Origin of the sequence: Streptomyces sp. (assembly GCF_035644915.1) — a bacterium.
Classification (GTDB): Bacteria; Actinomycetota; Actinomycetes; order Streptomycetales; family Streptomycetaceae; genus Streptomyces.
Window position 1 is genome coordinate 1 of the sequence record NZ_DASQNP010000154.1, and the last position, 57,671, is coordinate 57,671.

General features: G+C 72.9%; 44 protein-coding genes, 1 pseudogene and 1 riboswitch (1 of these 46 running past the window's edge). Of the genes and pseudogenes, 30 read left to right on the top strand and 15 right to left on the bottom strand.

The window, feature by feature from the left end:
* Positions 1–640: trypsin-like serine peptidase (locus VE546_RS17060; RefSeq protein ID WP_414720508.1), on the bottom strand; the 640-nt coding region annotated here is incomplete at its 3' end.
* A gap of 271 nt (positions 641–911) precedes the next feature.
* Between VE546_RS17060 and VE546_RS17065 the strand changes: the two genes are divergently transcribed.
* From VE546_RS17065 to VE546_RS17075, 3 genes are all read left to right on the top strand, one after another.
* Positions 912–2,924 carry an IucA/IucC family protein gene (locus VE546_RS17065; protein ID WP_324923153.1) on the top strand — a complete coding sequence of 671 codons (2,013 nt, stop codon included), beginning with the start codon at positions 912–914 and terminating at the stop codon, positions 2,922–2,924.
* Positions 2,925–2,944: 20 nt separating this feature from the next.
* Complete coding sequence (locus VE546_RS17070; protein WP_324923155.1) at positions 2,945–3,736, top strand: GNAT family N-acetyltransferase; 792 nt, start codon at positions 2,945–2,947, stop codon at positions 3,734–3,736.
* 76 nt (positions 3,737–3,812) lie between these two features.
* A complete protein-coding gene (locus tag VE546_RS17075) occupies positions 3,813–5,825 on the top strand; it encodes an ATP-dependent DNA helicase (RefSeq protein WP_324923157.1) in 2,013 nt (670 codons plus the stop codon).
* Between the two features lie 90 nt (positions 5,826–5,915).
* Here VE546_RS17075 and lexA read toward each other — a convergent pair whose 3' ends face one another.
* Complete coding sequence (gene lexA / locus VE546_RS17080; protein WP_324923159.1) at positions 5,916–6,719, bottom strand: transcriptional repressor LexA; 804 nt, start codon at positions 6,717–6,719, stop codon at positions 5,916–5,918.
* A gap of 394 nt (positions 6,720–7,113) precedes the next feature.
* On the opposite strand from lexA, the gene nrdR reads away from it, so the two are divergent.
* Together nrdR and VE546_RS17090 are read left to right on the top strand one after the other, a co-directional pair.
* Positions 7,114–7,785: a transcriptional regulator NrdR gene (gene nrdR, locus VE546_RS17085; RefSeq protein ID WP_324923161.1), complete on the top strand. Its 672-nt coding sequence runs from the start codon at positions 7,114–7,116 to the stop codon at positions 7,783–7,785.
* 114 nt (positions 7,786–7,899) lie between these two features.
* A complete protein-coding gene (locus tag VE546_RS17090; protein WP_324923163.1) occupies positions 7,900–10,770 on the top strand; it encodes a vitamin B12-dependent ribonucleotide reductase in 2,871 nt (956 codons plus the stop codon).
* Positions 10,771–10,832: 62 nt separating this feature from the next.
* Here the strand turns inward: VE546_RS17090 and VE546_RS17095 are convergent, their stop codons facing one another.
* The 3 genes from VE546_RS17095 to VE546_RS17105 form a co-directional block, all read right to left on the bottom strand.
* Positions 10,833–11,990 (bottom strand): hypothetical protein, encoded by a 1,158-nt coding sequence (locus VE546_RS17095; RefSeq protein WP_324923165.1) that lies wholly within the window; start codon positions 11,988–11,990, stop codon positions 10,833–10,835.
* A gap of 421 nt (positions 11,991–12,411) precedes the next feature.
* Positions 12,412–12,942: a TerD family protein gene (locus tag VE546_RS17100; RefSeq protein WP_324923166.1), complete on the bottom strand. Its 531-nt coding sequence runs from the start codon at positions 12,940–12,942 to the stop codon at positions 12,412–12,414.
* 295 nt (positions 12,943–13,237) lie between these two features.
* Complete coding sequence (locus VE546_RS17105; protein ID WP_324923168.1) at positions 13,238–13,864, bottom strand: TetR/AcrR family transcriptional regulator; 627 nt, start codon at positions 13,862–13,864, stop codon at positions 13,238–13,240.
* A 118-nt stretch (positions 13,865–13,982) separates the two neighbouring features.
* Here VE546_RS17105 and VE546_RS17110 point away from each other — a divergent pair, with 118 nt between their 5' ends.
* The 4 genes from VE546_RS17110 to VE546_RS17125 all read left to right on the top strand — a co-directional run bounded on the left by VE546_RS17110 (position 13,983) and on the right by VE546_RS17125 (position 18,845).
* On the top strand, positions 13,983–15,422 hold the full coding sequence (locus VE546_RS17110) for an amidase (RefSeq protein WP_324923170.1): 1,440 nt from the start codon (positions 13,983–13,985) through the stop codon (positions 15,420–15,422).
* 43 nt (positions 15,423–15,465) lie between these two features.
* Positions 15,466–16,074, top strand: coding sequence for a YdbC family protein (locus VE546_RS17115; RefSeq protein ID WP_324923172.1), 609 nt, complete (start codon positions 15,466–15,468; stop codon positions 16,072–16,074).
* Positions 16,075–16,181: 107 nt separating this feature from the next.
* Entirely contained in the window at positions 16,182–16,910 is a 729-nt protein-coding gene (locus VE546_RS17120; RefSeq protein WP_324923174.1) for a histidine phosphatase family protein, read from the top strand.
* Positions 16,911–17,342: 432 nt separating this feature from the next.
* Entirely contained in the window at positions 17,343–18,845 is a 1,503-nt protein-coding gene (locus VE546_RS17125) for a DUF4153 domain-containing protein (protein WP_414720509.1), read from the top strand.
* A 33-nt stretch (positions 18,846–18,878) separates the two neighbouring features.
* Here the strand turns inward: VE546_RS17125 and VE546_RS17130 are convergent, their stop codons facing one another.
* On the bottom strand, positions 18,879–20,435 hold the full coding sequence (locus VE546_RS17130; protein ID WP_324923178.1) for an MFS transporter: 1,557 nt from the start codon (positions 20,433–20,435) through the stop codon (positions 18,879–18,881).
* A gap of 146 nt (positions 20,436–20,581) precedes the next feature.
* Between VE546_RS17130 and VE546_RS17135 the strand changes: the two genes are divergently transcribed.
* The 3 genes from VE546_RS17135 (at position 20,582) to VE546_RS17145 (ending at position 22,647) form a co-directional block, all read left to right on the top strand.
* Positions 20,582–21,199, top strand: a complete 618-nt coding sequence (locus VE546_RS17135) for a TetR/AcrR family transcriptional regulator (protein ID WP_324923180.1) — start codon at positions 20,582–20,584, stop codon at positions 21,197–21,199.
* Positions 21,200–21,256: 57 nt separating this feature from the next.
* A complete protein-coding gene (locus tag VE546_RS17140) occupies positions 21,257–21,934 on the top strand; it encodes a ribonuclease HII (protein WP_324923182.1) in 678 nt (225 codons plus the stop codon).
* Between the two features lie 89 nt (positions 21,935–22,023).
* A complete protein-coding gene (locus tag VE546_RS17145; protein WP_324923184.1) occupies positions 22,024–22,647 on the top strand; it encodes a hypothetical protein in 624 nt (207 codons plus the stop codon).
* A gap of 42 nt (positions 22,648–22,689) precedes the next feature.
* Here VE546_RS17145 and VE546_RS17150 read toward each other — a convergent pair whose 3' ends face one another.
* Positions 22,690–23,265: a hypothetical protein gene (locus VE546_RS17150; protein WP_324923185.1), complete on the bottom strand. Its 576-nt coding sequence runs from the start codon at positions 23,263–23,265 to the stop codon at positions 22,690–22,692.
* 187 nt (positions 23,266–23,452) lie between these two features.
* Positions 23,453–25,618 (bottom strand): RecQ family ATP-dependent DNA helicase, encoded by a 2,166-nt coding sequence (locus VE546_RS17155; protein WP_324923187.1) that lies wholly within the window; start codon positions 25,616–25,618, stop codon positions 23,453–23,455.
* A gap of 139 nt (positions 25,619–25,757) precedes the next feature.
* Here VE546_RS17155 and VE546_RS17160 point away from each other — a divergent pair, with 139 nt between their 5' ends.
* From VE546_RS17160 to VE546_RS17175, 4 genes are all read left to right on the top strand, one after another.
* Positions 25,758–26,924: a DUF4192 domain-containing protein gene (locus VE546_RS17160; protein ID WP_324923189.1), complete on the top strand. Its 1,167-nt coding sequence runs from the start codon at positions 25,758–25,760 to the stop codon at positions 26,922–26,924.
* Between the two features lie 55 nt (positions 26,925–26,979).
* The gene (locus VE546_RS17165) at positions 26,980–27,735 is read left to right on the top strand and encodes an NUDIX hydrolase (RefSeq protein ID WP_324923191.1); all 756 of its coding nucleotides are present in this window, start codon (positions 26,980–26,982) and stop codon (positions 27,733–27,735) included.
* A gap of 201 nt (positions 27,736–27,936) precedes the next feature.
* Positions 27,937–28,980 carry an FCD domain-containing protein gene (locus VE546_RS17170; RefSeq protein ID WP_324923193.1) on the top strand — a complete coding sequence of 348 codons (1,044 nt, stop codon included), beginning with the start codon at positions 27,937–27,939 and terminating at the stop codon, positions 28,978–28,980.
* A gap of 376 nt (positions 28,981–29,356) precedes the next feature.
* Complete coding sequence (locus tag VE546_RS17175; protein ID WP_324923195.1) at positions 29,357–30,931, top strand: RNA polymerase sigma factor; 1,575 nt, start codon at positions 29,357–29,359, stop codon at positions 30,929–30,931.
* A gap of 582 nt (positions 30,932–31,513) precedes the next feature.
* Here VE546_RS17175 and VE546_RS17180 read toward each other — a convergent pair.
* Positions 31,514–31,744, bottom strand: coding sequence for a DUF7455 domain-containing protein (locus VE546_RS17180; RefSeq protein ID WP_324923197.1), 231 nt, complete (start codon positions 31,742–31,744; stop codon positions 31,514–31,516).
* A gap of 470 nt (positions 31,745–32,214) precedes the next feature.
* On the opposite strand from VE546_RS17180, the gene VE546_RS17185 reads away from it, so the two are divergent.
* The 3 genes and pseudogenes from VE546_RS17185 to VE546_RS17195 all read left to right on the top strand — a co-directional run bounded on the left by VE546_RS17185 (position 32,215) and on the right by VE546_RS17195 (position 36,593).
* Positions 32,215–34,317 carry a DNA topoisomerase IV subunit B gene (locus VE546_RS17185; protein ID WP_324923286.1) on the top strand — a complete coding sequence of 701 codons (2,103 nt, stop codon included), beginning with the start codon at positions 32,215–32,217 and terminating at the stop codon, positions 34,315–34,317.
* A 229-nt stretch (positions 34,318–34,546) separates the two neighbouring features.
* Positions 34,547–34,995 (top strand): annotated as a pseudogene (locus VE546_RS17190) (DUF485 domain-containing protein).
* Complete coding sequence (locus VE546_RS17195) at positions 34,992–36,593, top strand: cation acetate symporter (protein WP_324923201.1); 1,602 nt, start codon at positions 34,992–34,994, stop codon at positions 36,591–36,593. The pseudogene VE546_RS17190 and the gene VE546_RS17195 overlap by 4 nt, the downstream one beginning before the upstream one ends.
* A gap of 66 nt (positions 36,594–36,659) precedes the next feature.
* Here VE546_RS17195 and VE546_RS17200 read toward each other — a convergent pair whose 3' ends face one another.
* A complete protein-coding gene (locus VE546_RS17200; protein WP_324923203.1) occupies positions 36,660–37,574 on the bottom strand; it encodes a sucrase ferredoxin in 915 nt (304 codons plus the stop codon).
* Between the two features lie 123 nt (positions 37,575–37,697).
* Between VE546_RS17200 and VE546_RS17205 the strand changes: the two genes are divergently transcribed.
* A complete protein-coding gene (locus VE546_RS17205; RefSeq protein WP_324923205.1) occupies positions 37,698–38,744 on the top strand; it encodes a GTP-binding protein in 1,047 nt (348 codons plus the stop codon).
* Positions 38,745–39,144: 400 nt separating this feature from the next.
* Positions 39,145–39,501: a hypothetical protein gene (locus VE546_RS17210; RefSeq protein WP_324923207.1), complete on the top strand. Its 357-nt coding sequence runs from the start codon at positions 39,145–39,147 to the stop codon at positions 39,499–39,501.
* Between the two features lie 87 nt (positions 39,502–39,588).
* Here the strand turns inward: VE546_RS17210 and VE546_RS17215 are convergent, their stop codons facing one another.
* Positions 39,589–42,033: a DNA topoisomerase IV subunit A gene (locus VE546_RS17215; protein ID WP_324923209.1), complete on the bottom strand. Its 2,445-nt coding sequence runs from the start codon at positions 42,031–42,033 to the stop codon at positions 39,589–39,591.
* Positions 42,034–42,259: 226 nt separating this feature from the next.
* Here VE546_RS17215 and VE546_RS17220 point away from each other — a divergent pair, with 226 nt between their 5' ends.
* The 4 genes from VE546_RS17220 to VE546_RS17235 all read left to right on the top strand — a co-directional run bounded on the left by VE546_RS17220 (position 42,260) and on the right by VE546_RS17235 (position 47,172).
* Positions 42,260–43,645: a pitrilysin family protein gene (locus VE546_RS17220; RefSeq protein WP_324923211.1), complete on the top strand. Its 1,386-nt coding sequence runs from the start codon at positions 42,260–42,262 to the stop codon at positions 43,643–43,645.
* 35 nt (positions 43,646–43,680) lie between these two features.
* Positions 43,681–45,048, top strand: a complete 1,368-nt coding sequence (locus tag VE546_RS17225; protein ID WP_324923288.1) for a pitrilysin family protein — start codon at positions 43,681–43,683, stop codon at positions 45,046–45,048.
* 201 nt (positions 45,049–45,249) lie between these two features.
* Positions 45,250–45,417: riboswitch (cyclic di-AMP (ydaO/yuaA leader) on the top strand.
* 12 nt (positions 45,418–45,429) lie between these two features.
* Complete coding sequence (locus tag VE546_RS17230) at positions 45,430–46,329, top strand: M23 family metallopeptidase (RefSeq protein ID WP_324923214.1); 900 nt, start codon at positions 45,430–45,432, stop codon at positions 46,327–46,329.
* Between the two features lie 138 nt (positions 46,330–46,467).
* Entirely contained in the window at positions 46,468–47,172 is a 705-nt protein-coding gene (locus VE546_RS17235; protein ID WP_324923216.1) for a GntR family transcriptional regulator, read from the top strand.
* A 201-nt stretch (positions 47,173–47,373) separates the two neighbouring features.
* On the opposite strand, the gene VE546_RS17240 is transcribed toward VE546_RS17235, so the two are convergent.
* On the bottom strand, positions 47,374–47,655 hold the full coding sequence (locus VE546_RS17240) for an HPr family phosphocarrier protein (protein WP_324923219.1): 282 nt from the start codon (positions 47,653–47,655) through the stop codon (positions 47,374–47,376).
* 182 nt (positions 47,656–47,837) lie between these two features.
* Here VE546_RS17240 and VE546_RS17245 point away from each other — a divergent pair, with 182 nt between their 5' ends.
* The 4 genes from VE546_RS17245 (at position 47,838) to VE546_RS17260 (ending at position 53,164) form a co-directional block, all read left to right on the top strand.
* Complete coding sequence (locus tag VE546_RS17245) at positions 47,838–50,585, top strand: GNAT family N-acetyltransferase (RefSeq protein ID WP_324923221.1); 2,748 nt, start codon at positions 47,838–47,840, stop codon at positions 50,583–50,585.
* Positions 50,586–50,613: 28 nt separating this feature from the next.
* The gene (locus VE546_RS17250) at positions 50,614–51,207 is read left to right on the top strand and encodes a DUF5998 family protein (protein ID WP_324923223.1); all 594 of its coding nucleotides are present in this window, start codon (positions 50,614–50,616) and stop codon (positions 51,205–51,207) included.
* Positions 51,207–52,406, top strand: a complete 1,200-nt coding sequence (locus tag VE546_RS17255) for an alkaline phosphatase family protein (RefSeq protein ID WP_324923225.1) — start codon at positions 51,207–51,209, stop codon at positions 52,404–52,406. Before VE546_RS17250 ends, VE546_RS17255 begins: the two co-directional genes overlap by 1 nt.
* A gap of 83 nt (positions 52,407–52,489) precedes the next feature.
* Positions 52,490–53,164 (top strand): thymidine kinase, encoded by a 675-nt coding sequence (locus VE546_RS17260; protein ID WP_324923227.1) that lies wholly within the window; start codon positions 52,490–52,492, stop codon positions 53,162–53,164.
* A 75-nt stretch (positions 53,165–53,239) separates the two neighbouring features.
* Here VE546_RS17260 and VE546_RS17265 read toward each other — a convergent pair whose 3' ends face one another.
* Complete coding sequence (locus tag VE546_RS17265) at positions 53,240–54,037, bottom strand: VOC family protein (RefSeq protein WP_324923230.1); 798 nt, start codon at positions 54,035–54,037, stop codon at positions 53,240–53,242.
* A gap of 264 nt (positions 54,038–54,301) precedes the next feature.
* On the opposite strand from VE546_RS17265, the gene VE546_RS17270 reads away from it, so the two are divergent.
* The gene (locus tag VE546_RS17270; protein ID WP_324923232.1) at positions 54,302–55,135 is read left to right on the top strand and encodes a sulfurtransferase; all 834 of its coding nucleotides are present in this window, start codon (positions 54,302–54,304) and stop codon (positions 55,133–55,135) included.
* Between the two features lie 50 nt (positions 55,136–55,185).
* Here VE546_RS17270 and sepH read toward each other — a convergent pair whose 3' ends face one another.
* Positions 55,186–56,241 (bottom strand): septation protein SepH, encoded by a 1,056-nt coding sequence (gene sepH / locus VE546_RS17275; protein WP_324923234.1) that lies wholly within the window; start codon positions 56,239–56,241, stop codon positions 55,186–55,188.
* A 476-nt stretch (positions 56,242–56,717) separates the two neighbouring features.
* Positions 56,718–57,671 carry the 3' portion of a D-arabinono-1,4-lactone oxidase gene (locus VE546_RS17280; RefSeq protein ID WP_324923236.1) on the bottom strand. It continues 372 nt past the right edge of the window, so the window shows 954 of its 1,326 coding nt (coding positions 373–1,326); its start codon lies beyond the right edge, outside the window; its stop codon occupies positions 56,718–56,720.

A 57,671-nucleotide genomic window follows, 5' to 3' on the forward strand; every position in this document is an offset into this window, starting at 1 on the left:
CGATGTTGCGGAACCAGCCGCCGTCCTTGCCGGCGTGGACGCAGTGGCCGGCGGTGGCGACGAGGTTGGACTTGCCCGGGTTGCGGGGGTCCTTGACCACGGTGCCGGAGCAGACCATGGAGCCCTTGGGGGTGTCCATGAACACCTTGCCCACCGCCGGGGCGTTCTCCCGGTACGGCGCCGCGACCGGCTGGGCCTCCTTCGGCCGGGGCTCGGGGTCGGTGACGCCCTCGTCCGACGCGCCGCCGTCACCGCCGTCACCGCCGTCGATGTCGGAGTCGTCGACCCGGCGGTCGTTCTCCCGGGCGTCCTTCATCCGGTCCGGATCCCACAGGCCCTCGATGATGGGGTTGACGAAGTCCTTGGCCTCGCGCACCCACCGGTCCCTGTCCCAGTTCTTCCACTCCCCGTTCCGCCACTTCTCGGGGTCGAAGTCCTTGAGCGCGTCGGGCAGTTCCTTCGGCAGGCGGAGACCACCGGTGCCGTCGTCGGTGTTGCTCCCGTCCTGCGCGGAGGCGCTGGGTCTGGCGTTGGCGTCGGCCTCCTCGTCCGACGGGCCGCACGCGGTGGCGGTGACGGCCAAGGCCGCGACCACCGCCGCGGCGGTCAGCGCAGACCGCCCTCTGCTCACAGATGACATGGACGAAAATCCCCCTGAGATGGAGCGTTGTGCAGGTTGGTTTGTCATGAACCTCTCGGAACGAGGCGGCCCCCACTATGCCGGTGGTGGTGGGGACGGCACACGGCGGGTCCTCGGTTCCCGGCCCGCGGCGCACCAAGGATCTTGCCCGCGACCGTGATCCGACAGGGGCGGCGTCGTTGGTACGGGCGGAGATACGGCGCGCTCCGCCGTGCCACGGGAACCGGACGACCACGCACCGGTGCGGTGCCCTCACCCCAGGGAGACTTCCGTGAACGCATGCCCCGGTCCGGACGGAAGGACGACGCAGGAGCGGGTCCCCGCCGGTGAGCAGCCCGCCCGGTGGACCGACACGACCGACACGGCCGACACGACTGTCCCCCGGCAGCCGTACCGCGGCGGGACGGGCGCGGAAGACGGGACCGGCGCGAGTAGTGGGAGCGCGCCACCGCGCACCGGCGCCGGAGAGGGCGCCCGCGACCCGCTGGAGCACCCCGATCCGGCGCCGGCCGCCGACGCCGCGGCGAGCGAGAACCTGCTGCGCTGCTGGGTGCGCGAGAACGGCCTGGCCCCGGCCCGCGGCGAGGCCGTCCTCCACCTCGCGCTCACCTCCTGCGGCCTGGTGCTGCGGGTTCCCGTCCGCCACTGGTCCGCCACCGGCTGGCACCGCTTCGGACCGCCCGTCCTGGCCGGCGCCGCACCGGTCGGCGCCCTCCCCGGCGTCCCCTCCGCGGCGGCCCCCGTCGACGCCGTGACCCTCGCCGCCCTGCTGGCCCGCGAGGCCGCGCACCGCGGCGCCGCGGGCCCGGGCACCGGGGAGGCCGCCGACCTGGTCGGCCGGGTCGCCGACTCGGTACGGCGCACCGCCGTCTTCCTCGCCGACCGCCGCTCCCGCCCCGAGTCCCCGCCCGGCACCGACCCGTTCCTGGACGGCGAGCAGTCCCTGGTCCTGGGGCATCCGCTGCACCCCGCGCCCAAGAGCCGCGAGGGGCTCTCCGACGCCGAGGCGCGCGCCTGCTCCCCGGAGCTGCGCGGAGTGCTCCCCCTGCACTGGATGGCCGTCGACCGCTCCGTCCTGGCGGCCGACTCCGCCTGGACCGAACGCGGCCGGGCCGTGCCCGCCGAACGACTCGTCACCGAGCTGGCCGGCCCCGGTCTGCCGCTGCCCGGGGGAACCGTCCCGCTGCCGCTGCACCCCTGGCAGGCGCGCGAGGTGCGGCACCGCCCCGCCGTCGCCGCGCTGCTGGAGGCAGGGCTGCTGCACGACCTCGGCCCGCACGGCGCGCCGTGGCACCCGACCTCCTCCCTGCGCACCGTCTACCGGCCCGGTGCCCCCGCCATGCTCAAGCTGTCGCTGGCCCTGCGGATCACCAACTCCCGCCGTGAGAACCTCCGCAAGGAGCTGTACCGGGGCGTCGAGGTGCACCGGCTGCTCCGCACCGGCCTGGGCGAGCGCTGGCGTGCCGCCTTCCCCGGCCGCCCCGGCTTCGACATCGTCCGCGACCCCGCCTGGCTCGCCGTCACCGACGGCCGGGGAGAACCCGTCGCCGGGCTGGACACCGTCATCCGCCACAACCCGTTCGGGCCCCGCGACGACGCCGTGTGCCTGGCCGGACTCACCTCTCCCCGGCCCTGGCCGGGCGCTCCCGGCGGCGAGCTGCGCTCCCGCCTCGCCGACGTCGTCACCCGCCTGGCGGCCCGCACCGGGCGGCCGGTCGCCGCCGTCGCCGCCGAGTGGTTCCTGCGCTACCTCCACGCCGTGGTGCGCCCCGTGCTGTGGCTGGACGCCGAGGCGGGCGTCGCCCTGGAGGCCCACCAGCAGAACACCCTGGTCCTGCTCGACGGCGACGGCTGGCCGGCGGGCGGACGCTACCGCGACAACCAGGGCTACTACTTCCGCGAGTCCCACCGCGGAGCGCTGGAGTCGAGGCTGCCGGGCATCGGCGCCGACAGCGACACCTTCGTCGCCGACGAGGCCGTCGACGAACGCTTCGCCTACTACCTGGGCGTCAACAACGTGCTGGGGCTGATCGGCGCGTTCGGCTCCCAGCGCCTCGCCGACGAGCGGCTGCTGCTCGCGGCGCTGCGCCACTTCCTCGCCGAGGCCGACCGCCCCACGGACGGCGGCCGCCGGTCACCGCTGCCCGCCCTGCTGCTGCACTCCCCGACGCTGCGCTGCAAGGCCAACCTCCTCACCCGGCTGCACGGACTGGACGAGCTGGCCGGACCGGTGGACACCCAGTCCGTCTACGTCACCGTCGCCAACCCCGTGGTGAAGCCCTGACCCGCACAGGAGACGCCGTCATGCCCACCGGTGGCCCACCGACCGAGCCCGCCGTGCCCGCCGTCCGGCACACGCCCGGAATCCGCGGCGCGTCCGGCACCCGCGCACCCTTCCACACCTCCAAGACCTCCAGCACCCCCGGCACCTTCCGCACCTCCAGCACGGACGACACCCTCGACCTGCACCTGCCCACGCAGTCGGCCGTGCCGTACGACGACGCGGCGGTCTCCCCGGCGCGGCCGGACCTGCTCGACACCGTCGCCGGCTGGGGACCGGTCGACACGGCCGCCGGCGTCTTCCGGCTCGTCCCCGTCCGCCTCGACCGCGACCTGCGGCTGATCACCGCATGGATGAACGACCCCGCCGTGGCGGCCTACTGGGGGCTGTCCGGGCCCAGCGAGGTCACCGCCGCCCACCTACGCGCCCAGCTCGGCGGCGACGGCCGCAGCGTGCCGTGCCTCGGCACGCTCTCCGGCGTCCCCATGAGCTACTGGGAGGTCTACCGTGCCGATCTCGACCCGCTGGCCCGGCACTACCCGGCACGCCCGCACGACACCGGCCTCCACCTGCTGATCGGCGGCGCCACGGACCGCGGGCGCGGCATCGGCACCGTGCTGCTGCGCGCGGTGTCGGACCTCGTCCTGGACAACCGGCCGAGGTGCCACCGCGTCATCGCCGAACCCGACCTGCGCAACGTCCCCTCCGTCGCGGCCTTCCTCGGCGCGGGCTTCCGGCTGGCCGCCGAGGCCGAACTGCCCGGCAAGCGCGCCGCCCTGGTGGTCCGCGACCGGAACCTGCGCGACGTCCTGTGACCAGCCCCTCGGCCACCGGGGCGTTCGCACCGTTCCCGGCACGGCTGTCGGCGGCGCCGCGTAAGGTGGCAGCCCTATGACCAAGCCCGCCCTCACCGATCTCCTCCACGCCGCCGTCACCGCCGTCGGCGGCACCGAACGTCCCGGCCAGGTGGCCATGGCCGAGGCCGTGGCCGAGGCCATCGACAACAACACCCACCTGCTGATCCAGGCGGGCACCGGCACCGGCAAGTCGCTGGGCTACCTGGTGCCCGCCCTGGCGCACGGCGAGCGCACGGTCATCGCGACCGCGACGCTCGCCCTGCAGCGGCAGCTCGTCGAGCGGGACCTGCCGCGCACGGTGGAGGCCCTGCACCCGCTGCTGCGCCGCCGGGCCGAGTTCGCCATGCTCAAGGGCCGCTCCAACTACCTGTGCCTGCACCGCCTGCACGAAGGGGTGCCGCAGGACGACGAGGACGGCCTGTTCGACCCCTTCGAGGCGGCCGCGCCCACCAGCAGGCTGGGCAAGGACCTGCTGCGGCTGCGGGACTGGGCGGACGAGACCGAGACCGGCGACCGCGACGACCTCACCCCGGGCGTCTCGGACCGCGCCTGGTCCCAGGTCTCGGTCTCCTCCCGGGAGTGCCTGGGCGCCACCCGGTGCGCCTACGGCGCCGAGTGCTTCGCGGAGGCGGCGCGCGAGCGGGCCAAGCTCGCCGAGGTGGTCGTCACCAACCACGCGCTGCTGGCCATCGACGCCATCGAGGGCGCGCCGGTGCTCCCCGGCCACGAGGTCCTGATCGTCGACGAGGCGCACGAACTGGTCTCCCGGGTGACCGGGGTGGCCACCGGCGAGCTGACGCCGGGCGGGGTGAACCGGGCGGTGCGCCGCGCGGCCAAATTGGTCGACGAGAAGGCCGCCGACCGGCTCCAGACCGCCGCGGAGACCTTCGAGCGGCTGATGGAGCTGGCCCTGCCGGGCCGTCTGGAGGAGATCCCGGAGGACCTCGGATACGCCCTGACGGCGCTGCGCGACGCGGCCCGCGCGGTGATCACCGCGCTGGGCAACACCCGCGACAGATCCGTGCAGGACGAGGACGCCGTCCGCAAGCAGGCGCTGGCGTCGGTGGAGGGCGTCCACGAGGTCGCCGAACGCATCCTCCAGGGCTCGGAGTACGACGTCGTCTGGTACGAGCGCCACGACCGTTACGGGGCCTCGCTGCGGGTCGCCCCGCTGACGGTCTCCGGGCTGCTGCGGGAGAAGCTGTTCGAGGACCGGTCGGTGATCCTGACCTCCGCCACCCTCAAGCTGGGCGGGGACTTCGACGGGGTGGGCGCCTCCCTGGGGCTGACGGCCGAGGGCCGCATCGCGGACGGGGACGCCGCCGCGTCCGGGGAGGGCGAGGAGGAGGCCGACGAGGCCGTCCCGCGATGGCGGGGGCTGGACGTCGGCTCCCCCTTCGACTACCGCCGGCAGGGCATCCTCTACGTCGCCCAGCACCTCTCCCCGCCCGGCCGGGAGGGCAGTCGCGGCGACATGCTGGAGGAGCTGGCCGAGCTGGTGCAGGCCGCCGGCGGCCGCACCCTGGGACTGTTCTCCTCGATGCGGGCCGCGCAGGCCGCCGCCGAGGAACTGCGCGGGCGGCTGGACTTCCCGATCCTGCTGCAGGGCGAGGAGACCCTGGGCGAGCTGATCCGCCGGTTCGCCGAGGACGCGGAGACCTGCCTGTTCGGGACGCTGTCGCTGTGGCAGGGCGTGGACGTGCCCGGGCCCAGTTGCCAGCTCGTGGTGATGGACCGCATCCCGTTCCCGCGCCCCGACGATCCGCTGATGAGCGCCCGGCAGAAGGCGGTCGAGGAGGCGGGCGGCAACGGTTTCATGGCGGTCGCGGCCACCCACGCGGCGCTGCTGATGGCGCAGGGCGCGGGCCGTCTGGTGCGGGCCACCGGGGACCGGGGCGTGGTGGCGGTGCTGGACTCGCGGCTGGCCCGGGCGCGGTACGGAGGTTTCCTGCGGGCTTCGATGCCCGACTTCTGGTACACCACCGACCGCAACCAGGTGCGCCGCTCGCTGGCCGCCATCGACGCCGCGGCCAAGGCGGCGGACTAGGCCGGAGGAGGGGCGCGGGGAACGTCTTCGGACGCATGTGTAGGCCCCGGGACCGGCGCAGTGGTCCCGGGGCCGGTCTCTGGGCCGTCCTCAGACGCGCCGCAGCACGGCGACGACCTTGCCGAGGATGGTGGCCTCGTCACCGGGGATGGGCTGGTAGGCGGAGTTGTGGGGGAGCAGCCACACGTGCCCGTCCTCGCGCTTGAAGCGCTTGACGGTCGCCTCGCCGTCCAGCATGGCGGCGACGATGTCGCCGTTCTCCGCGACCGGCTGACGGCGCACCGTCACCCAGTCGCCGTCGCAGATCGCCGCCTCCACCATCGAGTCGCCGACGACCTTGAGCACGAACAGTTCGCCGTCACCGACGAGCTGGCGCGGCAGGGGGAAGACGTCCTCCACGGACTCCTCGGCCAGGATCGGGCCGCCGGCCGCGATCCGGCCCACCAGGGGCACGTAGGAGGCGGCGGGCTTGCCGGTGGTGTCGGTGGTCTGGCTGGTGGGCGCGTCCGAGGCGCGCACCTCGTACGCGCGCGGACGGTGCGGGTCGCGCCGTAGGAAGCCCTTGCGCTCCAGCGCCATGAGCTGGTGGGCGACGGAGGAGGTGGAGGACAGACCGACGGCCTGACCGATCTCCCGCATCGACGGAGGGTAACCACGGCGCTGCACGGAGTCCCGGATCACCTCGATCACCCGCCGCTGCCGGTCCGTCAGCCCGGAGCTGTCGGCGCGGATCCCCGGTGGGCGGCCGGGCAGGGCGCGGGTGGGCTTGGGAGCGTCCGGGCCACCCGTGCCATCGGAAACGCCCGGGGCGGTGTTTGCTCCGTGCACATGATCGACCCGGCCCCGGGAACGGTCCCGTGCGGTGATGGCGGCGCTCTCTGCGGTGGTGGTCACGTCGGCCCCTCTCAAGCGGTTCTCCCTAGCTGGACAACGGTAGGTGCTTTCGAAAGGTTGCGCCAAACACACGTTCGAGTGAAATTTCGCAGATTAGCTGACGTGATCGCTGTGGTGGGTGTATGGCCCGGAGGTCGCTGTCGATCACTACGGTACCCTCTCGTACGCTTCTCGCCCCGGTGATTCCGGCCCGTACGGCGTGTTGGCCGTCGGCCCCCAGATGTAGTGGTTAGATAGGCGGCAGCCACCCAGAAGTTGTGGTCCCCCCTCCAGGAGAGCGGAGGGCATCCCCTATGCTGGTGGCCGCTTCGAGGGCCTCTCGCAGGGCACTCGGAGGCGTGTCCAACGCTGCGTTCGCGCTGCGCCGATCGAGGGTGAAGGAGGGTGGGAAGCGATGCACTGCCCCTTCTGCCGGCACCCCGACAGCCGCGTCGTCGACAGCCGCACCACCGACGACGGTGCCGCGATCCGCCGACGCCGCCAGTGCCCGCACTGCTCCCGCCGTTTCACGACGGTGGAGAACGCGTCACTGATGGTGATCAAGCGGAGCGGGGTCACCGAGCCCTTCAGCCGGGACAAGGTGATCGCCGGAGTGCGCAAGGCGTGCCAGGGACGCCCGGTCACCGAGGACGCGCTCGCCCAGCTGGGCCAGCGGGTCGAGGAGGCGGTGCGGGCCACCGGGAGCGCCGAGCTGTCCACGCACGACGTCGGTCTGGCCATACTCGGACCGCTGCGCGAACTGGACCTCGTGGCGTACCTGCGCTTCGCGTCCGTCTACCAGGCGTTCGACTCGCTGGAGGACTTCGAGGCCGCGATCGCCGAGCTGCGCGGAGAACGGGCCGGCGCGCGCGACGACCACGACAGGGGCGCCGGGGGCGACACCAGGACCCCGGACGGAGCCGGGAGCGGAGCCCCGGCCGCACACACCCCCGGAAGCGCCGCCGGAGGCCGGAGCCGCGGCGGCTCCGGTGACGGCAGTCGCACCGGGGACACCGGAGACGGCAGGGGCGCCGGGGGCGACGGAGGCCCCGCCGCGCCCCCTGCCCCACTGGCCGCCAGGGACTGAGCGGCACCACACGGACCCGACCGGAACGCTGCCGCGCTCCGGCCATCAGAACAGACACCACACCCCGGGAAGTCCCGGGCGTGTCAAGGCGTTATGCCTGTACAGGGAGGCGGAATGACAGAGACGACGAGCGACCCGGCACGAGGCTCCCGCTCCAGGGGGAGCAAGGCCGGCAAGGGTCTGCGATTCGAGCGCATCCACACCACTCCGGGTGTGCACCCGTACGACGAGGTGGTCTGGGAGCGCCGTGACGTCGTCATGACCAACTGGCGCGACGGCTCGGTCAACTTCGAGCAGCGCGGCGTGGAGTTCCCCGACTTCTGGTCGGTGAACGCGGTCAACATCGTCACCAGCAAGTACTTCCGCGGAGCCCTGGGCACGCCCCAGCGCGAGTACAGCCTCAAGCAGCTGATCGACCGCGTGGTGAAGACCTACCGCGCCGCGGGGGAGAAGCACGGCTACTTCGCCTCCCCGGCCGACGCCGAGATCTTCGAGCACGAGCTGACCTACGCCGTGCTCCACCAGATCTTCGCGTTCAACTCCCCGGTGTGGTTCAACGTCGGCACCAAGCAGCCCCAGCAGGTCTCGGCCTGCTTCATCCTCTCCGTCGACGACTCCATGGAGTCGATCCTCGACTGGTACAAGGAAGAGGGGATGATCTTCAAGGGCGGCTCCGGCGCCGGACTGAACCTCTCGCGCATCCGCTCCTCCAAGGAGCTGCTCTCCTCCGGCGGCAACGCCTCCGGCCCGGTGTCCTTCATGCGCGGTGCCGACGCCTCCGCCGGGACGATCAAGTCCGGCGGCGCCACCCGCCGCGCGGCCAAGATGGTCGTCCTGGACGTGGACCACCCCGACATCGAGGCGTTCATCGAGACCAAGGTCAAGGAGGAGGAGAAGATCCGCGCCCTGCGCGACGCGGGCTTCGACATGGACCTGGGCGGCGAGGACATCACCTCCGTCCAGTACCAGAACGCCAACAACTCCGTCCGCGTCAACGACGCCTTCATGAAGGCCGTCGAGGCCGGCTCGAAGTTCGGCCTGCGCGCGCGGCTGACCGGCGAGGTCATCGAGGAGGTCGACGCCAAGGGGCTGTTCCGGAAGATGGCCGAGGCCGCCTGGGCCTGCGCCGACCCGGGCATCCAGTACGACGACACCATCAACCACTGGCACACCTCGCCGGAGAGCGGCCGCATCACCGCCTCCAACCCGTGCAGCGAGTACATGCACCTGGACAACTCCTCGTGCAACCTGGCCTCGCTGAACCTGATGAAGTTCCTGCGGGACGACGACCAGGGCAACCAGTCCTTCGACGTCGAGCGCTTCACCAGGATCGTCGAACTGGTCATCACCGCGATGGACATCTCCATCTGCTTCGCGGACTTCCCCACGGAGAAGATCGCCGAGACCACCCGCGCCTTCCGCCAGCTCGGCATCGGCTACGCCAACCTCGGCGCCCTGCTGATGGCCACCGGCCACGCCTACGACTCCGACGGCGGCCGCGCGCTGGCCGGTGCGATCACCTCCCTGATGACCGCCACCTCCTACCGCCGCTCCGCCGAGCTCGCCGCGATCGTCGGCCCGTACGACGGCTACGCCCGCAACGCCGAGGCCCACCAGCGCGTCATGCGCCAGCACGCCGACGCCAACACCGACGCCAAGCGCATGGACGACCTGGACACCCCGGTGTGGGGCGCGGCCACCGAGGCCTGGCAGGACGTGCTGCGGCTGGGCAAGAAGAACGGATTCCGCAACGCCCAGGCGTCCGTGCTCGCCCCCACCGGCACCATCGGCCTGATGATGGACTGCGACACCACCGGCATCGAGCCCGACCTGGCCCTGGTCAAGTTCAAGAAGCTGGTCGGCGGCGGGTCGATGCAGATCGTCAACAACACCGTCCCCAAGGCCCTCAAGCGCCTGGGCTACCAGCCCGAGCAGGTCGAGGCGATCGTCGAGCACATCGCCGAGCACGGCAACGTCATCGACGCCCCGGGCCTGAAGCCCGAGCACTACGAGGTCTTCGACTGCGCCATGGGCGAGCGCTCCATCTCCCCGATGGGGCACGTGCGGATGATGGCCGCCACCCAGCCGTTCCTGTCCGGCGCCATCTCCAAGACCGTCAACATGCCCGAGTCGGCCACCGTCGAGGACGTCGAGGAGATCTACTACCAGGGCTGGAAGCTCGGCCTGAAGGCGCTGGCGATCTACCGCGACAACTGCAAGGTCGGCCAGCCGCTCTCCGCCAAGAAGAAGGAGGAGAAGAAGGCCGCCGCCGAGGAGACCGGGACGGAGAAGGCCGTCGAGTACCGCCCGGTGCGCAAGCGGCTGCCCAAGGGCCGCCCCGGCATCACCACCTCCTTCACCGTCGGCGGTGCCGAGGGCTACATGACCGCCAACTCCTACCCGGACGACGGCCTCGGCGAGGTCTTCCTGAAGATGTCCAAGCAGGGGTCCACCCTCGCGGGCATGATGGACGCCTTCTCGATCGCCGTCTCGGTGGGCCTGCAGTACGGCGTGCCGCTGGAGACGTACGTCTCGAAGTTCACCAACATGCGCTTCGAGCCCGCCGGCATGACGGACGACCCGGACGTGCGGATGGCCCAGTCGATCGTCGACTACATCTTCCGCCGCCTGGCGCTGGACTTCCTGCCCTTCGAGACCCGCTCGGCCCTCGGCATCCACTCCGCCGAGGAGCGCCAGCGCCACCTGGAGACCGGCTCGTACGAGCCGGCCGAGGACGAGGTGGACGTCGAGGGGCTGGCCCAGTCGGCCCCGCGCGAGGTCGAACCGCCCAAGCCGGTCGGCGCTCCCGAGCCGCAGGCTCCGGCCCCGGCCCCGAAGGAGGCCCACAGCTCCACCGAGCTGGTGGAGATGCAGCTCGGCCTCAACGCCGACGCCCCGCTCTGCTTCTCCTGCGGCACCAAGATGCGCCGCGCGGGTAGCTGCTACGTGTGCGAGGGCTGCGGCTCGACCAGCGGCTGCAGCTGACGGCGGGATTGACGGTTTCAGTCAGGCGGGAGACCACCGAGGGTGGTCTCCCGCCTCTTCCGTCACGCCCACGGGCGCTTCCGAGGACTTCTTCCGCGCGGAAATTCAGTTCCCTTGTATGCGGCGCGCAATGCCAGGAGCACATGGACACCTGTCAGCCCAAAGTCATGGACCCCTGCGCCGAATCCCTGGAGCCGCCAGTGCAGCCGAGGCTTGGGATAATCACCTTCTAATTCTTCCGCGGTATGGGAAGCATTTCCGCCTTGGACGTGGTCCGCGGTTTCCGGGCAATCCAGATCTATGACCAGGTTCCTGAGGAAAAGCGCACACTTCTCCGTGTCGAACAGGTGAGCGTGCTCCTCTGTCAGTACGAGTCCGACAAGGCCGCGCTTGCGCTCGTTCAGGAACAGTCGAAGAATTGCAGGAATTCGGCCGCACGTCCATGAGAATTCTGTTGTGCGCAGGTGTGTGCATGGAAACACGGTGTTGAAGAGCTCGCGCATCTCCCAGTTGAGGCCGACTTCGTGCTCGTGGAAGATCGCAACGATCTCTCCCTGATGCGCCAATGCAATGCCGTCCAGCATGCGGGCCCATGCTTCTCCGATGAACCGCCAGACTTCCCGCAGTTGATCGTAGAAATCTTCCGGCGCATCTCGTGCAAAGGCGCGAGATCGCTCTACTTCTTTGTCCGTCAAATGTGCTGTGACGTGTGACGGCTCCTGCCCCGTGGCTACTGCGGCCAGCCAGTTGAGTAAGAAGTGTTGGTTGACGTAACCCCGGGCTCCAAGCCATGAGGTAATACGTCGAGCGCCGCATTCCCTCTCTGTGAAATCCAGGAAAGCTGTGTATCGCTCTTGGTGCCGGCGCGGGGTCTTGCCGCTGAGTACCCATTCCGCGGCCAGCATGACGGGAATCCTGGAGGTCGGATGACATTCCAGTCGGGAGACGAGCGACTCACGCTCTTTCTGGCAGCGGCGCCAGAAGCCCGCAAGAGGACCGTCGGCGGCAGTGGTGAGTTCCTCGGAGCCCCGTCTCGCCTTGTTGAACACGGACAGATCAAGATGCTGGGCCTCAAAAAGCGCCGCAACTTTGCGGGTTGTTGCATCGAAGTGCAGAAGCGACTCGACAGCTTCCTGGTGATCCCGCAATGCGCCAGGAGGGCAGCAGCGGAAGGAGGTCGGCAGGACGCGATCCGCCATCGTTACTTCAACAGGCTGCACATGAACTTCCTGCCTGCTGCGGCTTCGGAGTTGGCTGCGGTCGGGGTCCCCGTGCCAGACACTGCCCGTTTTGCTGGCCCATGTTGTGACGCTCGCGCCCGCCCACGGACCCAGCGGCAAATCATTCAGCCCGAGGCCACTGTGATCCATTTGATCTTCACCGTGAAACGCGTTCCCCAACTGGACGCCCCTCCCCGCCTCAGCGGCACTTGTGGCTGCAGGAGTAGATCGGGGCACTGACAGAGCGGTGCATCGCGGGGAGAGGCATACCGCATGCCAGAAACAAAGTGGTCCCCACCAGTACGGCGGGCACCGCTGAGGCGGAAGGCGCCTGACCGGGGCGGTGGGACCGGAAAGCCGGTCCCACCGCCCCGGTCGTCTCCGGCGGCTGCCCCGCGCGGTGCGGCCCGCGGGCCGCGGTTCAAGAGGAGGCGGCGCCCATCAGCCTGGCGAAGGAGTCCGGGTCGACGTCGAAACCGCGGACGTCCTCGCGGAACTCCCAGACGCCCGAACCGTTCCGGGTGAACTCCGCGACGGTCGCGGCCGTCGCCCCGGAGACGGCGGTGAAGTCGTGCTTGGCCAGCTCCGTGTACCCCTCGCTGATCCGGACGCCGGTGTTCGCTATGTCGCCGAACGTCCTGCGGCCCCCGCTCTGCTGGATGGCCACGCCCACGACCACGCGGGCGTACCCGGGCGTCAGCCGTTCGAGTTCCAGCGTCATGACCTCGTCGTTGCCGAAGCCCTGGCCGGTCCTGCTGTCCCGGTTGAGGGTGATGGTGCCGTCGGGCGAGCGCCTGTCGAAGTGCACGAGGTAGACGGGTTCGCCGTGCGGGTCGTCAGCGGGGTAGACCCCGGCGATGATGTCGAGGTCGTGGGGCGGCGCGCCGGAGGGGCTGGGATCCCACCGGAGTGCCACCTCGACCTTTTCGACCCCCTTGTTGAGACTGCTCACCGGGCTCCCCTTCCTCGGTACCGGGCCGCCGCGGGACGTGTCCGCGCCTGGCCGACGAGCCCGCGGCCGGGTGCCCTTCCCCCGGCGCGGACAGGAGTCGAGCCCCCGGCCGGAGGACGTCCGCCCCGCGGACGCGTCCCCAACTGCCAGGGGCTTCAAGCTGCTTGTCCATGGTGCCACGTGTGCGTCCCGCGCCGGGCGGGAGCGTACGGTCCGCCGCGATCACGGGTGCGCCGGCGGTCGCCGCGGCGGACGCCCCGTCAGCGCGCGCCCGGTCGTGCGGTGTCATGCGGTGTCACGCGGTGGGGCGTGTCGCCGGGTGACGTGCGTCCGGCCGCCCGGGTTCCCACAGCCGGGCGAGCCGTTCGTCCAGGATCTCCAGGGCCGCCCCGGGGGAGAGCCGTCCGATCAGGACATGGGTGGTCAGGCCGTCGGCGAGGGCGAGCAGGGCGTCGGCCTCGCGCCCGGGGTGCGGGCAGGGCGGGTCGGCCGCCTCGGCGATCAGGCGCGCCAGGAGGGCGCGCAATTCGTCGTAGGCGCCGCGCACGACCGTCGCCAGCGCGGGGGTGACGGCGGCCTGCGCCACGAAGGCGAGCCAGACCCGGGCCTCCGCGCGGTGCTCCCCGGCCAGCAGGGAGACCTCGGTGAGGGTGTGGCCGAGGGCGGTCCGCGCGGACTGGGCGGGGGAGGCGGCGAGCCGGGCGCGGACGCGGTCGGTGATGCGTTCGCCCACGTGCGCGAGGGCGAAGACGAGCATCTCCTCCTTGGTGCGGAAGCAGCGCTGCACGGCTCCCATGGAGACCCCGGCCCGGGCGGCCACGTCGCGCAGGGTCACCCCCTCCAGGCCGCGTTCGTCGGCCAGGAGGCAGACGGCGTCGGCGATCCGCCGGCGGCGGTCGTCGTGGTCGATCCTTCGGGGCATGGCCGTGGCCTCACTTTTTCCGATGCGCTCGTATCGATTACAGGATACTTTTGTGATGCAAGCGCATCGGAACAAGCGGGGCCGCGGAAGCGGGGGAGCACCCGCGAAGGAGTGGGAGATGAACGGCGGCAGCGGTACGGACGGACCCCTGTGGCAGTGGGAGGCCGGCGCGATCGCGCGGGCGGTCCGCGCCGGCGAGGTGAGCGCGGTCGAGGTGGTCGACCGCCACCTGGAACGGATCGCCGTGGTGAACCCGCAGGTCAACGCCGTCACCCAGGTGCTCGCCGACACCGCCCGGGCGCGGGCCGCCGAGATCGACCGCCGCCGCGCGGCGGGAGCCGATCTAGGCCCGCTGGCCGGGGTGCCGTTCACCGTCAAGGAGAACATCGCGATCGGCGGGGTGCCGACCACCCACGGCGCCCGGTGGTTCCGGGACGCCACGGCCCGGGCCGACGCCCCGCCGGTGGCCCGGCTCCGCGCGGCCGGGGCCATACCGATCGGCCACGGCAACATGCCCACCCTCACGCTCGCCGGGATGCACTCCCGCAGCGAACTCTTCGGGGACACGGCCAACCCGTGGGACGCCCGCGTCACCCCGGGCGGCACCAGCGGCGGCGACGGCGCGGCCGTGGCCACGGGCATGGCGCCCCTGGGACTGGGCAACGACTCCGGCGGGTCGGTGCGCATCCCCGCCGCCTTCTGCGGCGTGGCCGGCCTCAAACCCACCGAGGGACGCTTCCCCGCCGACCACCGGATCGGGACGGAGGACCCGCCCCTGTGCGCCCAGACGATCCCGGTGGACGGCCCGCTGGCCCGTACGGTCGGCGACCTGTGGGCCGCCTTCGAGGCGCTGGCCGGCCCGGGGGCCGACCCGCGCGACCCGCGCGCCGTACCGGTGCCGCTGGAACGGCCGGAACCCGCCGGCGGGCCCGTGAGGGTCGCGGTGGTCGCCGACCCGGGCGGCCGGGGCGTGCATCCGTGGGCGCGGGAGGCGGTGGAGGCCGCGGCCTCGTACCTGTCGGACGCCGGGTACGCCGTGACGGAGGTGCCCGATGTGCCGATGCACGACGAGGCGCTGGAGGCGTACGGCAGGATGATCATGACCGAGTTCGGCATGACCTGGCCCGCGGTCCGGCGGATCCTCGGGGAGGGCGGACACCGCTACATCGAGATGTCGATGGCGCGCACCCCTCCGGTGGACCTGCCGGAGTACCTGCGGCTGACCGGAGTGCGGTTGACCGTCCGGCGGGCCTGGGCCGGGTTCCTCGCCGAGTACCCGCTGCTGCTCGGTCCCGTGTTCACCCGGCCGCCGGTGGAACCCGGCCTGGAGTCCCGGGACGAGGAGGGGCACCGCACCGTCACCGAGGCGATGCGGCTCTGCACCGTCACCAGCTTCGCCGGGGTGCCCGCCGTGGCCGTCCCCACCGGGATGCGGGACGGCCTTCCGCAGGGCGTGCAGATCGTCGGACGGGCCTTCCGGGAGGACCAGTGCCTGACGGCCGCGGCGGTGGTCGAACAGAGGGCCGGAGTCATCACCCCCATCGATCCCCGTCCGTGAGGAGCCATGCGATCAGCCACCGATATGGCCGTACGATGGCGCGGTGTTGGTCAAGTGGATGCGGTGCACGGTGGTCGACCGACGCGGCTTCGAACGGGGGCAGCGGAAGTGGGCGGGACTGCTCGGCGAGCCGGGTTTCCGCGCGCAGGGCGGCGGCTGGAGCCGGTCCCGGCCGGGTGTGGCGCACCTCTTCGGGTTCTGGGAGAGCCGGGCCTTCTACGACTCGTTCATGGCGCGCTCCCACGACCGGCTGGCGGCGGCGCAGAGCGGTACGTACAAGGACGCCCAGGTCCGCCTCTTCGAGTACCGCTTCGACGTGAAGGTGGGGTTCCAGCCGCAGTTCACGGACGCCGACCTGCTGCGCGTCGCCCACTGCAAGGTGCGCCGGGAGCGCATCGAGCACTACACCCTGATGCAGGAGAAGGTGTGGAACCCGGCGATGGCCGGATCGCCCGGGATGCTGCGGGGGGTCTTCGCCCAGGCGCAGGCCGAGGACGAGTTCCTGGTGCTGTCGATGTGGGACTCGGCCGCCGAACACGGCAAGTACCGCACGGAGCGGATCGAGCGGCTGGCGCTGCGCGCCCAGCTCGGAGCCGATGTCATGGCGGTCGCCGGGGACGTGATCGACCTCGAACCGGCGTGGACCGTCTGACGCGGGCGTCCGTGCCCGCGTGTACGCCCGCGTCCGTGTGCGCGTCCGGGCCCGGCGGTCCGGTCTCGCGGCGGGCCGCCGGGCCCGGACGCGCCTAGGCTGGACGTATGGCACGACCCCGGCGCATCGTCCTGGTCCGGCACGGCGAGTCGGAAGGAAACGTCGACGACTCCGTCTACGAACGGATACCCGACCACGCCCTGAGCCTGACCGAGCGGGGATTCCGGCAGGCGGAGGCGGCGGGGGAGCGGCTGCGGGCCCTCTTCGGCGACGAGCGCGTCTCGGCCTACGTCTCGCCGTACCGCCGCACCCACCAGACCTTCCGGGCCCTGCGCCTGGACCCGACGCGGGTGAGGGTGCGCGAGGAGCCGCGGCTGCGCGAACAGGACTGGGGAAACTGGCAGGACCACGAGGAGGTGCGGCGCCAGAAGGCGGCGCGCGACGCGTACGGGCACTTCTTCTACCGCTTCGCGCAGGGCGAGTCCGGGGCGGACGTCTACGACCGGGTCGGGGCCTTCCTGGAGAGTCTGTGGCGCAGCTTCGCCCTCCCCGACCACCCGCCGAACGTGCTGTTGGTGACGCACGGGCTGACCATGCGGCTGTTCTGCATGCGGTGGCTGCACTGGACGGTCGCGGAGTTCGAGTCGCTGTCCAACCCGGGGAACGGGGAGAGCCGCGCGCTGCTGCTGGGAGCGGACGGGCGCTACCACCTGGACCGGCCCTTCGAGCGCTGGACCACCCCCGAGTCGTACGCGGGACCGTACGAGGGGGAGTCCGCGGAGGCGTACGGCCTGTCCGGCTTCTACCAGCGCCCCGGGCGGCGCTCGCCCCGGTGAGGTCCGCCCCGGCGGGCCACCGCCGCTGCCCGGGCGCGCGCCGGGGGCGCGCTGGGCTCCGCCTTTTCACCGGGCCCTGTCCCGGTTCCTGTCACCGAGCCTCGTCCCCGGGCCTCGTCACCGATGTGTCACAGCGCGGTGCCCAGTGCCTCCGCGCGCCGGGGCGCGCACTACGGTGACGCCCGAGGCACCGCGTGATCACCACGCGGTGGGGGAGGGGAGCCCATGTCCGGCCAGTCGTCCGGCAGGCCCGCGGCGGGGGAACCGAAGGACACCGCAAAGGACACCGCAAAGGCCGGCGCGAAGGACACCGCAACGGGGGACACCGAACCACCGAAGATCCCCGCGTACATGACGCGGCAGGCCGGTGGGGGAGAACCCGGCGGAGGGGAACGGACTCCTGCCCGGACGCACGGACCGTCGTCCTGGTCCGTGCCCGAGCCGTCGCCGTCCGTCTGGCTGGAGGCGGCGGGGCCGGAGGAACCCGCGCCGATCAGGGCCGCCACCGTGTGGAGCGCGCTGGCCACGGGGCTGCTCGCAGCGCTGCTGCTCGGCGACGGACTAGGCCTGAACGTGCTGCTGGTCGCCGTGCCGGCCGCCCTCGGCGCGTACGCGGCCGCCCGCGCGGCGGGCCGCCGGATGCGTCCGTGGACGCTGGTGTGGGCCGTGGGCGGGCTGGTGCTGCTGCTCGTGCCCGCGCTGCGGGACGCGGGCTGGCCGACCTTCCTGGCCCTGGTGGCCGCGCTGGGACTGGGCTCACTGGCGCTGCACGGGACGCGCACCTGGCGCGGGACACTGCTGGGCTGTGCCGGGGTGTTCTGCGGTGCCGTGCCGGGAATCGCCTGGGCCTGGCACGGGCTGCGCGAGCGGGCGGAGGGCTCCCGCGACCGCTGGGGACCAGTGGTCCGTACGGGCGGGACAGCCGTCGGGCTGCTGGTGGTCTTCGGTGCCCTGTTCGCGGGGGCGGACGCCGCCTTCGCCGATCTGCTGGCCCGGATGGTGCCCGAGATGTCGCTGGGGGACGGACCGGTGCGCCTTCCGCTGCTCGTCCTGGGAGTGGTGGGAGCGCTGGCGGCGGCGCACACGGCCGCGGCCCCCTGGCGGTGGGACCGGATCGAGAGCACGCCGGGGCAGCCGCGCGGACGCGTGGAATGGGCACTGCCGCTGATCGCGCTGAACGTGCTGTTCGCCGTCTTCATCGTCATCCAGCTCACCGTCCTCTTCGGAGGCTACGACAAGGTGCTCGACGAGACCGGGCTGTCCTACGCGCAGTACGCCCGCCAGGGCTTCTGGCAGTTGCTGGCGGCCACTCTCCTGACCCTTGTCGTGATCGCACTGGCCCTGCGCTGGGCGCCGCGCGGGGCGGTCCGCGACCGGACCCTGGTCCGGGCCGTGCTGGGCACCCTCTGCGTGCTGACCCTCGTCGTGGTGGCCTCGGCGCTGCGCCGCATGGAGTGGTACGTCGACGCGTACGGCCTCACCCGGCTGCGGGTGTCGGCGGCCGGGATCGAGCTGTGGCTCGGCGTCGTCATCCTGCTGATCATGGCGGCCGGGCTCTTCGGGGGGCGCTGGCTGCCGCGCGCCGTCGTGGCGAGCGCCGGAGCCGCCGTGTTGTGCTTCGGACTGGCCTCACCGGACGCGCTGGTCGCCGAACAGAACGTCAAGCGGTTCGAGCGCACCGGCACGATCGATCTGGAGTACCTCCAGGACCTCTCCGCCGATGCCGTACCGGCCCTGGACGCCCTGCCCGAACCGCAGCGCTCCTGTGCCCTGTGGTACATCGCCGACGACCTCCGGGGCGCGGGCGACCCCTGGTACGCGACCAGCCGTGGCGAGGCACGGGCACGCTCCCTGCTCGCCGAGCGTCCCGTCGATCGGATCGCCCTGCCGTGCGGGCGCCTCGACGGGGAGGGACGGGCCCGCGACGCGTACTGAGCCGGCGAACCCGTCCCGTCCAACTCCCGGCGGTCAGACGGCGGGTCCTCCGGAGGGTGCCGTTCCGTTGAGAGCCTCCAGATCACTCCTGCGCACCCGTATCACCACCAGGGCGACGAGCAGGGCCAGCACGACCAGCGCGGTCGCCGCCACGAATGCGGTGGACATCCCCTGCGCCAGTACCGCATCCCCCCACCGGCCGGGCAACTCGTGCGTCCTGGCGAACTCGGCCTGCTGCTCCGGCGAGGCATCGGCCATGAAGCGGGGTATCTGCCGCTCGGCCTCATCGCGTCCGGCGGTGCCGAAGACGGTCATCAGGATGGACAGACCGAGTGAACCGCCCACCTGCTGGGTGGCGTTGAGCAGGCCGGAAGCCGCCCCCGCCTCGTGCTGTGCGACTCCGGAGACCGCCGTGAGCGTCAAGGTCACGAAGTTCAGCCCCATGCCGAAGCCGAAGAACAGCATCGGCACCAGGACACCGTCCAGATAGCCGCTGTCCTGGTCGGTGAAGGTCAGCCAGCCCATGCCGATGCCGGCCAGGAGGGAGCCGACCACCATGAACGGCTTGGGGCCGAGCGCGGGCAGCAGCCGCTGCGAGGTGCCCGCCCCCACCACGATGGCGACGGTCACCGGAAGGAAGGCGAGCCCCGCGGTGATCGGGGAGTATCCCAGTACGTCCTGCACGAACAGCACGATGAAGAAGAACATCCCGAACATCGCAGCGGCGAGGCTCAGCATGATCAGGTACGTGCCCGAACGGTTCCGGTCGGCGAACATCCGCAGGGGCGTGATCGGATCGGTGACGCGGGACTCGTTCAGGGCGAACACGGCCAGCAGCGCCGCGGCGGCGCCGAAGGCGGCAAGGGTGATCCCGTCGCTCCAGCCCTCCTCGGCAGCCCGGACGAAGCCGTAGACCAGGGAGGCCATGCCGACGGTGGAGGTCAGCGCGCCGGTGATGTCGAAGCGGCCTGGACGGCGCTGCGACTCCGAGACGTACCGGGGCGCGAGCGCCACGATCAGCAGGCCGATGGGAACGTTGACGAACATCACCCAGCGCCAGCTCAGCCACTCGGTGAGCATGCCCCCGGCCAGCAGGCCGACGGCACCGCCGCCCGCCGAGACGGCCGCGAACACCCCGAACGCGCGGTTGCGTTCGGGCCCCTCCGGGAAGGTGGTGGCCACGAGGGCCAGGGCGGTGGGCGAGGCGATCGCGCCGCCCGCGCCCTGCAGGGCCCGCGCCACGAGCAACTGCCAGGGCTCCTGCGCCAGCCCGCCCAGCAGGGAGGCGAGGACGAAGAGCAGGACACCGGTCATGAACACCCGTCGCCGGCCCAGGACGTCACCGGCCCTGCCGCCGAGCAGCAGCAGACCGCCGAAGGTGAGGGTGTAGGAGGTGACCACCCAGGACAGGCCCGTGGTCGAGAAGCCGAGCGCTTCCCTGACATGGGGAAGCGCGATGTTCACGATGGTGGCGTCCAGCACCACCATGAGCTGGCAGGCGGCGATCACGAACAGCGCGACGCCGCGCCGTGTCCGCCGCCCCGGAGCTTGCGTTTCTTTCCGGTCAGTGACCAACTGAGAGGTCGCCACGCGTGAATCCCCCGTTCAAGGAATAGTGAACGCGACCGTTCACTGTTCATCACCCTAGTGAGACCCGGATAGAGAACGCAAGCGTTCACTGGAGATTGCGTCGGCGGGCAGGCCGGCGGACGACGAGCACCAACGGAGAGACGGACATGGCCACTTCGCGCAACACCGGCACGGGCGCACCGGGCGTACGCCGCCGCGGCACCGAACTGGAGCGCGCGATCCTCGACGCGACGCTCGAGCAACTGGGCAGTGTCGGATGGACGGGGCTGACCATGGAGGGGGTCGCCGCCCGGGCCCGCACCGGCAAGGCGGCCGTCTACCGCCGCTGGCCCTCCAAGGCCGATCTGGTGGCCGACGCCCTGCGGAGCGGGCTGCCGACCCCGGAGGAGCCGCCGGACTGCGGCAGCCTGCGCGAGGACCTGATCCAGTTGTGCGAGCGGCTGCGCGCGGCGATGTACTCCTCGTCCGGCTGCGCGCTGCGGGCCGTCATCGACGAGTGCGACCGGACCGAGGCCGAGCGCTTCGTGGAGATCATCGTCGGCAGGGTGGTGGAGCCGGGGAAGCGGATGATCGGCGAGGTGGTGCGGCGCGGCATCGCACGCGGTGAGGTCCGTGCCGACGCCACCGGAGACCTCGTCGTGGACGTGGTGCCGGCCCTGATGATGTACCGGCACAAGGTCACCGGGGCTCCGCTGGAGCGGTCGGACGTCGTCGGGATCGTCGACCAGGTGATGGTGCCGCTGCTCAGGCCGCGCACCGGCTGAGGCGTACCCGGGCCCGTGGAGCGTGCCCGGGACGGGGGGCGTACCCTGGCTGACGCCATGCCGTACGAGCCTCCCACCCACCGCGTCGAACGCTCCCTGCGAGCCACCACCGGAGCGAAGGTCGTAGCCGGAGTCGACGAGGTCGGCCGCGGTGCCTGGGCCGGCCCCGTCACCGTCTGCGCCGCGATCACCGGGCTGCGCCGACCCCCCGAGGGGCTCACGGATTCCAAGCTCATCAACCCCGGGCGACGCGCCGAACTCGCCGAGCGGCTCGCCGACTGGGCCACCGCCCACGCCCTGGGGCACGCCTCCCCCCGGGAGATCGACGAGCTGGGCATGACGGCCGCGCTCCGGCTCGCGGCCGTGCGGGCCCTGGAGGCGCTGCCCGTCCGCCCCGACGCGGTCATCCTCGACGGCAAGCACGACTACCTGGGAGGGCCCTGGCGGGTCCGCACGGTGATCAAGGGCGACCAGTCGTGCGTCGCGGTGGCCGCCGCCTCCGTGATCGCCAAGGTGCACCGCGACGCGCTCATGGCGCGACTGGGCGACGAGCACGCCGACTTCCGCTTCGACCGCAACGCCGGCTACCCCTCGCCCGAGCACCGCGCCGCCCTGGCGGAGCTGGGGCCCACTCCCCACCACCGGCTGTCGTGGTCGTACCTGGACGCGCTTCCGCGCTGGCGCCACCTGAAGCGGACGCGCGTCGAGCGAACCGAGCAAATCGGCCTCTTCTGAACCGAAAACGCATCAAAGTGCCTTAGAAATCGCACCTTTTTCCGAACCCGCTGACGCGTCCCGCGTCGGCATTTGGTAGACATCAGCCCATGCCGCACAGCTCCGAGGAGCCCAAGATCCACCCGAATGTCCCCGGCCCCCGCAACGCGGCGGGTACTGCCCGGGCCCACGAGGTTCCCCGTCCCGCCGCACCCGTTCCCGGCCCCCGGCCCGGCCCCCGGCCGATGCCGCCGCGGGCGGACCACAGCCGTCCCGTTCCCGGCAGGCCCGCACCGGTGCGCGCCGCGACGCCCCCGCAGCAGGCGGCGGGACGGACCGGGGCGCAGGCGAAGCCGACCCCGCAGATCCACCTCGTCGAGGCCGTCGAAGCCGCCGCGGTCGAAGCCGCGGACGAGACCGTCGACAAGCTGCTCGACGAGGGCTGCTCACCCTCCGACGTGCTGGTGCTCACCACCGGCGACCTGCACCCCTGGGCCCAGCACGAAATCTCCTTCGGAGAGGACGCCTACTGGCGCCAGCAGGCCGAGGGGGAGGACGTCTTCTACGCCCACGCGTCGGCCGCCGACCGCACCACCGCCCGCCCGGTCGTGGTGCTCGTCGTCAACGGCGGTACGGACGAGCAGGCCGCCCGGGCACTGCCCGCCGCCCTCTCCAGGGCGGGCTCGCGACTGATCGTCTGCGGGGATCCGCAGCGACTGCGCAACCTGCTCTGACACGCCGCGGCACACCCCGTACGCCGCCGCGCGTCCGGCGGGTCAGCGGGGCGCGGCACGGTGCGGCGCCCCGGGCGCCGCGTCGCCCGCCCGTCCGCTCCGGGCGGTGGAACCGAGGGACGGCCGACGGCCGCCGCGGTCCTCGCCGAACACCTGCCACCCGGTACGGGTCAGGGTGATGTAGGCGCCGCACCGCAGGCCGTGGAGGGTGCAGGCGTCGCGCAGCCCCCACATCCACGCGCCGTCCTCCTCCGTCCAGCCGGGCCCGTCCTCCCGGCAGGACAGCAGGACGGCGGTGCGCACCGGCCTGCGGCGGCGCAGGTCGTGCGGGACGACCCTGCGCAGCAGGGACAGCAGGACGTTGCGGCATTCCCAGCCGTCGGAACCGGAGCCGTTCCGGACGAACGACGCGCTCGCGACGAGCCGTTCGTCCGGGTCGAGCACCGCGACGACGCTGGTGGCCGGGCCGGGCCGGTGACGGGTGTGCAGGCCGGTGACGACCTCGCGGGGGCTGCGGAGCAGGGGGATTCCGGCGGCGGCCCACTCGGCGGGTTCGAGGGCGCGGCCGAGGCGGGACGAGGTGTCGGCGGGCGGCGGCGAGGCGAAGCCGAAGGTCATGGTCCTCCCTGCCGTCCTTCGTCCGTGGGCCGCCCCAATTCTCACCGGCGCGATCGGCCGCGGGCAATGGAAGATCCGATGCCGTGGATCATGCCGGGCCGCCGCCGTCCCGGTTTCCCGGTCCGCCCCGGCTCACCCCCCGCCCGGGACCGCGCCACGGCCCCGGGACGTCCGGCCGGCCGGACCGTCATCCCTGCACCGCGAGAACCAGCGGCAGCACTCCTTCCGCACCGGCACGGCGCAGCAGCCGCGCGGCCACGGCCAGGGTCCAGCCGGTCTCCGTGAAATCGTCCACCAGCAGCACCGGTCCGCCGCGGGCGGCGATCGCCTCCGCCAGCGGTCCGGGCACGGTCAGCGCCCCGTGCAGCGCCCTGAGCCGCTGAGCGCTGTTGCTGCGCGGCGCACGGGCGGCCACCGCTTCGTCGGCGTACCGCACGGTGCCCAGCAGCGGTATCCGGCCGACTGCCGCGATCCGTTCCCCGAGCGACTGGATCAGCTGCGGCCTGGACCGGGAGTCGACCGTCACCACCCCCACCGGCCGGGCCGGGGCTCCCTCACCCCCGAAAGCCCATCCGCCCGGCCCCTTCGCCCAGTCGGCGAGCACCGTGACCACGGCATCGGCCACGTCGTCCGGTACCGGTCCGTCCGCCGACTGCGGTCCGAGCAACTGGCGCAGCCGGTTGCTCCAGCCGATGTCGGAGAGTCGGCCGAGCGCCCTGCCGGGAGCGGCCTGTTCGTCCGGCGGGATGCGGCCCTTGAGGTCCAGCCCGATCGCGGGCAGTCCCGTCGGCCACATCCTGCGGGGTTCCACCTCCACGCCGGGGCGCCCCAGTTCGACCCGGGCGGCCTCCAGGGACGCCGGGTCGACTCCGGTGCCGAAGCGCGGTCCCGCGCAGTTGTCGCAGCGTCCGCAGGAGGCCGCCTCCTCGTCGTCCAACTGCCGCCGCAGGAACTCCATCCGGCACCCGGAGGTGGCGGCGTACTCCCGCATCGCGCGCTGCTCGGCCTCCCGCTGCCGCGCCACCCAGGCGTACCGCTCCGCGTCGTAGGACCACGGCGCGCCGGTGGCGACCCAGCCGCCGCGCACCCGCCGCACCGCCCCGTCCACGTCGAGCACCTTGAGCATCATCTCCAGCCGCGAACGGCGCAGCTCCACCAGGGGCTCCAGGGCGGGCAGCGACATCGGCCGGTCGGCCGCCGCCAGCACCTCCAGCGTGCGGCGCACCTGCTCCTCGGGCGGGAAGGCCAGGGACGCGAAGTACCGCCAGATCGCCTCGTCCTCCGGGCCGGGCATCAGCAGCACCTCGGCGTGCTCCACACCGCGTCCGGCCCGGCCCACCTGCTGGTAGTAGGCGATGGGGGAGGAGGGGGAGCCGAGGTGGACGACGAAGCCGAGATCCGGCTTGTCGAACCCCATGCCCAGCGCGGAGGTGGCCACCAGTGCCTTGACGCGGTTGCCGAGCAGGTCCGCCTCCGCAGCCTCCCGGTCGGCGTTCTCGGTCCTCCCGGTGTAGGAGGAGACCGCGTGGCCGCGCCGGCGCAGGAATCCCGCCACCTCCTCGGCCGCCGACACCGTCAGCGTGTAGACGATCCCCGAGCCCGGCAGTTCGCCGAGGTGACTGTCGAGCCAGGCCAGCCGGTGCGCCGCGTCCGGCAGGTGCAGCACCCCCAGCCGGAGGCTCTCGCGGTCCAGGGGGCCGCGCAGGACGAGTGCGTCCGCCGCCTCTCCGCCCGTGCCCAACTGCTCGGCCACGTCGGCCGTCACCCGGGCGTTGGCCGTCGCGGTGGTGGCGAGCACCGGAACACCCCGCGGCAGCTCGGCGAGCATCGTCCGCAGCCGCCGGTAGTCGGGCCGGAAGTCGTGGCCCCAGTCGGAGATGCAGTGCGCCTCGTCGACCACCAGCAGGCCGGTGGTGGCGGCGAGCTTCGGCAGCACGTGATCGCGGAAGTCGGGGTTGTTGAGCCGTTCCGGGCTCACCAGCAGCACGTCGACCCCGCCCGCGGCCACCTCGGCGTGGACGGCCTCCCACTCCTCGGTGTTCGCGGAGTTGATCGTGCGGGCGTGGATGCCCGCCCGTTCCGCGGCCTCGACCTGGTTGCGCATCAGCGCCAGCAGCGGGGAGACGATCACGGTCGGTCCGCTGCCGCGCTCGCGCAGTAGCGCGGTCGCGACGAAGTACACCGCCGACTTGCCCCAGCCGGTGCGCTGCACCACCAGGGTCCGCCGGCGCTCCACCACCAGGGCCTCGACGGCCCGCCACTGGTCCGCGCGCAGCCGCGCCCCGCCGGTGGCGTCACCGACGAGGCGGGACAGCACGGCATCGGCCTCGGCGCGCAGGTTCTCCTCGCTCATGCGTCCATGCAACCCGATCGCACCGACACCGCGCGAACGGGCTGGGGATAACCCGGCACTCGTATGATCGATATGACTATTGGTGTCGCCTGTGGACAACGACGCGCGGGACCGCGTCCGTCCGCGCCACTGTCGGGGCATGACACAGCACAGCGAACCAGCCCGGCAGCCGTCCACCACCCGGGTCACCCTGCGCGGCCCGGCCGAACTGATCGACTCGCTTCCGTACCTGCTCGGCTACCACCCCGACGACTCCATCGTCCTGGTCGGCCTCCACGGTCCGAACGGCCGCTTCGGCGGCCGGCTCCGGGTGGGCATCCCCGCCCGGGAAGAGGGATGGCCCGACATCGCCGAGCAGCTCGCCGACTGCCTGCGCGGCAGCAGTTCCGCGCGCGGCGACCGCCCCGACGGAGCCCTCGTCTTCCTCTGCCAGGACCCGGCCGACGGCGGGAGCGGCCGAGCCGTCATGGAGCGGCTCAGGCCCCTGGCCCAGCGGCTGCGAACAGCCTGCGGGGCACTGGACATGCCGGTGTACGAGGCACTGTGCGTCTCCGGCGGGCGGTACTGGTCCTACTGCTGCCCCGGCAGCGGCTGCTGCCCGGCCGACGGCACCCCGGTGGGCGTTCCCGGCACCTCGGTCATGGCGGCGGCGGCCACGTACGCAGGGGTGCGGGTGGAGGGCTCCTTGAAGGAATTGACGGCCAGGCTCGCACCGCTCGGTCCGCCGGTCGCGGAACCGCAGGAACTGGCACTCGACCTCGCCGGCACGGCCCTGGTGCCCCGGATGCTCGGTGAGGTGGACCGGCAGACCGTACGCGCCGAGACCCTCGCGCTCGCCCAGCGGCTGCTCGACCGCTACCGCGCCGCACCCACCGCGGACCTGCGGGCGGGCCGGGCCCGGGCCGACGCCCGGGACGACGGCCTCCTCTCCCACGAGGAGGCCGCCACCTTGATCCTCGGTCTCCAGGACCGGGTCGCCCGGGACTGGGCCGCGGAGTGGATGGAGGGCGCGGACGCCGCGCCCGCGCTCCGGCTGTGGCGGGCGCTGGCCCGGCGATGTGTCGGCGCCTACGCCGAACACGCCGCCGCTCCGCTCACCCTGGCCGGATGGGTCGCCTGGGCCAGCGGCGACGAGCCCGGTGCGCGCGTGGCGCTGGGCCGTGCGCTGGACCTCGACCCGGAGTACGTCTTCGCACGACTGCTGCACAGCGCGTGCAACAGCGGACTCGACCCCGAACCGCTGAGGCAGTGCCTGCGTCGGCAGCGGGCCGAACGCACCTCCAGGGCCGCGACGGCCCGCAACTGACGGCGGAGCGACGGATGTCTCCGTTTATCGTCAGGCAGACGACTATGATCACGTCATGCCCTACGACCCGTCGGCCTTTCCGCCTTTCGCCGTCACCGTCGACCTGGTCGTGCTCACGGTGCGCAGGCATGCGCTGTGCGCACTGGTCGTACGCCGGGGCGAGCCGCCGTACCAGGGGCAGTGGGCGCTGCCCGGGGGTTTCGTGCGCGTCGACGAAGGCCTGGAGGCCGCGGCCGCCCGGGAACTCACCGAAGAGACCGGGTTGCGCGTGCAGGATCCGGACGGCCGGCACGCGGGCGCCCACCTCGAACAGCTCGCGACCTACGGCGATCCGCAGCGGGATCCGCGGATGCGGGTGGTCAGCGTCGCCTACCTGGTGCTCGCCCCCGATCTGCCCTCCCCCACCGCCGGCGGTGACGCGCACAGCGTCCGCTGGGCTCCGGTGGACACCCTGCTGGCTCCCGGTGACGGCGCGGACCGGGACGGCGAGCGGACCGTGCCGCTCGCCTTCGATCACGGCCGGATCCTCGCGGACGGGGTGGAGCGCGCACGGTCGAAGATCGAGTACTCCTCGCTCGCCACCGCTTTCTGCCCACCGGAGTTCACGGTGGGGGAACTGCGGCGGGTCTACGAGGCGGTGTGGGGTGTCGCGCTCGATCCGCGGAACTTCCACCGCAAGGTCACCGGCACTCCCGGCTTCCTGGTGCCGACCGGTGGCACGACGACGCGTCAGGGCGGGCGGCCCGCTCAGCTCTTCCGGGCCGGTGGGGCCACCTTGTTGAACCCGCCGATGCTGCGCCCGGAGATCTGAGGAAACCGGAACACCGGGGAACGGGGCCGAGTTCCGGCGTCCCGGTGTCCCGCCTCCGCCGTGCCGCGTGCCTCACCGGCCGGCCGCCCCGCCGCGCGCCTGGTCCGGCGGTCCGCGCCAACTGCCGTGCGTGCCCGGTCGAAAGAGCTCTTCTTTCCGATAAGGCGTCAATTATGCAGAGGTCGCCGATCACCCTTTCGTGTGCTTTTCACCAAAGCCCTCAAGGCCGTCCGGAGCACCGCCGACAAAGGATGCGTGACTACCCTTGCGCACACCATGATGACCTCGGCCCGCTCCACCGGCTCCGGCCTCGCCGGTCCGGGCGAGCCGGACCGTTACGCCTACGCCGAGTCGACCGGCGCGGCCCGTGTCACCAGCGTCCCCGCCTGGGACGGCGGCGAGTCGGACATGGCCCGGGCCGGACGCCGTGCCGCCGGAAACCGGGGGCGCGGGCTGCACGGCCAACTCGTGCAGCAGCTGGGCCAGATGATCGTTTCCGGCGACCTCGGCGCCGACCGTCCCCTCGTCCCGGAGGAGATCGGCCAGCGCTTCGAGGTCTCCCGCACCGTCGTCCGCGAGTCGTTGCGGGTCCTTGAGGCCAAGGGCCTGGTCAGCGCCCGCCCCAACGTCGGTACCCGGGTCCGCCCGGTCAGTGACTGGAACCTGCTCGACCCCGACATCATCGAGTGGCGTGCCTTCGGACCGCAGCGCGAGGACCAGCGTCGTGAGCTGTGCGAACTGCGTTGGGCCATCGAGCCCCTCGCGGCCCGGCTCGCCGCCGAACACGGCCGCGACGAGACCCAGCAGCGCCTCGCCGACATGGTCGAGATCATGGACCACACGCTCGCCCAGGGGGACACCCTGACGTTCTCCCGTGCGGACGCCGAGTTCCACGCCCTGCTGCTGCAGGCCGGGGACAACCGGATGCTGGAGCACCTCTCCGGCATCGTCGCCGCCGCCCTCCAGGTCTCGGGAGCGCCGACCGTCGGCTGCGAGCGTCCCACCGAGGCGTCGGTGGCCCAGCACCGCAGGATCGCCGAGGCCGTCGCCTCCGGCGAGGCCGCCACCGCCGAGAGCGCGGTGCGCCAACTGCTCGCGATCTCCTCCGAGGCGCCCGTTCCCGCGACCTCCGGCGCGCCGACTCCGGCGGGCCCCGCCTCCCCGGCCACCGCCTCCGCCCCGTCCGACGCCCCGGGGACGGGCGGAGCCTCCGACCGTGTGGTGCCCCCTCCGCGCGAGCACTGACCGCCGGCACCGCCCATGCCCCGCGCGCTGTCGCCGGACCCCGCCCCGGGCGGGATCCGGCGACAGCGTCCGGTCCCGTGATCCACTTCTGCCGCACCTGCCGTACCGGGCACACATCCCGGGGATACATCACGTAAAAGGCGATCTGGCCGTGTATGTCCTGTGACTCGGGACACTCGAATTAGGCGTAACGCTTCGCGCGGCAGCGCGATGACTCAAGAGGTGGCAGCCGCTGGGGGAATTGCGACGCCGTGTCCGGCGCTGTACTTCTTCCAGGGCTCCGCCCGAGCCGCCGGTCATCCCCGCCGGGGCTTGCAGGTTCCGGATCCTTCGTGGGCGGGGCCGAAGCCGTTTCCATCGTTCCGAGAGGTTGTTCGTGTCGGCCAGCACATCCCGTACGCTCCCTGCGGAGATCGCCGAGTCCGCGTCTGTGATGGCGCTCATTGAGCGGGGAAAGGCCGAGGGGCAGATCGCCGGCGACGATGTGCGTCGGGCCTTCGAGGCTGACCAGATTCCGCCGACCCAGTGGAAGAGCGTCCTGCGCAGCCTCAACCAGATCCTCGACGAGGAGGGGGTGACGCTGATGGTGAGTGCCGCAGAGGCACCCAAGCGCACCCGCAAGAGCGTCGCAGCGAAGACCTCGGCCAAGCGCACCGCCACCAGGACGGTCACCGCGAAGAAGGCCACCGTCAGGAAGACCGCCGCCACCAAGGCGGAGAGCCCGGCCGGAGACCCGGAGGAGGCCGCGGAGGAGAGCTCGGCGAAGCCCGCCAAGAAGACGGCGGCGAAGAAGGCGGCCGCGAAGAAGACCACCGCCAAGAAGACGGCGGCCAAGAAGACGGCCGCGAAGAAGACCACCGCCAAGAAGTCCGTCGTCGACGATCTGCTCGACGGTGACGAGGAACTCCTCGACGATCCCTCGCTCAAGGACGCCAAGGTCGGTGCCGACGACCCCGTGGCCGACGCCAAGGGCGACGAGGGATTCGTCCTGTCCGACGAGGACGAGGACGACGCCCCCGCCCAGCAGGTCGCCGCCGCGGGCGCCACCGCCGACCCGGTCAAGGACTACCTCAAGCAGATCGGCAAGGTCCCCCTGCTCAACGCCGAGCAGGAGGTGGAGCTGGCCAAGCGCATCGAGGCCGGTCTCTTCGCCGAGGACAAGCTCGCCAACAGCGACAAGCTCGCCCCCAAGCTCAAGCGCGAGCTGGAGATCATCGCCGAGGACGGCCGCCGGGCCAAGAACCACCTCCTGGAGGCCAACCTCCGTCTGGTGGTCTCCCTGGCCAAGCGCTACACCGGCCGCGGCATGCTCTTCCTGGACCTGATCCAGGAGGGCAACCTGGGTCTGATCCGTGCCGTCGAGAAGTTCGACTACACCAAGGGCTACAAGTTCTCGACCTACGCGACCTGGTGGATCCGCCAGGCCATCACCCGCGCCATGGCCGACCAGGCCCGCACCATCCGCATCCCGGTGCACATGGTCGAGGTGATCAACAAGCTCGCGCGCGTCCAGCGCCAGATGCTCCAGGACCTGGGCCGCGAGCCCACCCCGGAGGAACTGGCCAAGGAGCTCGACATGACCCCCGAGAAGGTCGTCGAGGTCCAGAAGTACGGCCGGGAGCCGATCTCCCTGCACACCCCGCTGGGCGAGGACGGCGACAGCGAGTTCGGCGACCTCATCGAGGACTCCGAGGCGGTCGTCCCGGCCGACGCGGTCAGCTTCACACTCCTGCAGGAGCAGCTCCACTCCGTTCTCGACACGCTCAGCGAGCGCGAGGCGGGCGTGGTCTCCATGCGCTTCGGGCTCACCGACGGCCAGCCCAAGACGCTGGACGAGATCGGCAAGGTCTACGGCGTGACCCGTGAGCGGATCCGCCAGATCGAGTCCAAGACGATGTCCAAGCTGCGCCACCCGTCCCGCTCGCAGGTGCTGCGCGACTACCTCGACTGATCGGATCGTCCGGCGGCGCCTCATGGGCGCCGCCCAGACCGAAGGCCGGTGCCCCCGTGCTGGGGGCACCGGCCTTCGGCGATCGCGGGGAAGCACCCTCTTCCGGATGCGGATGCCGCCCTCATGGCCCACGCTGAGTGGGAGAGGACGGGGTAGCGCGGCCGGAAAGAAGTGCCCCGGCGCGGGGCGCGGACGACCGCGGCCTGCGACGAGGAGCGGAGCGGCGGCGGCCGGAGGGCCATCCGCGGGTTCCGGCTGCTCACGGTCGGTGTGCGGCGGCAGGCGGATGCGCACGGTGGTGACGAGGAGTGGTGACGGGGAGGTGTGGGAGTCGCGCGGCAGGGGTGCGGAAGGAAGGGACGAGGGAGGACGGCCCGTAGGCGCCGAAGGACCGGAAGGAAGACGGCGGGACGGAGCCGCCGATGTCCTTGTCCGCTGTTGCCCAAGGGGTCCGAGGGCTCCGAGCGGCAACGGGGACGGGCGGCCACTCCCGGTGGGAGTGACCGCCCGTCGCGTCCGGCCTGAGCCGGTCCGAGCTCGTCGGATGGGGACGCAGTTGCCGCCGGGTCGGCGGGTCAGTCGTCAGCGCTCATTGCCGCCCGCGTTCGCGGGGGTGGCGTTGAGTCGTTCGGTCTCGTCCTGTATCTCCGCGGCGATCTTCTTGAGCTCCGGCTGGAACTTCCGGCCGTGGTGGGCGCAGAACAGCAGCTCTCCACCGCTGAGGAGCACAACACGCAGATACGCCTGGGCGCCGCAGCGATCGCAGCGGTCAGCGGCCGTCAGCGGGCTCGCGGGGGTCAGAACAGTAGTCACGTCGCCTCTTCTCTAGCTCGACGAGCTGTCGTACCAGGGTCAACATCCAACCAGGCCGAAAACGTTCCCGCTCGTGGCTTTTCCTCGAAAAATCTCTCTGTGAGGTGGCTGACTGTTGCCGGGTTGGCGGCGAATGAGCCGTTTGCAGAGATTAGTTGATCTTCGCCGTCTTCATGTTGTCTGTTCGGTTGTCTCCTCCGGCGCCGGCCTCCCGGTCTGTTCCTGAGGACGTGCCCGGAGCCTAGATGGTTCATGCCCGAAAGGGAACGTGATGTACACGTCACCCGGACGAGTTATCGAACACATGGTCGACACTGGGTTACCATAGGCCTTCTCCTGGGTGGCGTCACCTCGGCTCTCCTGGGCCTCGGTACCCTCTGACCCGCAAGACAGCCATCCCCAGCGAAATTCAGCGAGGAGCGAACCGCGTGACCGCCGAGACTCCCCTGGCCTCCGGCAGGGGGACCCCCATGCCGTCCACCGCCCTGTTGACGGGGGCGGACCGCGACGGTTCCAACTACACCGCGCGGCACCTGCTCGTCCTCGAAGGGCTGGAGGCGGTGCGCAAGCGGCCGGGCATGTACATCGGCTCCACCGACAGCCGCGGCCTGATGCACTGCCTCTGGGAGATCATCGACAACTCCGTCGACGAGGCCCTCGGAGGGCACTGCGACCACATCGAGGTGATCCTCCACGAGGACGGCTCGGTCGAGGTGCAGGACAACGGCCGCGGCATCCCCGTCGACGTCGAGCCCAAGACGGGCCTGTCGGGCGTCGAGGTGGTGATGACCAAGCTGCACGCCGGCGGCAAGTTCGGCGGCGGCTCGTACGCGGCATCCGGCGGTCTCCACGGCGTCGGCGCGTCCGTCGTCAACGCGCTGTCCGCCCGGCTCGACGTCGAGGTCGACCGCGACGGCCGCACCCACTCCATCAGCTTCCGGCGCGGTGTTCCCGGCATCTTCACCGAGTCCGGTCCGGACGCCCCCTTCGACCCGGCGAGCGGTCTGCGCAAGGGCAAGAAGATCCCCAAGAGCCGCACCGGCACCAGAGTCCGGTACTGGGCCGACCGGCAGATCTTCCTCAAGGACGCCAAGCTCTCCCTGGAGAACCTGCACGCCCGGGCCCGCCAGACGGCCTTCCTCGTGCCCGGCCTGACGATCGTCGTGCGCGACGAGCGCGGGATCGACGGCGCTCCGCCCGCCAAGGAGGTCTTCCACTACGAGGGCGGCATCAGCGAGTTCTGCGAGTACCTCGCCCAGGACCGGCCGATCTGCGACGTGCTGCGCCTGACGGGCCAGGGCACCTTCAAGGAGACCGTCCCGGTCCTGGACGAGCGCGGCCACATGATCCCCACCGAGGTCACCCGCGAGCTGGGCGTCGACGTCGCGCTGCGGTGGGGGACGGGGTACGACTCCACGGTCAGGTCGTTCGTCAACATCATCGCCACCCCCAAGGGAGGCACCCACGTCGCCGGCTTCGAGCGGGCGGTCACCCGGACCGTGAACGAGGTGCTGCGCTCCACCAAGCTGCTGCGCGTCGCCGAGGACGACATCGTCAAGGACGACGCCCTGGAGGGCCTGACGGCGGTCGTGACCGTACGGCTGGCCGAGCCCCAGTTCGAGGGGCAGACCAAGGAGGTGCTGGGCACCTCGGCGGCCTCCCGGATCGTCGCCCAGGTCGTCTCCAAGGAGCTCAAGGCGTTCCTGACCTCCACCAAGCGCGACGCCAAGCAGCAGGCCCGCGCGGTGCTGGAGAAGGTCGTCGCCGCGGCCCGCACCCGGATCGCCGCCCGCCAGCACAAGGAGGCCCAGCGCCGCAAGACCGCGCTGGAGTCCTCCTCGCTCCCGGCCAAGCTCGCCGACTGCCGCAGCGACGACGTGGAGCGCAGCGAGCTGTTCATCGTCGAGGGCGACTCGGCGCTGGGCACCGCCAAGCTCGCCCGGAACTCGGAGTTCCAGGCGCTGCTGCCGATCCGCGGCAAGATCCTCAACGTCCAGAAGTCGTCCGTCTCCGACATGCTGAAGAACGCCGAGTGCGGCGCGATCATCCAGGTCATAGGAGCGGGCTCCGGACGGACCTTCGACATCGACCAGGCGCGCTACGGCAAGGTGATCTTCCTCGCCGACGCCGACGTCGACGGGGCGCACATCCGCTGCCTGCTGCTGACGCTCTTCCAGCGCTACATGCGGCCGATGGTCGAGCAGGGCCGCGTCTTCTCGGCGGTGCCGCCGCTGCACCGGATCGAGCTGGTCAACCCCAAGCGGGGGCAGAGCAAGTACATCTACACCTACTCCGACAACGAGCTGCGCCAGACCCTGCTGGAACTCCGGCACGCCGGGATCCGCTACAAGGACTCCGTGCAGCGCTACAAGGGCCTGGGCGAGATGGACGCCGACCAGCTCGCGGAGACGACGATGGACCCGCGCCACCGCACGCTGCGACGGATCAACATCAGCGACCTGGAGGCCGCGGAGAAGACGTTCGACCTGCTGATGGGCAACGAGGTCGCGCCGCGCAAGGAGTTCATCACCACCTCGGCGGCGACGCTGGACCGCTCCCGGATCGACGTCTGACCCGCGGCCGGCCTCCGGCCGGTGCCTCGCCGTCCGCGCCTCCGCCCCGGACCGCCCGGGGCGGAGGCCGCTTCCCTCCCCGGGCCTCCCGGGCCCCAGGACCCTCGGGGCTCCGGAGCCCTCCGTGCCGCTCCCGGGACGCCTCCCGGAATCTGCGAATCATCGCCTGAAAGGGTGAAGAGTCCGGATTGGTCCGGCTCGGGTTCCGCGGACCTGCCCATCCTGGGGCATGCGGATCGACGACCCCTGGTACGACACCCTCGCCTCCGGCCGCGGCGGACGGCACGACGAGTGCGCGCCGCCCGCCTCGCCGTCCACCGCAGCGCCGCCTTCCAGGAGGTGCGCCGCCGCCACCGCCGCTTCGTCCTGCCCGCCGGCGCCGTCTTCCTGGCCTGGTACCTGGCATACGTGGTCATCGCCACCGCCGCGCCCGGTCTGATGGGCCGCCCGCTGGGCGGCGGGCCGTTCACGGTGGGGGTGCTCGCCGGACTCACCCAGTTCGCCACGGCCTTCCTGCTGGCCTGGGCGTACGCCCGGCACGCGCGGCTGCACCGGGACAGGACGGCGTTCGAGCTGCGCTGGCACGCCCAGGACCTGGCCCGTACGGCGGACGGAGGCGACGGCGGAGGCCACGAGGACCGTGGGGATCGCAGGGACCGCGGGGGGCCGGTCCGGTGACCGGCGGCCACCGGGCACTGACACTGCTGCTGCTCTGCGCCCTCGTCGTGACCACCCTGATGATCACGCACCGGGCGAGCCGCGGACGCCACGGTTCGCCGGAGGAGTTCTACGCGGGCGGACGGCAGTTCTCCCCGGCGGGGAACGGTTTCGCCATCGCCGGCGACTACCTGTCCGCCGCCTCCTTCCTCGGGGTCGCCGGACTGATCGCCCTGTACGGCTACGACGGAATGCTCCACTCCGTCGGCTTCCTCGCCGCCTGGCCGATCGTCCTCCTCCTCGTCGCCGAGCTCGTCCGCAACTGCGGCCGGTTCACCCTCGCCGACGTGGTCGCCGCCCGGATGAGCGAGCCCCCGGTCCGGATCGCCGTGGGCATCTCGTCCGTCACCGTCTCGGTCCTCTACCTCGTCGCCCAGATGGCCGGCGCGGGCAGTCTGGTCGCGCTCCTCCTCGGCGACACCGGCCCCGCCGTCCGTGCCTGCGCTATCGCCGGGATCGGCGCGCTCATGATCGTCCACGTCGCGCGCGGGGGCATGCGCGCGACCACCTGGATCCAGATCGTCACGGCCGTCCTGCTCCTGGCGGGCGCCGGCGCGCTCACCGTGCTGGTGCTGCTGCGCCACGGCGGCGACCTGGGCGCCCTGGCGGCCACCGCGGCCGAACGCAGCGGCCACGGCTCCGGCTTCCTCGCCCCCGGACTGCGGTACGGCCACGACTGGACGGCGCGGCTGGACCTCCTCAGCCTCGGCCTGGCGCTCGTCCTGGGCACCGCCGGGCTGCCGCACGTCCTGGCCCGCTTCCTCACCGTGCCCACCGCACGCGCCGCACGGCTCTCCGCGGTGTGGGCGATCGGGCTGATCGGCGGGTTCTGCCTGATGACGGTCGTGCTCGGCCTCGGCGCCGCGGCCCTGGTCGGCCCGGACGCCGTACGCGCCGCCGACCCCTCCGGGAACACCGCCCTCCCGCTGCTCGCCCTCGACCTGGGCGGCGGGGCCGGTTCGGCCGGGGGAGCCGTGCTGTTCGCGGTGGTCGCCGCGGTCGCCCTCGCCGCCGTCTTGGCGGTGGTCGCGGGCGTCACCCTGGCCTCCTCGGCCGCCGTCGCCCACGACCTGTACGCCTCGCTCACCCGCCGCCACCGCCGGGGCCGGCCGCCCCGCGGCGAGGTCGCGGTCGCCAGGGTGGCCGCGACGCTCATCGGCGCGGTCGCTATCGCCCTGGGGATCCTCGCCCAGGACCTGAACGTGGCCTTCCTCGCCGGACTCGCCTTCGCGGCCGCCGCCTCCGCCCATCTCCCCGTGCTGCTGTACACCCTCTTCTGGCGCCGCTTCACCGCCCGCGGCGCCCTGTGGTCGGTCTGCGGCGGCCTCGCCCCCGCCGTCGTCCTGGTGGTGCTCTCCCCGGTCGTCTCCGGTGGTCCGCGGGCGCTGTTCCCGGAGTGGGACTTCGCCCTCTTCCCCCTCCAGAACCCGGCTCTGGTCTCCGTCCCGCTGGGCTTCCTGGCGGGCTGGCTGGGCACCCTCCTGTCTCCCGGGGCCCCGGACGGGACCAGGCACGCCGAGACCGAGGTCCGGGCGCTGACGGGCGCGGGCGCGGCGTGAGGCCGAGGGGTTCCGCCGGCCCTCCGCCGGGCCGCCGGGGCTTCCCGGATGCCTCCGCGGGAGCCTTCAGGAGCCCGCTCGGAGCGGGACGACCGCCGTGGCCGCCACCCGGGGCTGGGGCGCGGGGGCGGCGCCGCAACTGGCGGGCAGGGGCGGTGCGGCGGTGTCCTCGGTGACCGTGACGCGCCAGGCACGGCCGTCGCGGTGGGCCACCGTGACGGTCCACACCGGAGCGGCACCGTCCGTCTCCGCGACGGTCAGGGCGTCGGCGCCCGTCTCGCCCGTCAGCTCCCGGACCGCCAGGTCGGCCGCCTGGCCCGGGCGGCTCCAGGCGGAACGGCCCCGGCAGCCGTCGGTGACGATCCGGCCGCGGCGCAGCCCGTCCAGGACGCCCTTGACGGCGTGCCCGCCCAGCCTGCCGTACGCATAGCCGTACGGCAGCGTCAGCAGCGTGGGGGCGAAGCGGTGGCCGCCGAGGTGGGTGGTCTCCCACACCTCCCCGGCGCCGGAGGCGGCGAGTTCGGTGGCCAGCGGACGGCCGAGCAGGGCGCAGCAGCGGTCGCGCCTGCCGTTGGTGCACACCAGCGCCAGGGGATCGCCGTCGTACGGTTCCCACAGTCCGCCGTGGTCCCCCGCGCCGAGGGCGGCCATGTCCAGGTCCCGCAGCTCCTGCGGGTCGGAGAGCAGGCCGGTGCGCACCCAGGAGCGGCCGGGGAGGGTGTGGGCCAGGTAGGCCCGGCGGCGGACGGGGCGGTGGCGGTCCGGGTGCCGGCCGGGGCGGCGGATCAGCGCGACGCGCACACCGGTGCCGTCGGCGGCCCGCTCCAGGGCGCGGCCGAGGGCGGGGCCGAGACGGCTGTGGGTGAGGGCCTTGGCGCCCCACGGCCCCGGCTGTTCGACGAACAGCCAGGTCCGGGCCGTCGCGGCGGTGGCCGCGAGCGGTTCGGACAGCGACCGGGAGGCAGCCGAACAGATGCTCACACAGGCGAGCCTAACCTCTTGCGTCCCGGGAGGTTCCGGGCGGCGCCCGAACGGGGGCGGGCCGTCCACTACGATCGGCAGCCGTCCCGGTACGGCTGCCACCCGCACGATGGAGGCGCGAGCTTGATCAGGAAGCGGATCCCGGTCATCGTCCTGGCGGGTTTCCTGGGATCGGGGAAGACCACCCTGCTCAACCACCTCCTCTCCCACAGCGGAGGGAGCCGCATCGGCGTGATCGTCAACGACTTCGGCAGCATCGAGATCGACGCCATGGCGGTGGCCGGGCAGGTCGACTCGATGGTCTCCCTGGGCAACGGCTGCCTGTGCTGCGCGGTCGACACCAGCGACCTGGACGAGATGCTGGCCAGGCTGGCGCGTCCCTCGGCGCGCATCGACGTCATCGTCGTCGAGGCCAGCGGCCTGGCCGAGCCGGAGACCCTGATCCGGATGATCCTCGCCGGTACCGAGGACCGCGTCGTCTACGGCGGGCTGGTCGAGGTCGTCGACGCCGCCGAGTTCGAGGCCACCCGGGCCAGGCATCCGGAGATCGAACGGCACGTGGCCATGGCGGACCTGGTGGTGCTCAACAAGGCCGACCGCGTCGGGGACGCCGAACGGCAGGCCCTGGCGGACGAGCTGCGGCGGCTGGGCGGAGGCACGCCCGTCGTCTGCGCCACCCACGGGCGGATCGACCCGGAACTGCTCTTCGACCGGCGCTCCGGGGAGGATCGGGAGGAGTCCGTACGGCAACTGTCCTTCGAGGACGTGCGGGCCGAACTCCGCGACGGCGGCCACGACGAGCACGGCGACCATCTGCACGCCGCCTACGAGAGCGTGGAGTTCACCGCCCACGAGCCCGTGGACCCGCGCCGGTTCATGGCCTTCCTCGACGGCAGGCCCGACGGCCTGTACCGCATCAAGGGCTTCGTGTACTTCGGCGTGCCGGGCCACCGGCAGAAGTTCGAACTGCACGCCGTCGGGCGCTTCCTGCGCTTCACGCCCCGGCCGTGGAGGCGCGGCGAGCCGCGCGTGACACAGCTCGTGCTGATCGGCTCCGGCATCGACGCCGGAGCCGTCCGCAAGGAGCTGGCTGCCTGCGCGGGGAACGGCTCCCCGGAGGACGCCGGGCCCGACAGCATGTGGGGCGTCCTGCGCTACGCCCGTCCCTGACGACCCGGGCCCGCAAAGCCCCGGCCTGACGCCCCGGAACGCCTGAGGAGGGGTCAGCGGCACGCGGTCCACGGGGCGGTACGGGCCTTCCGGAGCACGACCGCCACCGCGCCGGAGTCGTCGCGCGGACCGACCCGCCGAGGGCCGCCGTCACGGACGCGGACCCGACGGTTCCGGTGCCCGCCCGGCCCCGGCTGGAACCCCGGCCGGCGGCCGCGGCACCTCGGCGACGGACACCGCCGGGCCGAGGAGATCGTGCGCCCCCGGTCGCCCGCCCCCTTCCCGACGGACGGCTGCGCGACCTGCCGTCCCGTGCCGCGGGTTCCGGGCGCGCCGCTTCCCGCACGAGACGGTCGTCCACCGGGCGGACGCGGTCCTGGCCGTCGGCGCGGAGTTCACCGTGGACGAGCAGGCGGCCGTCGACGCCCTGGACGAGCGGAGGGAACTCGGCTCGCTGCCGCGGATGTCCGAGGTCCGTCCCGGGAGGCGCGAGCTGCTCGGCCCCGGCCGCACCCTCCGCCTCCAGGCCACCGGCACCGCACCGGAGGCGGCGGAGTGGCGGATGGACCCCACCGGCGACGCCCTCGCCCGGTGCCGCGCGGGAGGGGAGGCCGCCGTCACCCCGCGCGGCCCGTTCACCGGCCCGCTGCCGGCCGTCCCCGGCGGCGGCCGGTCCGCGGCGGGGCGCCGGGGACGTCGAGGTCTCCGGGGACGAAGGGCTGCCCGGCCTCCGGCCGGAGGGGCCGGCTCCGGGTGACCGGGGCGTCGCGCGTCCGCCCGGCCGCGGAGCGCGGCCGGGCGGACGGGAAACGGAGCCGGAACCGTCCGGTGCGGCGGGAGGCCGTCACACCGGGCCGGCGACCGCCGAGACCTGCTTGGCCAGCGGGGTGCCCGAGCCGTCGCGGCGCGGATCCACCTCGGGCAGCTCGACCGGCGAGCCCTTGGCGTCCGCCGCGCGGGCGGGGGCGGGACCGGCCCAGGCGAACGCGAGGCAGTCCTCGCCCTTGAGGAAGCGCTGGCAGCGCACCCCGCCCGTCGCCCGGCCCTTGCGCGGGTACTGGTCGAACGGCGTCAGCTTGGCCGTGCCCATCGAGTCCAGCGTGCCGTGCGAGCCCGCGACGGTGAAGACCACCGCGTCGGAGGCCGGGTCGACGGCGGTGAAGGAGATCACCTTCGCGCCCTGGCCCAGCTTGATGCCCGCCACACCGCCCGCCGGGCGGCCCTGCGGGCGTACCTGCCCGGCGGGGAAGCGCAGTAGCTGCGCCTCGTCGGTGATGAAGACCAAGTCCTCCTCGCCCGTGCGCAGTTCCACCGCGCCGACGATCCGGTCGCCCTCCTTGAGGGTGATGACCTCCAGCTCGTCCTTGGTGACGGGGTAGTCCGGCACCACCCGCTTGACCACGCCCTGTTCGGTGCCGAGCGCCAGGCCCGGCGAGGACTCGTCCAGGGTGGTGAGGCAGACCAGTTCCTCGCCCTCCCGCAGGGACAGGAACTCGGTGAACCGCGCGCCGCCCGCCAGGTTGGGCGGGGAGTTCTCCGGAAGCTGGGGCAGGTCGATGACGGACAGTCGCAGCAGGCGCCCGGCCGAGGTCACCGCGCCCACCTCGCCACGGGCCGTCGCGGGGACGGCCGAGACGATCACGTCGTGCTTGCGGCGCTTGGCGTCGGAGTCGAAGACGGGCTCGCCGTTGGCGGTGCGGGCCAGCAGGCCGGTGGAGGACAGCAGCACCCGGCACGGGTCGTCGGCGACCTGGAGCGGGACGGCCGCCGCCGGGACGTCCGCCGACTCCAGCAGCCGGGTGCGGCGCGGGGTGCCGTACTTCTTGGCGACCGCGGCCAGCTCCGAGGAGACCAGCTTCCGCAGGGCCGCGTCCGACTCCAGGATGTCGGTCAGCTCCTGGATCTCGGCGTTCAGCCGGTCGCGCTCGGCCTCCAGCTCCAGCCGGTCGAACTTCGTCAGGCGGCGCAGCGGCGTGTCGAGGATGTACTGCGTCTGGACCTCGGACAGGCCGAAGCGGGCCATCAGCGACTCCTTGGCCTGCGCGGCGTTCTCGCTGGACCGGATGATCCTGATGACCTCGTCGATGTCGGCCAGCGCCACCAGCAGGCCCTCGACCAGGTGCAGCCGGTCCCGCCGCTTGCTGCGCCGGAACTCGCTGCGCCGCCGCACCACGGAGAAGCGGTGGTCGACGTAGACCTCCAGCAGCTCCTTCAGGCCCAGCGTCAGCGGCTGGCCGTCGACCAGGGCCACGTTGTTGATGCCGAAGGACTCCTCCATCGGCGTCAGCTTGTAGAGCTGCTCCAGCACGGCCTCGGGGTTGAAGCCGTTCTTGATCTCGATGACCAGGCGCAGCCCGTGCTGGCGGTCGGTGAGGTCCTTGACGTCGGCGATGCCCTGGATCTTCTTGCCGTTGATCAGGTCCTTGATCTTGGAGACGACCTTCTCCGGGCCGACGTTGAAGGGCAGCTCGGTGATGACCAGGCCCTTGCGCCGCGCGGTCACGTTCTCCACGGAGACCGTGGCGCGGATCTTGAAGGTGCCGCGGCCCTTGGCGTACGCGTCCCTGATGCCCTCCAGCCCGACGATCTGGCCGCCCGTGGGCAGGTCCGGACCGGGCACGAAGCGCATCAGCGTCTCCAGGTCCGCGCCGGGGTGCTTGATCAGGTGCCGGGCGGCGGCGATCACCTCGCCCAGGTTGTGCGGGGGCATGTTGGTGGCCATGCCGACCGCGATCCCCGAGGAGCCGTTGACCAGCAGGTTCGGGTAGGCCGACGGCAGCACGGCGGGCTCGGACTCGCTGCCGTCGTAGTTGGGCGCGAAGTCGACGGTGTCCTCGTCGATCGACTCGACCATCAGCCCGGCCGCCGGGGCGGACCGGCACTCGGTGTACCGCATCGCCGCGGGCGGGTCGTCGTTGCCCAGGGAGCCGAAGTTGCCGTGCCCGTCCACCAGCGGCAGCCGCATCGAGAACGGCTGAGCCATGCGCACCAGCGCGTCGTAGATGGCGGTGTCGCCGTGCGGGTGGAGCTTGCCCATCACCTCGCCGACGACGCGCGCGCACTTGACGTACGGGCGCTCGGGCCGCAGGCCCATCTCGTGCATCTGGTACAGGATCCGCCGGTGCACCGGCTTGAGGCCGTCGCGCGCGTCGGGCAGGGCGCGCGAGTAGATGACCGAGTAGGCGTACTCCAGGAAGGAGCCCTGCATCTCGTCGACGACGTCGATGTCGAGGATGCGCTCCTCGAAGTCTCCCCCGGGGGGCGGGGTCTTCGTGCTGCGGCGGGCCATCGCGGCTGCGACTCCTTCGTGCGTCCTGCTTCTCGGTGGTGCGGGCTGTGTCGCCCCCGCCGGGCGGGGAACGGACGCTGACCATTGTGGACCTCGGCTCTGACAGCCGGATCCCCGCCCCGAACCGTACGGGAACTTCGCGCTTTGTCGGGTCGCTTGCATACAGTGACCACACACGCGTTGTCAGACGCGGTCCGCGATCGCGATCGGAAGGGACTCCCTGCCCATGGGTCACACGTCCACGCCTCCGCCCACCGCCGGCGGCCTGACAGCGACCGAGCACCGGCTGTCCAACGGCCTGCGCGTGGTGCTCTCCGAGGACCACCTGACGCCGGTCGCCGCGGTGTGCCTCTGGTACGACGTCGGTTCCCGCCACGAGGTCGAGGGCCGCACCGGCCTGGCGCACCTCTTCGAGCACCTGATGTTCCAGGGGTCGGCCCAGGTGAAGGGGAACGGCCACTTCGAACTGGTGCAGAACGCGGGCGGGTCGCTGAACGGCACCACCAGCTTCGAGCGCACCAACTACTTCGAGACCATGCCCGCCCACCAGCTGGAACTGGCGCTGTGGCTGGAGGCCGACCGCATGGGGTCGCTGCTGGCCGCCCTGGACGAGGAGTCCATGGAGAACCAGCGCGACGTGGTGAAGAACGAGCGCCGCCAGCGGTACGACAACGTGCCCTACGGCACGGCCTTCGAGAAGCTGACGGCGATGGTCTACCCCGAGGGCCACCCGTACCACCACACCCCGATCGGGTCGATGGCCGACCTGGACGCCGCCTCCCTGGAGGACGCGCGGGACTTCTTCCGCACCTACTACGCGCCGAACAACGCCGTGCTGGCGGTCGTCGGCGACATCGACCCGGAACAGACGCTCGCCTGGATCGAGAAGTACTTCGGGTCCATCCCCGCCCACGACGCCAAGCGGCCGCCGCGCGACGGCACGCTGCCGGACGTCATCGGCGAGGAGCTGAGGCAGGTCGTGCGCGAGGAGGTGCCCTCCCGGGCGCTGATGGCCGCCTACCGGCTGCCGCACGACGGCACCCGCGAGGCGGACGCCGCCGACCTGGCGCTGACCGTGCTCGGCGGCGGCGAGTCCTCCCGCCTCCACAACCGCCTGGTCCGCCGCGACCGCACCGCCGTCACCGCCGGCTTCGGCATGCTGCGGCTCGCGGGCGCGCCCTCGATGGGGTGGCTGGACGTCAAGGCGTCCGGTGACGCCGAGGTCGCCGCCATCGAGGCGGCCGTGGACGAGGAACTGGCCCGCTTCGCCGCCGAGGGGCCGACCCCGGCGGAGATGGAGCGCGCCCAGGCCCTGCTGGAGCGCGAGTGGCTGGACCGGCTGGCCACGGTCGGCGGCCGCGCCGACGAGCTGTGCCGGTACGCCGTGCTGTTCGGCGACCCCCAGCTCGCCCTGACCGCGGTGGACCGCGTGCTGCAGGTCACCGCCGACGAGGTGCGGGAGGTGGCCGCCGCCCGGCTGCGTCCCGACAACCGCGCGGTGCTGGTCTACGAGCCCACCGAGACCACCGCCCCCGACATCGCGGCCGATGTCGCCGACGGCGCCACCGTCTCCGACTCCGCCACCAACGACGACCAGGAGGCCGCTCAGTGAGCGACGCCACTCCCCAGCCCGCGAACGGCGTTTCCATGGAGTTCCACCCCCAGCCCCGCGGCGGGCAGCCCAGGCCGTGGGCGTTCCCGGCCCCCGAGCGCGGCGAGCTGTCCAACGGGCTGACGGTGCTGCGCTGCCACCGTCCCGGCCAGAAGGTCGTCGCCGTCGAGGTCAACCTCCCCGCGCCGCTGGACGCCGAGCCCAGGGAGCAGGAGGGCGTGGCCGCGATCATGGCCCGCGCCTTCAGCGAGGGCACCGACAAGCTGAGCGCCGAGGAGTTCGCCGCCGAACTGGAGCGCTGCGGCGCCACCCTGGACGCGCACGCCGACCACCCCGGCGTGCGGGTCTCGCTGGAGGTCCCCGCCTCCCGGCTGACCAAGGCGCTGGGCCTGCTCGCCGACGCGCTGCGTGCTCCCGCCTTCCCGGACGGTGAGATCGAGCGGCTGGTGCGCAACCGCCTGGACGAGATCCCGCACGAGCTGGCCAACCCCGCCCGCCGGGCGGCCATCGCGCTGTCCGGCGAGCTGTTCCCGGGGCACTCCCGGCTCTCCCGTCCCCGCCAGGGCGTCCAGGAGACCATCGAGCGCATCGACGCCGCGGCGGTGCGCGCCTTCTACGAGGCGCACGTGCGGCCCGCGACCGCCACGGCCGTGGTGGTCGGCGACTTCACCGGCGTGGACCTGGACAAGGCCCTCGCCGAAACCCTGGGCGCCTGGAACGGTTCCGCCGCCGAGCCCCGGCCGGTGCCGCCGATCACCGCGGACGACACCGGCCGGGTGGTCATCGTGGACCGTCCCGGCGCGGTGCAGACGCAACTGCTCATCGGCCGGACCGGCCCCGACCGGCACGACCGCGTGTGGCCCGCCCAGGTGCTCGGCACGTACTGCCTGGGCGGCACGCTGACCTCCCGCCTGGACCGGGTGCTGCGCGAGGAGAAGGGCTACACCTACGGCGTGCGCGCCTTCGCCCAGGTGCTGCGCTCGGCCCCCGACGGCACCGGCGCGTCGCTCCTGGCCATCAACGGCTCGGTGGCCACCGATGTGACGGGGCCCGCACTGGCCGACCTCTGGCAGGTGCTGCGCACCCTGGCCGCGGAGGGGCTCACCGACGCGGAGCGCGACGCCGCCGTGCAGAACCTGGTGGGCGTCGCCCCGCTGCGGTACGAGACGGCGGCGGCCGTGGCCGGCACCCTCGCCGACCAGGTGGAACAGCACCTCCCCGACGACTACCAGGCGCGGCTGTACGCCCGCCTCGCCGAGACCGGGACGGTGGAGGCGACGGCGGCGGTCGTCGCGGCCTTCCCGGCGGACCGGCTGGTGACGGTGCTGGTGGGAGACGCCTCGCAGATCGCCGACCCGGTACGGGAACTGGGGATCGGAGAGGTGACGGTCGTCACGGACTGACGGCTCCGGCGCTTCCCCAACGACGAAGGCCCTTGGTGTGGTTGTCACACCAAGGGCCTTCGTTATGTCCGTTTTTGGAGCCTTCTGGCGGAAGTTTGTGTGGCATGGGCGACAAATAGCCTGATTTGTTTGCCCACTCAAGCGTGTCCGTTTAGCGTCGGTCCGGTCGGCCGTCGGAAGCATCCGCGACCACGGCCGACGGCAGGCGAATCGCCGAGTCCCCCACCAGGGGGAGCCGGGGACCCACCACCCTCCGCCTCCAGTGCGCGAGGGGTCCATCTCACCGGGGTGAATCGAGCCATGCGCTCGTAGGAGACCTTCCTGCTCCGAACCCGTCAGCTAACCCGGTAGGCGACAAGGAAGGAAAGGAGCACGCCGCCCATGGCGTTCACCCGTGCCACCGGGCAGTTCACCGAGAAGCTCGCCGGAAGGATCACCGACCTCACCGGCAGACTCGCCGAGAAGCACCAGCTCTCCGGCCGCGCCGTGCGCACCGGCGCCGGCCTCCTGGGGGTCGCCGCCCTGGCCACCACCGGCGTGGTCGGCAGCCTCGCGACCTCCGCCGCCGCCGCGCCGGACGGGGCGCCCAGGACCTACGCCCTGGGCTTCGTCCAGGCCATGGCCGTCGGCGACACGATCGCCGACGACGTCAGGGCCCAGGCCGAGGAACGGCGGCGCGCGGCCGGCGCCGCCCGGGAGAGGGCCGAGCAGGCCGAGGTGATCGCCGTCGCCCGCGCCGTCAAGGCCCGGCGGGCCGAGCAGGCGGAGCAGGCGGAGAAGGCCGCCAGGGAGCGTGCCGCCGAGCTCGCCGCCGCCCGGGAGCGCGCGGCCGAGAAGCGCCGCGCCGAGCGCGAGGCCGAGCGGCGTGCGCTGAGCGGCTACGTCGCCCCGGTCGAGGGCGCGCACGCCACCACCCCGTACAAGGCGTCCGGCACCTCCTGGTCCTCCGGCAGCCACAGCGGCATCGACTTCCCCGTGGTCACCGGCACGCCCGTCCGCTCCGTGGGTCCGGGCACCGTGGTGACGGCCGGCTGGGGCGGCGCGTACGGCAACCAGGTCGTCATCCGCCACCACGACGGCCGGTACACCCAGTACGCCCACCTGTCCGCGCTGCAGGTCGTGCCCGGCCAGCCCGTCGACGCGGGCGACCGGATCGGGCTCTCCGGCAGCACCGGCAACTCCACCGGCCCGCACCTGCACTTCGAGGCCCGCGTCGGACCCGCCTACGGCTCGGACATCGATCCGATCGCCTACCTGCGCTCCAAGGGCATCGCCGTCTGAGGCGTCCGGGGGCGCGCCGCCGCGCGGACGCAGGTTTTCCGCCTGTCTTCCTTGGGGCATCGGAATTTCCGTGCCGGTGGAATACAGTTCGACTCTGCGGGACACCGGAAACGCGGAGAAGACGGCGGAGGTCGGCGCATGCGCATTTCGGCGCACATGGTGTGCACTGCGGTACGCGACGACATTGTCTCCGGCGCTTTCCCGCCCGGTGCCCGGCTCACCGAGGAACTGCTCGCGAAGCGCTACGGCGTCTCGCGGGTCCCGGTGCGCGAGGCCCTGCGCACCCTGGAGTCGGAGGGCTTCGTGACCAGCCGCCGGCACGCGGGCGCCTGCGTCGCCGAGCCCACCGAGCGGGAGGCCGCCGACCTGCTCGACCTCCGCGCCCTGCTGGAGCCGCTGGGCGCCGCCCGGGCGGCGCAGCGCCGCACCGAGGCGCAGTTGAAGGTGTTGCGCGGCCTGGTCCGCCTCGGTCGACAGCGCGCCGACCACGGCCAGTTGTCCGACCTGCGGGCCCTGGGGGACTGGTACCACGAGACGCTGGCCCAGGCCTCCGGCAGCCCCACGCTGGCCGCGCTGCTCACCCAGCTCCGCCGCAAGATCACCTGGGTGTACGCCGCGGAGCCCCCGCTGCGGGCGGCCGCGGTCTGGCGGGAGCACGGCGCCATCGTGGACGCGGTCGCCCGCGGCGACGCCGAGCGGGCGCGGGACCTGGCGGCCGCCCACGTGGAGCGCTCGGTCGCGGTCCGTCGCGAACAGCGTCCGGTGGCCGTGCGCAACGCCCGCCGGAAAGACGCGGTGAGAAAGACGAAACATGCCGTCAACACGGCGCTCGATAATCCGTAACAGCGGTCGTATACGGCGGACGGAAATACCCGGGGAATTGTCCGTCCGGGACGCGCGGATATGACGAAGGCGGTGGAGTCGCGTGCTCCATCGCCTTCGCCCGTTCCGTCGGCGTCGTTTCCGGAGGGTCCCGGAGTTCCCGTGGCTCCCGGAGTTTTCCGGAGGCTCCCGGACGCGGCCGGTGCCCGGCCGGGCACCGTCTCAGACGGTCTGGGGAAGCTCCCCCAGCCCCTCGGAGACCAGCTTCGCCAGACGCTCCAGGGCGTCCTCGGCACCCTCGGCACCGGAGGCCAGCACGATCTCCTCGCCGCCCTCCACGCCCAGCCCCAGCACCGCGAGCATCGACACCGCGCTGACCGGCTCCTCCCCGGGCCTGCCCACGGTGACGGGCACGCCGGCGGCGGTCGCGGCGCGGACGAAGATCGCGGCGGGGCGGGCGTGCAGGCCCTCGGCCCAGCCGACGGTGACACGGCGCTCGGCCATGGTGGTGTCCTTCGGGTCGGAACGGCTGTCCGGACCAAGGTTGGCACAGGGGGACCGCCCGAAGGAGCAGGGCGGACCCGCGCCCCGCCCCTCCCGCCGGCCCCGCCCGGCGCTCCCGGGTCCCTTTCGTCCGGGGTTCGTCCGGGGCCGCGGACCGGGGCACCGGTGGCTAGGCTGACCCCATGCGGACGCCGACCGAGCCTGCCTACCCCGCCCACTGGGAGGCCGACGTGGTGCTGCGCGACGGCGGCACGGCCCGGATCCGTCCCATCACCCCCGACGACGCCGACCGCCTGGTCAGGTTCTACGAGCAGGTCTCCGACCAGTCGAAGTACTACCGCTTCTTCGCCCCCTACCCCCGCCTCACCGACCGCGACGTGCGCCGCTTCACCCACCACGACTACGTCGACCGGGTCGGCCTGGCCGCCGTCGTGGGCGGCGAGTTCATCGCGACCGTCCGCTACGACCGCATCGACGGCACGGGCCGTCCCGCCTCCCTCCCCGCCGACGAGGCCGAGGTCGCCTTCCTCGTCCGCGACGACCACCAGGGGCGCGGCGTCGGCTCCGCCCTGCTGGAGCACATCGCCGCCTGCGCGCGCGAGCGCGGCGTGCGCCGCTTCTCCGCCGAGGTGCTGCCCGCCAACACGAGGATGGTCAAGGTGTTCACGGACGCGGGCTACTCCCAGAAGCGCAGCTTCGAGGAGGGCACGGTCCACCTCACCCTCGACCTGGAACCGACCGAGCGGTCCCTGGCGGTGATGCGGGCCCGTGAGCAGCGGGCCGAGGCCCGCTCCGTCCAGCGGCTGCTGGCCCCCGGCTCGGTGGCCGTCATCGGCGTCAGCCGCGCCCCGCGCGGCGCCGGGCGCACCGTCCTGGCCGGCCTGCGCGCGGCGGGCTTCACCGGCCGTACGTACGCCGTCAACCGCGCCTTCCCGCCGGAGACGACCGAGGTCGACGCGGTACCCGCGTACCGCTCGGTGCGCGAGATCCCCGAACCCGTCGACCTGGCCGTCGTCGCCGTCCCCGCCGGCCAGGTGCCCGCCGTCGTGGCCGAGTGCGGCCGGCGGGGCGTGCAGGGACTGGTCGTCCTCTCCGCCGACTTCGGACGCGAGGAGCAGCGGGAACTGGTCCGGCAGGCCCGCTCGTACGGGATGCGCATCATCGGCCCCAACGCCTTCGGAGTGATCAACACCGCACCCGGCGTCCGGCTCAACACCACCCTGTCGACCGCGATCCCCGACCGCGGGCGCATCGGCCTGTTCACCCAGTCCGGCGCGATCGGCATCGCCGTGCTCGCCGCCCTCCACCGCCGGGGCCGCGGGCTCGGCGGCGTCTCCACCTTCGTCTCCGCCGGGAACCGCGCCGACGTCTCCGGCAACGACGTGCTCCAGTACTGGGACGACGACCCCGACACGGACGTCGTCCTGATGTACCTGGAGTCCTTCGGCAACCCCCGGAAGTTCAGCCGGCTGGCCCGGCGCACCGCCGCCCGCAAGCCGATCGTCGTGGTCAAGGGCGCCCGGCACAACGCCAGCGCCCCGCCCCCCGGCCACGCCGTCCCCGACAGCCGCACCCCCGACGCCACGGTCTCCTCGCTGCTGCGGCAGGCCGGCGTCATCCGCGTCGACACCGTCACCGAACTCGTCGACGCCGGTGTCCTGCTGGCCACCCAGCCGCTGCCCGCGGGCCCGCGCGTGGGCATCCTCGGCAACGCCGAGTCGCTGTGCCTGCTCACCTACGACGCCTGCCTGGCCCGGGGCCTGCGCCCGCAGCCCGTCACCGACCTGACCACCGAGGCCGCGCCCGAGGACTTCCGGCGCGCCCTGCGCGCCACCCTCGCCGATCCGGCCACCGACGCCGTCGTGGTCACCGCGATCCCCTGGGTCGACGGACCCCCGGACGGCCGGGACGCGGCCGTGCTGGCCGAGGCGCTGCGCGAGGCCGCCGAGGGCGCCGGGGCCGCCGGGGGCACGGCCAAACCGGTGGCCGTCGTCCACCTGGCCATCGAGGGCCTGGACGCCGCCCTCGCCGAACGCGGCCTGCCCGCCTACCCCGCCCCCGAGCGGGCCGTGGGCGCCCTGGCGGAGACCGTCCGCTACGCCCAGTGGCGGCGCGAGGCCGGGACGCCGGGCCGGGTGCCCGAGTACGACGACATCGACGAGGCGTCCGCCGCCGCCCTGCTGACCCGCGTCCGGGAGCGGGAGCGCGACCCGCGCCGCAGCGTGCCGCTGACCGGCGGGGAGGCGGCCGAACTGCTGGGGCACTACGGCATCGCGGTGCAGCCCGTCCTGCCCGCCCCCGACGCGGACGCCGCCGCGGCCGCCGCGCGGCGGCTGGGCTACCCGGTGGCCCTGAAGACCACCGCCCCCCACCTGCGCCACCGGGCCGACCTCGGCGGCGTACGGCTGGACATCGCGGGCGAGGCGGGGCTGCGGCGCGCCTACGCCGAACTGACCGAGCAGCTCGGCAAGCCCGCGGAGCTGCGGCCCGTCGTCCAGGCCATGGCCCCCCGCGGCGTGGACACCGTGGTGAAGGCCACCGTCGACCCCGCCGTCGGCGCGGTGCTCTCCTTCGGGCTGGCCGGCCCGCCCTCGGAGCTGCTGGGCGACACCGCCCACCGGCTCGTCCCCGTCACCGACCGGGACGCCGCGGACCTGGTCCGCTCCATCCGCTCCGCGCCCGTGCTGTTCGGCTGGCGCGGCGCCCAGCCGGTGGACACCGCCGCCCTGGAGGACCTGCTGCTGCGGCTCTCCCGGCTCGTCGACGACCACCCCGAGATCGTCTCCGTCGACCTGGAGCCGGTGGTCGTCGCCGCCCGCGGCCTGACGGTGCTGGGCGCCGCCGTCCGCGTCGCCGACCCGCCCGCCGCGTTCGGCACGGGCAACCCCGCGTGGGCCGACCTGGGACCCCGCCGCCTGCCCGCGTACTGACCGCCCCGCGCCCCGTAGGATGGGCGGCATGGCGAAGACCGGTACGACGACCCAGGGGCTGCGCGCGGCGATCGAGCGCAGCGGCTACTACCCGGCTCTCGTGGCCGAGGCGGTCGAGTCCGCCGTGGGCGGTGAGCCCGTGGCCTCGTACCTGGTGCACCAGGAGACGACGTTCGACTCCAACGAGGTGCGCCGCCACGTCACGGTTCTGGTGCTCACCGACACCCGGTTCATCGTCAGCCACACCGACGAGCAGCCCGCGGACAACACCTCGCCCTCGCCGTACGCCACGACCTCCACCGAGTCGGTGAAGCTGGAGCGGATCTCCTCCGTCGTCCTCAGCAGGGTCGTTGCCAACCCCGAGTCCTACACCCCCGGCACCCTGCCCCGCGAGGTCGTCCTCACCATCGGCTGGGGCGCCGTCTCCCGCCTGGACATGGAGCCCGCCAACTGCGGCGACCCCAACTGCGAGGCGGACCACGGCTACACGGGCTCCCTCACCGCCGACGACCTCTCGCTGCGCGTCAGCGAGGCGGGCGACGGCCCGGACACCGTCCGCCAGGCGCTGGCCTTCGCGCAGGCGCTCTCCGAGGCCATCGCGGCGACCACCGGCGCCCGCTGATGGTCCAGTCCCTCCCGCAGGGCCCGGCCCCGCACGAGCCGGTGCCCCTGGATCCCCGCACCGCGCCCGTGCCGCGCTACGGCGAGGCGTCGCTGGCCGACCTGCTCCCCGCCATCGCCGCCGGGCAGGGCGTGCCCGGGATGAAGTCCGGGCTGGAGCTGGCGCCCGCCGACCGGGCCTGCGTCTTCCTGGTGGACGGCATGGGCTGGGAGCTGCTGCTCTCCCACCCCGACGAGGCCCCGTTCCTGACCTCGCTGCTGCCCACCTCCCGCGGCGGCACCGGGAAGCCGATCACCGCGGGCTTCCCCTCCACCACCGCCACCTCGCTGGCCTCGGTGGGCACCGGCCTGGTCCCCGGCGCCCACGGGCTGCCCGGCTACACCGTGCTGGACCCGGCGACCGGCGAGCTGATGAACCAGCTCCGCTGGCAGCCGTGGACGGACCCGTACGCGTGGCAGCCGTACCCCACCGTCTTCCAGCTCGCCGACGCGGCCGGGATCGCCGCCTGCCAGGTCACGGCGCCGCACTTCGAGCACACCCCGCTCACGCGGATCGCGCTGTCCGGCGGCACCTTCCACGGCAGGCTCTCCGCCGAGGAGCGGATGGACTTCGCCGCCGAGCGGCTGGCCGCGGCCGACCGCACGCTGGTCTACACGTACTACGCCGAACTCGACGGCAACGGCCACCGCTACGGCGTGGACTCCGACGCCTGGCGCGGCCAGTTGATGTACGTCGACCGGCTCGCCCAGCGCCTGGCCGAACAGCTCCCGCCGCGCTCGGTCCTCTACGTCACCGCCGACCACGGCATGGTGGACATCCCGCCCGGCCCCGAGGCCCGGTACGACTTCGACGAGGACTGGGAGCTGCGCGCGGGCGTCGCGCGGCTCGGCGGCGAGGGCCGGGCCCGCCACCTGTACGCCGTGCCGGGCGCGGCCGGGGACGTCCACGCCGTCTGGCGCGAGGTGCTGGGGGACCGGGCCTGGGTGGTGACCCGGGACGAGGCGATCGAACTGGGCTGGTTCGGCCCGCAGGTCGACGACCGGGTGCGCGCCCGGATCGGCGACGTGGTGGTCGCGATGGGCGACGGCGTCGCGGTCGTCGCCACCGAGACCGAGCCCAACGAGTCCGAACTGATCGGCATGCACGGCTCCATGACGCCCGCCGAGCAACTGGTCCCCCTGCTGGAAGTCCGTACCTGACCTGACGGCGGGCCGGCCCCGCCGCCCGGCACCGCCCCTTCGCCCGACCGTCCGCCGACCCCTCGAAAGGTCTCCGACTCCCCATGCCCGAACTGGTTTTCTTCGCCGGAACGATGGACTGCGGGAAGAGCACCCTCGCCCTCCAGATCCAGCACAACCGTTCGGCGCGCGGCCTGTCGGGGATGATCTTCACCCGCAACGACCGGGCGGGGGAGGGGAAGCTGTCCTCCCGGCTCGGCCTGATCACCGAGGCCATCGAGGCGGGCGAGGGCTTCGACTTCCACGCCCATCTGGTGAAGCACCTGACGGCGGGCGGCCGCGCGGACTACGTGATCGCGGACGAGGCGCAGTTCCTCGCGCCCGAGCAGGTGGACCAACTCGCCTGCATCGTGGACGACCTGGGCATCGACGTCTTCGCGTTCGGCATCACCACCGACTTCAGGACACGGCTCTTCCCCGGTTCGCAGCGGCTGATCGAACTGGCCGACCGGATCGAGTCGCTCCAGGTCGAGTCGTTGTGCTGGTGCGGGGCGCGGGCCACGCACAACGCCCGTACGGTCGGCGGGCGGATGGTCGTCGAGGGCGCCCAGGTCGTCGTCGGGGACGTGGGCACCGCCGAGGGCGAGGTCGGCTACGAGGTGCTGTGCCGGCGTCACCACCGGCGCCGCCTCACCGCCGCCGCGGCCCGGGCGGGCGCGCTCTCCCCGGACGTGCTCCCCGTGGACGGTGCGGACACCCCCCTGCCCTCCCGGCCCTGAGGCCCCCGCACCCCCGGCGCCGGTGCCGTGCGGGGCTTGTCGGCCCGGCCGCCGGGCCGACAAGCCCCGCACGGATCACCGGTTCGGGCAGATCACCGCGAAGGGCGCGCCCTCACGGTCGGCGAGCCGCGCCACCCGCCCGCGCGGTGAGTCCTGCGGGGGACGCAGCACGCGTCCGCCCAGCTCGGCCGCCCGGCGCGCCGCCGCGTCGGCGTCCGCCACCTCGACGTACATCAGCCAGTGCGAGCCGCGGTCGCGCGGCAGCGCGGTCCCGACGCCGCGGATGCCCCCGACGATCCGGCCGTGCGCGGTCACGGTGAGGTAGTCCGGTTCCTCCCCGTCCGCCTCCTGTGCATCGGTGCGGTCCAGGGACTCGGTCTCCAGACCGAAGACCGTCTCGTAGAACTTCTCGACCGTCGAGGTCCGGTGGGTGATCAGCTCGTTCCACACCACCGTGCCCGGTCCGCCGTCCATGTGCGCGCCGGGACGCGTGTCCGCCTGCCAGATCCCGAAGGCCGCCCCGGCCGGGTCCGCCGCGACCGCCACGCGTCCCATGCCCTCCGCGGCCAGCGGCCCCACGCCGACCGTTCCGCCGCACATCCGGGTCAACTCCGCCGCCGTGTCGGCGTCCTCGGCCGTCAGGTAGGGCAACCAGGTGGCGAGGCGCTGCATCCCGGGCTGTATCCGGGTGATGCACGCGACCTGGTGCCCGTCCAGCACGGCACGGACGTGCGGCCCGGCCGGCCCTGGCCCCGGCCGGTACTCCCAGCCGAACAACTCGTGGTAGAACTCCTGACTCGCGGCCGAATCACGGACCAGCAGGCTTACCCAGCTGGGAGTCCCCGGAGCGCGTCGGGTCGCTGCCTCGGTCATCTCTTCACTTCTCTCCTCGGGACCGTCGTCGATGCGGTCTTCTCGGTGATGTTCCGTGCACTGTCGGTGCTCATGCTCTCACCCGCCATGCTCGCCGCGCCCGGGTGGTCCCCGAAGAGGTGCTCCCCACGCGGAGGAACGGCCGGCACGTCGCCTCGCGGTCCCTGTCCGCACCCGTGTGCCGCGCGCACCGGCACGCGCCGATGCGGGCCGCGCCGGGGAGAGACGGGGACGTGCGGAAGGCGGCCGCGCGAAGATACGGCCATGGCAGTCATCGTCTCTCCTACCCAACTCGCGCACGAACTCAACGAGGCGTCTACCCCGCCGACGCTCCTCGATGTCCGCTGGGAACTCGGCGGTCCGCCCGGACGCCGGGCGTACGAGGCGGGGCACCTGCCCGGCGCCGTGTACGTCGACCTCGACACCGAACTGGCCGGGCCGGTGGGGGAGGGGACGGGCCGTCACCCGCTCCCCGACCCCGGGGTCTTCGGCGCGGCGATGCGCCGGGCCGGCGTCCGGCGCGGACACCCGGTGGTGGCCTACGACGGCGGCCACGGCTGGGCCGCGGCCCGCGCCTGGTGGCTCCTGCGCTGGGCGGGCCACGACGACGTGCGGGTGCTGGACGGCGGTCTCGCGGCGTGGGACGGACCGCTGACCCGGGAGGTCCCCGACCCGCCCGAGGGCGACTTCGTCCCGGAACCGGGAGGGCTCCCCCTGCTCGACGCCGACGGCGCGGCGGCCCTGGCCCGTTCCGGCGTGCTGCTCGACGCCCGCGCGGCCGAACGCTACCGGGGCGAGGTGGAGCCGGTCGACAAGGTCGCCGGCCACATCCCGGGGGCGCTCTCGGCGCCGACCACCGAGAACACCACCGCCCAGGGGCGCTTCCGGCCCGCCGCCGAACTGGCCGCCCGGTTCGCCGCCCTGGGCATCGACGCGGACACCGAGGTCGGCGTCTACTGCGGTTCGGGCGTCTCCGCGGCCCACGAGGTCCTCGCGCTGGCGGTCGCGGGCATCGACGCGGCCCTGTACGTGGGCTCCTGGTCGCAGTGGTCCGCCGACCCCTCACGCCCGGTGGCGACGGGCCCCGAGCCGGGCTGAGACGCGTTGGGGCACCCGGACCGCACGGCCCGGGTGCCCCAACGCCCCGTTCACTCCTGCTTCTTGCGGCGCGTGCCGAAGACGATCTCGTCCCAACTGGGAACCGCCGCCCGGCGGCCCGGACGGACGCCGTCCGCCTCGGCCTGGCGGTCGGTGCTGCCCGTGAGGCGGTCGCGGTGGCCCTTCACCGAGCGCGGCATGAGCACGTCGGCGTACGCCGACCCCGCGCTCGCCGCGGGCGCCGGGGGCTCCACCGGCTCCGCCTCCTCGGCCGCCTCGTCCGGCTTGCCGCCCGGCGGGGGCGGCTGCTCCGGCACCACGAGGTCGCCACGGAAGCTGGGCACCGCCTCCAGCAGGCTGGTCAGCGAGTCCCGTTCGCCGTCCTGGCCCGCGGCATCCGCCCGTTCGGGCGCGGAGCCGTCGGCGCGGTCCGTCCGGTCGAAGCGGTCGCGCGGCAGCCGGGCGATGCGCGGCACGAAGGGGAAGCTCGGCTCCGGGGTGTCGTCGCTCTCCCCGATGAGCGCCCGCGCCTCGTCGTCCACGGCCTGCACCAGCCGCCGCGGCGGGTCGTACGTCCAGCTCGCGGAGTGCGGCTCACCGGCCACCCGGTAGACGAGCAGCACCTCCCAGGTGCCGTCGTCCCGGCGCCAGGAGTCCCACTGCACCGTCTCCTTCTCGGCGCCGCGCATCATCAGCCGCTCGGAGACGATCTCGCCGAGCTGCGGGCCGGTGCTCTCGCCGGGGCGGCGCACCGGCGTCTTGCGGGCCCGCTCGGCCATGAAGGCGCGCTCGGCGAGCACCGGCCCCTCGAACCGCCGTACGCGGTCCACGGGGATGCCGGCGAGCTGGGCGACCTCCTCGGCGGAGGCGCCGGCCCGTATCCGGGCCTGGATGTCGCGGGGGCGGAGGTGGCTCTCGACCTCGATCTCGATCTGCCCCAGCCGGGCGCGGTCGTTGCGGACGGCGGCGCGCAGCCGCTCGTCGATCGGCAGCGTGTACTCCGTGTTGTCGGCAGCCTTGAGCACCAGCCGTGTGCCGTCGTTGCTGACGGCCACGACACGCAGTTCGGGCATGGGAACCTCCCGGGTGGTGCCTGCCGACGTCACGTGCGTCGCTGCTCCCGCTAGACGAGTGTGGCGTGCCCGGGTGCAGCCTGCCACAACCTTGCCGACTTGCCCGGCGTGTCGGGCCCGCGCCCCGATCCGCCGTTGTGGCACGGTTGCCTGTTGGCCACGCACAGTGACCGACGTGCTCACCGTCCGTGGTACTGGCCGACCAGGACCAGGGCCAGGGCTCGTCACACTACTCCATTGGGGCCATGCCAGTGGATCGGCACGCCGCCCAAGTTCTCACAGGCCGGGCGAGTTGAACACCACAGGGGACGTAAAAAGCGGGTCGTGGATGCGCGGATCCTCCCGGTATCCACCGGAACGCAATCACCACCTTGGCCGGAAAACACCCTTGGAGCGTACTGAGGAAGATATGTGCGATCCAGCCCGGGAGGGGGACGGACGGGACGGGAGGGTGACGGCATCGGAGTGGAAGGCGCCGCCGGAACCGCCGGGCCGGACGGCGCCCGGGATCAGTCCCCCAGCACGCGCCGCAGGTAGTCGTTGCCGAACCTCCGGTCGGGGTCCAGCCGGTCGCGCAGCGCGGTGAACTCCCCGAAGCGGGGGTAGACCTCCGCCAGGTACTCCGCGTCGCGGCTGTGCAGCTTCCCCCAGTGGGGGCGCCCGCCGTGCGCGACCATGATCCGCTCGGCCGCCGTGAAGTACCGCTCGTGCGGGGTGCCCCGGTACAGGTGCACCGCGATGTAGGCCGTCTCGCGGCCCGACGCCGTGGACAGCGTGATGTCGTCGGCGGGAGTGACCCGCACCTCCACGGGGAAGCCCACCCGCAGGTCCGAGCGGTCGATCAGCTCCTTCAGCGCGCGCAGCGCCTCCACCGCGGCCGCCCGGGGGAGGGCGTACTCCATCTCCACGAAGCGGACCCGGCGCGGTGAGGTGAAGACCTTGTAGGGGATGTCGGTGTACGTGCGGGCCGACAGCGCCCGGCCGGCGATCCGGGCGATGCCCGGGACCGTCGCCGGAACGGCCCGGCCAAGCGAGCAGGCCGCCTGGAAGACCCCGTTGGACAGCAGCTCGTCCGTCAGCCAGCCGCCCAGGCGCGGCAGCGGGTCCGCCGGGCCGTCGCTGCGGTTGTTGCGCTTGGTGACGCAGCGGTCGGTGTGGGGGAACCAGTAGAACTCGAAGTGCTCGTTGTCGCGCACCAGGTGGTCGAAGTCCGCCAGCACCGCGCCGAGGGCCATCGGCTCCTCGCGCGCGGTCAGCAGGAACAGCGGCTCCACCGCGAAGGTGATCTCGCTGATCACGCCGAGCGCCCCCAGCCCGGTCCGGGCCGCGGCGAAGACGTCGGCGTTCTCCTCCCGCGAGCACCGCAGCACCGAGCCGTCGGCCAGGACGAGTTCCAGGGCGCGGACCTGGGCGGCGAGCGAGCCGGAGTCGCGGCCGGTGCCGTGGGTGCCGGTGCTGACCGC

Coding starts and splice junctions, on each gene's coding strand:
- VE546_RS17265 (WP_324923230.1), bottom strand. CDS start 54,037: ATGACCGAGGCAGCGACCCGACGCGCTCCGGGGACTCCCAGCTGGGTA.
- VE546_RS17090 (WP_324923163.1), top strand. CDS start 7,900: ATGACAGAGACGACGAGCGACCCGGCACGAGGCTCCCGCTCCAGGGGG.
- VE546_RS17145 (WP_324923184.1), top strand. CDS start 22,024: ATGCCGCACAGCTCCGAGGAGCCCAAGATCCACCCGAATGTCCCCGGC.
- VE546_RS17135 (WP_324923180.1), top strand. CDS start 20,582: ATGGCCACTTCGCGCAACACCGGCACGGGCGCACCGGGCGTACGCCGC.
- VE546_RS17070 (WP_324923155.1), top strand. CDS start 2,945: ATGCCCACCGGTGGCCCACCGACCGAGCCCGCCGTGCCCGCCGTCCGG.
- VE546_RS17110 (WP_324923170.1), top strand. CDS start 13,983: ATGAACGGCGGCAGCGGTACGGACGGACCCCTGTGGCAGTGGGAGGCC.
- VE546_RS17255 (WP_324923225.1), top strand. CDS start 51,207: ATGGTCCAGTCCCTCCCGCAGGGCCCGGCCCCGCACGAGCCGGTGCCC.
- nrdR (WP_324923161.1), top strand. CDS start 7,114: ATGCACTGCCCCTTCTGCCGGCACCCCGACAGCCGCGTCGTCGACAGC.
- VE546_RS17260 (WP_324923227.1), top strand. CDS start 52,490: ATGCCCGAACTGGTTTTCTTCGCCGGAACGATGGACTGCGGGAAGAGC.
- VE546_RS17235 (WP_324923216.1), top strand. CDS start 46,468: ATGCGCATTTCGGCGCACATGGTGTGCACTGCGGTACGCGACGACATT.
- VE546_RS17155 (WP_324923187.1), bottom strand. CDS start 25,618: ATGAGCGAGGAGAACCTGCGCGCCGAGGCCGATGCCGTGCTGTCCCGC.
- VE546_RS17165 (WP_324923191.1), top strand. CDS start 26,980: ATGCCCTACGACCCGTCGGCCTTTCCGCCTTTCGCCGTCACCGTCGAC.
- VE546_RS17075 (WP_324923157.1), top strand. CDS start 3,813: ATGACCAAGCCCGCCCTCACCGATCTCCTCCACGCCGCCGTCACCGCC.
- VE546_RS17250 (WP_324923223.1), top strand. CDS start 50,614: ATGGCGAAGACCGGTACGACGACCCAGGGGCTGCGCGCGGCGATCGAG.
- VE546_RS17160 (WP_324923189.1), top strand. CDS start 25,758: ATGACACAGCACAGCGAACCAGCCCGGCAGCCGTCCACCACCCGGGTC.
- VE546_RS17270 (WP_324923232.1), top strand. CDS start 54,302: ATGGCAGTCATCGTCTCTCCTACCCAACTCGCGCACGAACTCAACGAG.
- VE546_RS17225 (WP_324923288.1), top strand. CDS start 43,681: ATGGAGTTCCACCCCCAGCCCCGCGGCGGGCAGCCCAGGCCGTGGGCG.
- VE546_RS17120 (WP_324923174.1), top strand. CDS start 16,182: ATGGCACGACCCCGGCGCATCGTCCTGGTCCGGCACGGCGAGTCGGAA.
- VE546_RS17245 (WP_324923221.1), top strand. CDS start 47,838: ATGCGGACGCCGACCGAGCCTGCCTACCCCGCCCACTGGGAGGCCGAC.
- VE546_RS17230 (WP_324923214.1), top strand. CDS start 45,430: ATGGCGTTCACCCGTGCCACCGGGCAGTTCACCGAGAAGCTCGCCGGA.
- VE546_RS17185 (WP_324923286.1), top strand. CDS start 32,215: ATGCCGTCCACCGCCCTGTTGACGGGGGCGGACCGCGACGGTTCCAAC.
- VE546_RS17105 (WP_324923168.1), bottom strand. CDS start 13,864: ATGCCCCGAAGGATCGACCACGACGACCGCCGCCGGCGGATCGCCGAC.
- VE546_RS17240 (WP_324923219.1), bottom strand. CDS start 47,655: ATGGCCGAGCGCCGTGTCACCGTCGGCTGGGCCGAGGGCCTGCACGCC.
- VE546_RS17150 (WP_324923185.1), bottom strand. CDS start 23,265: ATGACCTTCGGCTTCGCCTCGCCGCCGCCCGCCGACACCTCGTCCCGC.
- VE546_RS17215 (WP_324923209.1), bottom strand. CDS start 42,033: ATGGCCCGCCGCAGCACGAAGACCCCGCCCCCCGGGGGAGACTTCGAG.
- VE546_RS17140 (WP_324923182.1), top strand. CDS start 21,257: ATGCCGTACGAGCCTCCCACCCACCGCGTCGAACGCTCCCTGCGAGCC.
- VE546_RS17220 (WP_324923211.1), top strand. CDS start 42,260: ATGGGTCACACGTCCACGCCTCCGCCCACCGCCGGCGGCCTGACAGCG.